We start from the raw sequence: 56,334 nt of genomic DNA, 5'->3' as shown, positions 1-56,334 counted from the left end.
GGGTGCCGTTGGTCAGTTCCGCGATGGACACCGTCACCGAGGCCCGCATGGCCATCGCGATGGCGCGTGCGGGCGGCATGGGCGTCCTGCACAGGAACCTCTCGGCGGACGCGCAGGCCGGCCAGGTCGAGACGGTCAAGCGCTCCGAGGCGGGCATGGTCACCGATCCGGTCACCTGCAGCCCGTCCGACACGCTCGCCGAGGTCGACGCCAAGTGCGCCCGGTTCCGCATCTCCGGGCTGCCCGTGACCGACGAGCAGGGACAGCTGGTCGGCATCATCACCAACCGCGACATGCGCTTCGAGGTCGACCAGAACCGCTCGGTCGCCGAGGTCATGACCAAGGCCCCGCTCATCACCGCGCGTGAGGGCGTCACCGCCGAGGCCGCGCTCGGCCTGCTGCGCAGGCACAAGATCGAGAAGCTGCCGATCGTCGACGGTCAGGGCAAGCTGACCGGCCTGATCACGGTCAAGGACTTCGTCAAGACCGAGCAGCACCCCGACGCCACCAAGGACAGGGACGGCCGCCTGCTCGTCGGCGCCGCTGTCGGTGTCGGCGACGACGCCTGGGTCCGCGCGATGTCGCTGACCGATGCGGGTGCCGACGTCCTCATCGTCGACAGCGCGCACGGTCACTCCAACGGCGTGCTCGGCATGATCGCCAAGCTCAAGAGCGAGATCGGCGACCGGGTTCAGCTCATCGGCGGCAACGTGGCGACCCGCGCGGGCGCCCTCGCGCTGATCGAGGCCGGCGCGGACGCCGTCAAGGTGGGCGTCGGCCCCGGTTCCATCTGCACCACCCGCGTCATCGCCGGTGTCGGTGCCCCGCAGATCACCGCGATCCTCGAGGCCACCGCCGCGGCCAAGGCGCTCGGGGTTCCGGTGATCGCCGACGGCGGCCTGCAGTTCTCCGGCGACATCGCCAAGGCACTGGCCGCGGGCGCATCGACCGCCATGCTCGGTTCGCTCCTCGCCGGCACGGCCGAGTCCCCCGGCGAGCTGATCCTGGTCGGCGGCAAGCAGTTCAAGAGCTACCGCGGCATGGGTTCACTCGGCGCGATGCAGAGCCGCGGTCAGGGCAAGTCCTACTCCAAGGACCGCTACTTCCAGGACGACGTCCTCGCCGAGGACAAGCTCGTCCCCGAGGGCATCGAGGGTCGGGTGCCGTTCCGCGGCCCGCTGAACCAGGTGATCCACCAGCTCACCGGTGGCCTGCGCGCCGCCATGGGCTACACCGGCTCCGGCACGATCGAGGAGCTGCAGAACGCGCAGTTCGTGCAGATCACCGCCGCGGGTCTCAAGGAGAGCCACCCGCACGACATCACCATGACGGTCGAAGCCCCGAACTACGCTGCCCGCTAGCACTCACACAATCGAAGAAAGGGGCGCGCGTGCGCGACCTCGTTGAGATCGGCATGGGCAGAACCGCCCGTCGCACCTACGAGCTGGACGACATCGACATCGTCCCCTCCCGCCGGACCCGGTCCTCCAAGGAGGTGTCGACGGCCTGGCAGCTCGATGCGTACCGCTTCGACATCCCGGTGCTCGCGCACCCGACCGATGCGCTCGTCTCGCCCTCGTTCGCGATCGAGCTCGGCAAGCGCGGCGGGCTCGGCGTCATCAACGGCGAGGGCCTGTGGGGTCGGCACGCCGACGTCGACGCGAAGCTCGCCGAGCTGGTGCACCTCGCCGAGACGGACGACGATCCGGACGCGCCGATCGCTCGGCTCCAGGAGCTGCACGCGGCGCCGATCCAGCCGCACCTGCTGGCGGCGGCCGTCGCGCAGGTGCGCGACTCCGGTGTCACCACCGCGGTCCGGGTCAGCCCGCAGAACGCGCGCGCGCTGACCCCGGAGCTGGTGAAGGCCGGGATCGACCTGCTGGTGATCCACGGCACGATCATCTCCGCCGAGCACGTCGCGCACGGCGAGAGCGAGCCGCTGAACCTCAAGACGTTCATCTCTGAGCTCGACGTCCCGGTGATCGCGGGCGGCGTGAGCGATCACCGCACGGCGCTGCACCTGATGCGCACCGGCGCCGCGGGTGTCATCGTCGGCTACGGCTCCACCGAGGGCGCCACGACCACCGGCGAGGTGCTGGGCATCGGGGTGCACATGGCCACCGCGATCGCGGACGCCGCGGCCGCGCGCCGGGACTACCTCGACGAGACCGGTGGGCGCTACGTGCACGTCATCGCGGACGGCGACATCAGCACCTCGGGTCACCTGGCCAAGGCCATCGCCTGCGGCGCGGACGCCGCGGTCCTCGGCGCGCCCCTCGCGGTCGCGGCGGAGGCCCCCGGCGGCGGCTGGTACTGGCCGTCGGCCGCCGCGCACCCGTCGGTGCCGCGTGGCGCGCTGCTGCCGGTCGCCGCGGGCGAGCGCCCGTCCCTCGACCGCGTCCTCACCGGACCGTCGGACGATCCGTACGGCTCGCTGAACCTGGTCGGTGGACTCCGTCGCTCGATGGCGAAGTCCGGCTACTCGGACCTCAAGGAGTTCCAGAAGGTCGGCCTGACGGTTCGCGCCTGACGTCGCTCGGCGGCATCCTGCCTGTTCCTGCTACCTGTCGTTACACTTAGGCAACCCTTGTGGCATCGGTCACAGGGTTCCGGTGCATACTGACGAGTAACTAATCCAGGTTCATGGTGGAGGTGTCCAGATGGGCAAGCGTGCAACGGACTTCGATGTCCTGATCGTCGGATCCGGCTTCGGGGGCAGCGTGACGGCGCTGCGGTTGGTGGAGAAGGGGTACCGGGTCGGCATTCTCGAGGCCGGCCGCCGGTACGCCGACGCGGACTTCGCGAAGACCAGCTGGGACCTCAAGCGGTTCCTGTGGGCGCCCGCGCTCGGCTGCTACGGCATCCAGCGCGTGCACCTGCTCCGCGACGTGCTGATCCTCGCGGGAGCGGGCGTCGGCGGCGGATCGTTGAACTACGCCAACACCCTCTACAAGCCGCCGGCCTCGTTCTTCGAGGATCCGCAGTGGCGTGACATCACCGACTGGCACGACGAGCTCAGCCCGTACTACGACCAGGCCCGCAAGATGCTCGGTGTTGTGCAGAACCCGCACATGACCCCCGCGGACGAGGTGATCAAGTCGGTGGCCGAGGACATGGGCGTCGGCGAGACCTTCATCCAGACCCCGGTCGGGGTGTTCTTCGGTGAGCCCGGCAAGACCGTCGCCGACCCCTTCTTCGGCGGTGCCGGCCCGGACCGCACCGGATGTATCGAGTGCGGCGAGTGCATGACCGGCTGCCGGCACGGCGCGAAGAACACCCTGGTGAAGAACTACCTCGGCCTCGCCGAGAAGGCCGGGGCCACGATCATCCCGATGACCACCGTCACCGGGCTGCACGAGGCGTCCGACGGCAGCTGGGACGTGGTGACCCGGCGCACCGGCGCCAAGATCCGCAAGAACCACAAGACCTACACCGCGCAGAACGTCGTGCTCGCCGCGGGCACCTGGGGCACCCAGCACCTGATGCACGAGATGAAGGACTCCGGCTCGCTGCCGCGCCTGTCCGACCGGCTCGGCGAGCTCACCCGCACCAACTCGGAGGCCATCCTCGGCGCCGCGAAGCTGAAGGTGGACCCGAGCCTGGACCTGACCAGGGGCGTCGCGATCACCTCCTCCTTCCATCCGGCCGCGGACACCCACATCGAGCCGGTCCGTTACGGCAAGGGCTCGAACTCGATGGGCCTGCTGCAGACGCTGATGACCGACGGCGGCGGCAGCACACCGCGCTGGATCAAGCTGCTCAAGGCGATCGCCGCGAACCCGGGCCAGATGGCCAGGATGCTGTCGGTGAAGAACTGGAGCGAGCGCACCATCATCGCCCTGGTCATGCAGAACCTGGACAACTCGATCACCACCTACACCAAGCGCGGTCTGCTCGGCCGCCGCAAGGTCAGCAGCAAGCAGGGGCACGGCGAACCGAACCCCACCTGGATTCCGGCGGGCAACGAGGCCACCCGACGGATCGCGGAGAAGATCGACGGGGTCGCGGGCGGCACGTGGGGAGAGGTGTTCAACATCCCGCTCACCGCGCACTTCCTCGGCGGTTGCACGATCGGATCGGACCGCGAGCACGGTGTCATCGACCCGTACCACCGCGTGTACGGCTACCCGACCCTGAGCGTGGTCGACGGGTCGTCGGTGTCGGCGAACCTCGGCGTCAATCCGTCGCTGACGATCAGCGCACAGGCGGAGCGTGCGGCGTCGCTGTGGCCGAACAAGGGTGAGCAGGACCTGCGTCCGGCGCAGGGCGAGGGCTACCGCCGGATCAACCCGATCGCGCCCAACAGTCCGGTGGTGCCCGCGAGCGCCCCCGCGGCTCTGGTCCTGCCGATCGTGGAGATCCGCACCGGTGCGGACGCGGCGCAGGAGAAGACCGGAACCGGCGCGGCCTGACCACGGTTCGACTCCGGGAAGCCCCCGACCACAGCGGTCGGGGGCTTCCTGCATCCCGGGGCAGGTGGAGCAGGCGATGGGGTGCGCGGGGCGGGGGAGCTGGGCCGATTAGACTGGCCACGTGGCAGATACCCAGCACTCCGGCCCCGCTCAGCAGCAACCCGTACTCGTCGTCGATTTCGGGGCGCAGTACGCGCAGCTGATCGCTCGCCGGGTGCGGGAGGCGAACGTCTACTCGGAGGTGGTCCCGCACACGGCGACCATCGAGGAGATCGTCGAGCGCAAGCCGCTCGCGGTGATCCTCTCCGGCGGACCGTCGAGCGTGTACGAGGACGGCGCCCCGCAGCTGGACGCCCGGCTCTTCGACCACGACATCCCGGTGTTCGGCATCTGCTACGGATTCCAGGCGATGGCCGGTGCCCTCGGTGGCACCGTCACCCACACCGGAACCCGCGAGTACGGACGCACCCAGCTCAGCGTGGACGGCGGCGTGCTGCACGAGGGCCTGCCCACCACCCAGCCGGTGTGGATGAGCCACGGCGACGCGGTCACCGATGCGCCCAAGGGCTTCGAGGTGACCGCGACCAGCGCGGGCGCCCCGGTCGCCGCGTTCGAGGACCGCGCCCGGCGCCTCGCGGGCGTCCAGTACCACCCCGAGGTGCTGCATTCCCCGCACGGCCAGCAGGTGCTCAGCCGCTTCCTGCACGAGATCGCGGGCATCCCGGGCACCTGGACCGCCGCGAACATCGCCGAGTCGCTGATCGAGCAGGTCCGCGAGCAGGTCGGCGACGGACAGGCGATCTGCGGGCTGTCCGGCGGCGTCGACTCCGCCGTGGCGGCGGCGCTCGTCCAGCGCGCGATCGGGGACAAGCTCACCTGTGTGTTCGTCGACCACGGCCTGTTGCGGGCGGGCGAGCGCGAGCAGGTCCAGCAGGATTTCGTGGCCGCGACCGGCGCGAAGCTGATCACCGTCGACGCGGTCGACACCTTCCTCGGCGAGCTCGAGGGCGTCTCCGATCCGGAGACCAAGCGCAAGATCATCGGCCGCGAGTTCATCCGCAGCTTCGAGGGCGCGGTGTCCGAGGTGCTCGGCGAGAGCGCCGCGCACGGTGAGACCGTCGACTTCCTGGTCCAGGGCACCCTGTATCCCGACGTTGTCGAGTCCGGTGGCGGCACCGGCACCGCGAACATCAAGAGTCACCACAACGTCGGTGGCCTGCCCGAGGACCTGCAGTTCAAGCTGGTCGAGCCGCTGCGGCTGCTGTTCAAGGACGAGGTCCGTGCGGTGGGCCGCGCGCTCGGCCTGCCGGAGGAGATCGTCGCTCGGCAGCCGTTCCCCGGCCCCGGCCTCGCGATCCGCATCGTCGGCGCGGTCGACCAGGACCGCTTGGAGACGCTGCGGCAGGCGGATTCGATTGCGCGCGAAGAGCTGACGGCCGCGGGCCTGGACGGTCAGATCTGGCAGTGCCCGGTGGTGCTGCTCGCCGATGTGCGCAGTGTCGGTGTTCAGGGCGACGGCCGCACCTACGGCCACCCGATCGTGCTGCGCCCGGTCTCCAGCGAGGACGCCATGACCGCGGACTGGACGCGGCTGCCATACGAAGTGCTCGAGCGGATCTCCACCCGCATCACCAACGAGGTGGCCGAGGTGAACCGGGTGGTGCTGGACGTGACCAGCAAGCCGCCGGGCACCATCGAGTGGGAGTAGGCGGCTCCGCCGCCCTGTGCGCGTGTTGCACCCCGATCGGGGTGCAACACGCGCACAGTCATTTCCGGCCGTCGAGGTACAGGTAGCCGCCGACCAGCGCGACCATGCCCAGTAGACCCGCGCCCACCGGGAGGGCGCAGCCGACCGCGGTGATGACGGTCGCGGCGGCCAGCACGATCGCCATGGTCCTGGATTCGCCGGCATCCGTGCTGAGCAGCGACTCACCCATCGACCTGGTCTCGTTCGGCTCTCGCATGAGCAGCCAGGCGGCGAGGTAGACGGGGACGCCTGCGCCCGCGAACAGCAGCGAGAGCAGCAGCGCCAGCCGGACGCTCGACGTGCTCACGTTCAGTCGGCGCGCGATGCCGGCGCTGACGCCCGCGATCATTCCCTCATCGGGTAGGCGCTGCGGAAGGTCCTGGAGGAAGGAGCTTTTCGGCGTTGCGGTCTCGTTCGTGGTCATGTGATCAATCCTTTCGGCCCGCCCCGGTCCGCACCATCGGGAAGGACCCCGATCTTTCGCGCGCGGACTCGGGGTGTCCGGCTCAGGGTGTGGCGAGTGCGGCCGGGTCGACGCCGGGGTCCTCGCGACCGGACAGCGCGGTCGCGACCCACAACGAACGCTGCGCGTCCGCGATCTCGCCGTTGCGCAGGTAGTCGAGGTGGTTCTCCACCTCGCGGGCGATCGACCATCGCCGCGACAGCTCCCTGTCGAGGCCGGCGGAGTCGGCGAGGTCGTCACAGCGTGCCCGCAGGCCCGCGCCCCGCCGGCCGTCCAAGTCCGCCAAGCGATTCCACAGCATCGGCGCGACTGCGAACTCGCCGACCGCGGACAGGGGTTTGGGGTCGATGGCCCGCCAGTCGTCGCGGCAGGCGAGGACGTTCTCGAAATGCAGGTCCGTGTGGACCAGCACCGGACTGCCCGCCTGCTCCCGGCACACGGCGACGGCGTCCTCGATGAGCCACTGCGGGCAGGGCCTGCCGAGCCGCCGCCACAGCTCCGGTAGTTCCGTCTCCCAGCGCGCGGCCAGGTCCGCCAGCGTGTCGAAGTCGTCCCCCGACGAGACGCTCGACAGTCCGCGCATCAGCTCACCCCAGATCGGGATCGATTGCGGCACCGGCACGCTCAGCAGTGACCGGGTCGGATCCAGGCGTTCGAGCAGGATCGCCTGTTCGTCGGGGTCCGCGCGCAGCATGCGGACCGCGCCCCTGCCGTCCCAGCGCGCGAGCGCCGCCGACTCCATCGCGGACTCTGGGCTCGGGTACGACACCTTCAGTGCGGCTGGCGTGTGGTCGGGCAGCAGGACCGGGATCACGACGGCGACGTTGCCGTGCCAGAGCCGGGATCCGTCCCTGGTGAGCCCCCACTCGTCCAGCAGTCTCGTGATCAGTCCGGGTAGTCGCCGCAACCACTCCTCGGCGTCCGGGGCGTACGACCGCACCCGGGCGCCGTAGGAGTCGGGGATCGTCAGCACTATTTCCGGCGGCCGGGGGCGAAGACCAGGATCACTCCGACCACCACCGCGGCGAGCACGACGATCCACCGGAACTGGGCGTCGCCAAGGGATTCGAAGCTCCCCGGTCCGATCAGGGCCCCCACGCTGACCAGCAGCGCGACCAGGCCCGAGAGCAGGAGCAGCGCCGAGGGGCGGCGCCCCGCCTTGCCTGTGCTTTCGGTGTTCTCAGCCACGATCCACCCGCATCTCTCCGAACGTTCCGTCCATGTTGAGTGTCAGCACGGGGCCGCCGACTCCGTTGGCCCCGCCGTCGATTCCTTCGGGAAGGCAGTTCGTCTCCCCGAACGCGATCGAGCAGTTGTTCTTGACGTCCATGTTCTGGGGAACCAGAACCGTCATGCTGCCCGCGTTCATCTCCACGTCCACCGTCTTGTCCCCGGTGAGTTCGACGCCGGTGAGGTCGAGGGTGAAATCCCCGAACTGGCCCGAGTATTCGGGTTGGAGGTCGGCGGCTGTTGGCGTCCACTTGATGTCACCCATGTTCTTGCCGTCCCAGTCGACCGGTCCGATCAGCGAGGCCAGCAGCACGAATCCGATCAGCGGCCCGGTCACCACGAGCAGTCCGTAGCCCCTCCGCAGGAAGGCCCCGATGAGCATGCCGACGCCGATCACCGCGAGGGCGACGGCCCCGATCCGTGCGGGGGAGAGCCACTCCGAGCCGGTGGCCGAGCTCACCGCCCAGGTGGCCGCGGCCGCGATGATGGCGAGGCCGAGCACCGTGGTGGTCAGCCGGGACTTCGGTGGCTTCGGGAGTGTGGGCGGTGCGGGAGGGGTTGGCTCGGGCAGGTCCCACGCGAAGGGGGCGACGCCGAGCGGGTCCCAGGCCGGGGGTTGGGGGACGTCGCTCGTGACGCCGCCCGTAGCCGTGCCGGTAGCAGTAGCAGCGCCGGTACCCGGACCGGTCGTGGTAGCCGTGTCCGAGGGAGCCGGAGCCGGAGACGCGGCGGGCTCGGCCGCCGCCGCCGCTGCCTGCTCCGGTGTGGGGGCGGTGGGCGGCGTCGAGGGCTCGTAGGTCTGCGGCAGCGTCGTGTACGGACCGACCGAGTATGGCGCGGACGCCGGGAAGGTGGTCGCCGGGAACGTGGTCGGCGGGAACATCGCGCCTGCGTAGCCGGTCGGGGGATAGATGTCCGCGGGCAGCGCGGGCGGCACCGGTGTGCGCTGGTAGAGCAGCCACAGGCCGCCGAGCATCAGCGCGAGGCTGATCAGGCCGGAGCCGCCCAGCCCGACGCCGACGGGACCGAGCGTGCTGAGCGCGATGATCAGTGCGACCGCGAGCACCACCGTCTTGGTGCCGGACTCCGAGCTGTGCCCCCGGCCGACGAGCGACTCCGCCGCGGACGTCTGGTCGCCCGCCTGGGGGAGCAGCAGCCAGCCGGCGAGGTAGAGGACGATGCCGACCCCGCCGAAGATGGTCGACACCGCGAAGGCGACCCGGACCAGCACGGGATCCACGCGGTAGCGATGGCCGATACCAGCGGCGACGCCCGCGATCGGCCCCTGCCTGGGCAACCGCACCGGGCGGGTGCGCCACAACTCGTGCAGCTGTTCCTGGAAGCTCGGATTGCTCATGATGACAATCGTCGTCGGCGCATGCCGCCGTGCCTATCGGGAGAAACCCTGATCTTTCACCGCGGACGGCGTCGGGGTGTCCGCGGCCGGTTCAGGGTCGGACCCTGATGCGCGCCCGGTGGTCGGCGTGCCACCATCGATGTTGTGCAGCCGGTCCCGCGTGCCCTCCCCACTGGTGAGGTGCCCTACCCCCGTCTCGAGCGCCGTGTCGGCGGTCGGGTGGTCGGCGGTGTCGCGGGCGGGATCGCCGATCATCTCGGCATCGACGTCCTCAAGGTGCGGGTGGCGTTCGTGTTCCTCGCCGCGCTGGCGGGAGCGGGCGTCGTCGCGTACGGGCTGTTGTGGATCTTCACCCCGCCCGGCTCGGACACCGAGCGGCCGAGTCCCGTCGAGCGCCGACGCGCCTTCGGGCTCGCGGTGATCGGTCTTGCGCTCTCGGCGGGACTGACGTGGCTGCTGAGCGGCAGCGCGGCCTCGATGATCGTCCCGGTGATCGTGGTTGCCGTCGGTGCGGCGCTGGTGTGGCGCGAATTCGATTCGGGCGGGCCGCGTTCGGCGCTCGGGCTGCCTCAGCGGCCGACGGTGCTGACCTGGGCGCGGGTGCTCGGCGGCGCCACCCTCATCGTGATCGGGCTCGGCGTTGTGGTGATCGCGCGGGTCGACCTGGACTCGCTGAGGTCGTCGCTGCTGGCCGTGGTGGTGACGCTGATCGGGGCCGGGCTGCTGACCGTGCCGCTGTGGCTGCGGATGTGGCGGGACCTGGCCGACGAGCGCGCCGCCCGGATCAGGAACGAGGAGCGCGAGGAGATCGCCTCGCACCTGCACGATTCGGTGCTGCAGACACTGGCACTGATCCAGAAGCAGGCCGACCGGCCCCAGGAGGTCATGCGGCTCGCGCGCGGCCAGGAACGCGAGCTGCGCAAGTGGCTGTTCGACGGCGGGGAGGCCGCGCACGCCAGCCTGGCGGAGGCGCTGCGGACCATCGCGGGTGAGGTCGAGGACCAGCACGGCATCACGGTGCGCCCGGTCACCGTCGGGGATGTCCGGCTCGACGTGGACCCGGCCGAGTCGGGACTGTCGAAGGAGAGCATCACGGCGTTGCTCGGCGCCACCCGTGAGGCCCTGGTCAACGCCGCCAAGCATTCCGGCGAGACGAATGTCGACCTGTTCGCCGAGGCGGAGGCCGACGAGGTCAATGTGTTCGTGCGCGACCGCGGTACCGGTTTCGACGTGGAGGCGGTGCCGGAGGACCGGCAGGGTCTGGCCAAGTCGATCAGGGCCAGGATCGAGCGCCGTGGCGGCGAGGTGGAGGTGCGGTCAACGGTGGGGCGCGGCACCGAGGTGCGGATTCAGATGCCCCGCAACGGCAATGGGCACGACGGGCCTGCGAGCGACGAAGGCGCCGGGCCGACTGCGGAGGAGGCCGCTGTTCTAGAGTGGTCGCGACAGCTGACGCCGCATCCCGAGATCAAGCCCGAGTCCGATCCCAAGTCCCATCCCGAGGAGCAGCCCAGGTGAGCACCCCCACCGCCGCGTATCGCGTATTCCTGGTCGACGACCATGCCGTGTTCAGGTCCGGGGTGCGGGCCGAGCTCGGATCGGAACCGGACATCGAGGTCGTCGGTGAGGCGGGCGGGGTGGCCGAGGCGATCGCAGGCATCAACGCCACGACCCCCGATGTGGTGCTCCTGGACGTGCACATGCCGGACGGCGGCGGGGTGGCCGTGCTCGGTGGCATCGCGGCCGGGCCGGTGTGCCTGGCGCTGAGCGTGTCCGATGCGGCGGAGGACGTCATCGCGGTGATCCGGGCGGGCGCGCGTGGCTACGTCACCAAGACCATCTCCGGATCCGAGCTCGCCGACGGGGTGCGCCGGGTGGCCGGTGGCGACGCGGTGTTCGGACCCCGGCTGGCGGGCTTCGTGCTCGACTCCTTCACGGGGAGGTCCGCCGCCCCCGAGCCGCCGCTCGATCCCGAACTGGACTCGCTGACCCCGCGTGAGCTGGAGGTGCTGCGGCTGCTCGCCCGTGGGTACACCTACCGCGAGATCGCCGAGGACCTGGTGATCTCGGTGAAGACGGTCGAGACCCACGCCTCGAACGTGCTGCGAAAGACCCAGCAGTCCAACCGGAATGCGCTCACCCGGTGGGCGCACCGGCGTCAGATCGACTGAATCGGGGCGTTGCCGGCGACCGACCGGTCACATGCTGAACAGGACGACGGTCAGGACGACGACGGCGATGGCGGCGATCGCGATGAGCGTCAGCACGAGCGCCATCGGCGGGGCGGGGACGGATCGGCGCGAGGGTGCAGGGGCCGACGGGTTCACGGCCAGGCTCGGCGGCCCTGGCACCCGGGGGCCGGGACGGGGGACATTGCCGAGCGGGACGTTCTGGTCCACCGCGGGCAGGCCGGCGATGGTGCTGGTGGGCAGCCGGTTCGAGCGGCGCACCTGCCCGCCCGCGGCGCCGCGCCTGGCCCAGAACGGAACCGTGCCGTCGGCCTCCAACAGCGGTGCATCGAGGACGTAGGCGAGGTTGCCACCGGTGCCCGCCGCGAGCGAGGCGAGCAGGTCGCGGGCCTCGCTCATGGTCGGCCTGCGGGTTGGGTCCGGTTCGAGCATGTGCAGCAGCGCGTCGGTGATCTCGGCGCTCTTGACCGGCCGCATGATCTCCGCCCTCGCCACCCGGTGCAACAGCGCGATGGAGTCCTCGTCGATGCCGAACGGCGGCTGCCCCTCGGTGGCCGTGTACAGCGTGGCACCGAGCGAGAACACGTCCGAGGCCTCGCTCGGATCGCCCCCGCGCGCGACCTCAGGGGCGAAATAGGCCGGGGTGCCGGTGATCACGCCGGTCTGGGCGGGGGCGGTGTCGCTCTTTGCCCTGGAGATCCCGAAGTCGCTGACCTTCACCGTGCCCGCCGCGCGACCTCGGTCGGCGATGAGGATGTTGCCGGGCTTGATGTCGCGGTGCACGATGCCAGCCGCGTGCGCGTCGACAAGGGCGTCGGCCACCTGTGCCCCGATCTGCGCGACCTGGAGCGGCGGCAGCGTCTCGGTGACGTTGAGGGCCTGGGCCAGGCTGCGTGATGGCAGGTACTCCATGACCAGCCACGGGTCGCCGTGCTCGAGCGCGACGTCGTACATGGCGATCGCGTGGTCGTGCGAGAGCTTCGCCGCGATCCGGCCCTCGCGCATGGCTCGCGACCGGATCTCCTGCGCGGCCTCCTCGGTCAGTCCGGCCGTCGAGGTGACCTGCTTGATGGCGACCTCGCGGTGCAGCAGCGTGTCCTGTGCCAGCCAGACCGCGCCCATGCCTCCGCTGCCCAGCTTGGAGCGCAGTCGGTAGCGGCCCGCCACCAGGTAATCCGGTCCGACGATCCGCTTCGACTGTTCTTGCTCTGTCACACCCGAGAGGTTAGTGGAGGGCCGGGCTGCAGGTCTCGAGCGGACGCTGAACTGGCGGTTTCCCGCCGTCTTGACGGATGTCGGGAGGAGGGTCTTTACTGAGAAGAGTTCGAATGCGTGTTCGATACCACGTCCTTCCCCGTGGTTGATCGACCGGCCGTGACGGCGGTGGAGCGAAGGTGGGAGACGGTGGTGTCGGTGGTTGGTGCGATGGCCGAGGTGGCCGATTCGGCACGATCGGAGCCTGTGGAGTCCGCAGGGTCGTCGGACCTGACCGGGTTGTCGAGGCAGGAGCGGCTCGAGCAGCTCCGGCGCCGGATGGCGGCCGTGCCCGCGCGGGGCGAATCGGTGGCGGCCCGGCCCGCGCCGCAGCCGTCCGAGGCCGAGGGGCTCCCGCGTCAGGCGGGGTCCGCGGGCATACTCCCCGTTCCGCCCGCGCTGGCGTCGCTGCTGCCGCGCGGGGGGCTGGCGCGGGGTTCGGTGGTGTCCGTGTCGGGGGCGGGATCGCTGTTGCTCGGCCTGCTCGCCTCGGTGACGGAGGCAGGAGGTCACGCGGCGGTGATCGGCCTGCCCCGGCTCGGTCTGCTGGCCGCCGCGGAGATGGGGGCCGAACTCGGCAGGCTCGCGCTGATCCCGGACCCGGGTCCGGACCCGGTGGAGGTCGCTGCCGTTCTGCTCGACGGGCTCGACCTGGTGGTGCTGGGTCTCGGCGGGCTCGCGGTGCCGCCCTCCCGGGCGCGCGCCGTTGTGGCGCGGGCGCGGAGCAAGGGCTCGACCCTGGTGGTGACGGACGGGCGCTGGGACGGCGCCGAGGTCCGGCTCGAGGCCAGGGTGTGCGGCTACGACGGGATGGGTCAGGGCGCCGAACTGGGGCGCGGGCGGCTGCGCGCGCTCCGGCTGGCGGTCAGTGCGAGGGGCAGGGCGTTCCAGCCCCGCACCACCCGGCTCGATCTGCGGCCGGTTCACGGCCGGGTGGAGTGGACGGCGGAAACGATGCGGAAGCCAGGGGTGTTCCCGGAAGCGGTGTCGCTGTGACCGCCGGTGATCCCGCGCGGGTGCTGGCGCTGTGGTGTCCCGACTGGCCCGCCATCGCGGCCGCGGCGGCGTCGGATCTGCCCCCGACGGAACCCGTCGCGGTGACGCTGGGTAATCGTGTCGTGGCCTGCTCGGCGACGGCGCGGTCGGAGGGGGTGCGCAGGGGATTGCGCAAGAGGGAGGCGCAGGGGCGCTGCCCTGGGCTGCACGTGTTCGCGGTCGACGTGGGCCGGGACGCCAGGCTGTTCGAGCCGATCGCCGCGGCGATCGACGCGGTGGCGCCCGGCGTGGAGGTGCTGCGGCCGGGGTTGCTGGTGCTCGCCGCGCGCGGGGTCAGCCGCTATTTCGGCTCCGAGCCCGCCGCCGCCGAGCGGCTGATCGACGAGGCCTCGGCGGCGGGGGTGGAGTGTCAGGTGGGGATCGCGGATGAGCTGTCCACCGCGGTGATCGCCGCCCGAAGGGCGGCCCTGGTCCCACCGGGGGCGGGTGCCGAGTTCCTCGCCCCGATCCCGGTAGCCGAGCTGGCAGCGGAGCCGAGCCTGGCGGCGAAGGGGCGCGCGGACCTGGTCGATCTGTTGCACCGGTTGGGGCTGCGGACCATCGGCGACTTCGCCGCGTTGACCCCGGTGGCGGTGGCGTCCCGGTTCGGTTCCGATGCGGTGCTGGCGCACCGCATCGCGCGCGGGGAGCCCGAGCGTCCGCCGTCGGCACGGCGGCTGCCACCGGACCTGGACGTCGAACAGCGCTGTGATCCACCGATCGAGCGGGTGGATGCGGCGGCGTTCGCGGGGCGGGCGTTGGCCGAGCGGCTGCACGCAAAGCTGTCCGCCGCGGCGGTCGCGTGCACCAGGCTGCTGGTGCACGCGAGCACCGGTAACGGGGAACATCTTTCGCGGACCTGGCGGTGCGCGGAACCGCTCACCCCCGAGGGCACGGCGGACCGGGTGCGCTGGCAGCTGGACGGCTGGCTCACCGGGCGCAGCGAGTCGCGGCCGACGGCAGGCATCGAGGTGCTGCGCCTCGAGCCCGTGGAGGTGGTCGCGGCGGGTGCGCTGCAACTGGGGTTGTGGGGCGGGGTCGGTGCCGAGGACGAGCGGGCAAGGCGGGCGCTGGTGCGCGTGCAGGGTCTGCTCGGGGGTGACGCGGTCCAGGTGGGGGTGCTCAGCGGCGGCAGGGGGCCGTTCGAGCGGGTCACCCTCCTGCCGCTGGGGGATGAGCTGCGACCGGCCGCGGACCCCTCCGCGCCCTGGCCGGGGCGGCTGCCCGAACCGTCACCCTCGGCCGTGCTGTCGGGCCGGCCGCGGGTGGCGTTGGAGGGGGCGGGCGGCGCGGCCGTGCTGGTCACCGAGCGAGGTGCGTTCAGTGTGGCTCCGGTCCGGCTGCGCTGGGGCAGGCGGGAGTGGGAGCTGCTGGGCTGGGCGGGGCCGTGGCCGGTGGACGAGCGTTGGTGGGATCCCGCGGTGGCGCAGCGGGCGGCCAGGGCGCAGGTGCTGCTGGATGAGCCGAGGGCATTGCTGCTGATCTGCGCCGAGGGGGTCTGGACCGTGGAGGGAGTGTACGAGTGAGGTCCGGGTGTCGTGCGACACCCTTGCTGGATACCCCCTATGGGTATATCGTTCGTGTCATGACCTCGGATCGCGGAACTCATGCCGGTCATCGCACGCCCGACGGGCAGCCGGACCGCGGCGGTCATGAAGCCCACGAAGCTCATGCGGGGCACGAAGGCCATGGCGGCCAGGGCGATCACGCGGGCCACACCGGTCACGCTGATCACGTCGGGCAGTTCCGGCGACTGTTCTGGATCATGCTCGCGATCGCCGTTCCTGTGGTGCTCGCCAACGCGATGTTCGCCGACCTGATCGGGTACACGTTGCCGCACGGCGGACCCGTCACCTGGATCTCACCGGTTCTCGGCACGGTGATGTACGTCTGGGGCGGCAGACCCTTCCTCACCGGCGCTGTCGCCGAGATCAAGGCCCGCCAGCCCGGGATGATGCTGCTGATCGCGCTGGCCATCACCGTGGCGTTCATCGCGTCCTGGGGTGCGAGCCTCGGAATCCTCAACCACGAGTTGGACTTCTGGTGGGAGCTCGCGCTTCTCATCGTGATCATGCTGCTCGGGCACTGGATCGAGATGCGCTCGCTCGGACAGGCATCGAGCGCGCTCGAATCCCTCGCCGCCCTGCTGCCGGACGAGGCGGAGCGACTCGACGGCGACGAGCCGGTCACCGTGCCGACCTCCGAGCTGACGACAGGCGATCTCGTCATCGTCCGGCCAGGCGGCCGGATCCCGGCGGACGGCACGGTCGTCTCCGGCGCGGCCGACGTGGACGAGTCGATGATCACCGGCGAGTCGGCTGCGGTCCGCCGCGCGGTGGGCGACCGGGTCGTCGCGGGCACCGTCACCACCGATTCGGCTCTGCGCGTGCAGATCACCGCGGTCGGGGACGACACCGCGCTCGCAGGTATCCAACGGCTGGTGAGCGAGGCGCAGAGTTCGTCGTCGCGGGCCCAGGTGCTGGCGGACCGGGCCGCGGGCTGGCTGTTCTGGTTCGCGCTCGGGGCCGCGGTCATCACCGCTGCCGTGTGGCTGATCCTCGGCGCCCCCGAATCCGCGGTCACCCGCACCATCACCGTTCTCGTCATCGCCTGCCCGCACGCGCTCGGACTCGCGATCCCGCTGGTCGTCTCCATCGCCACCGAGCGGGCGGCCCGCGCCGGTGTGCTCATCACCGACCGCAGGGCCCTCGAGTCGATGCGCACGGTCGACGCCGTGTTGTTCGACAAGACCGGCACCCTCACCAAGGGGGAGCCCGCCGTCGTCTCCGTCGCGGCGGCGCCCGGTTACACCGAGGACCAGGTCGTAGAGCTGGCCGCCGCCGTCGAGCGCGACAGCGAGCACCCCCTCGGCCGGGCCATCGTCGCCGCCGCCGAGCAGCGCGGGCTCGCGGTACGGGTGGCCACCGGTTTCCAGGCGCGCAACGGGGTTGGGGTGACCGCCACCGTCGCAGGCGCGGAGGTCAGTGTCGGCGGACCGGGCATGCTCGCGAGCCACGGTCTCGCCGCCCTGACACCGGCGGACGAGTGGTCGGGCCGGGGTTCGACTGTGCTGCACGTGATCCGAGACGGCGCGGTCGCCGGGGCGGTGGCACTCGCCGACGAGATCCGCCCCGAATCGAAGCAGGCCATCGACGCACTGCACGAGCGCGGTGTGCACGTCGCCATGATCACCGGCGACGCCGAGGCGGTCGCCCAGTCGGTGGCGCAGCGGTTGGGAATCGACGAGGTCTTCGCCGGTGTCCTCCCACAGGACAAGGGCGCCAAGGTCAAGGCCCTGCAGTCCGCAGGCCGCAAGGTGGCCATGGTGGGGGACGGCGTCAACGACGCACCCGCGCTGGCGCAGGCCGACGTGGGGATCGCGATCGGTGCGGGCACCGACGTGGCGATCGCGTCCGCGGGTGTCGTGCTCGCCAGCGACGACCCCCGCTCGGTGCTGTCGGTGATCGAACTCTCCCGTGCGACCTACCGGAAGATGATCCAGAACCTGAGCTGGGCAGCGGGGTACAACCTGATCTCGGTGCCGCTCGCCGCCGGGGTGCTCGCGCCGTGGGGGTTCACCCTCCCGATGGAGGTCGGGGCGCTGTTGATGTCGGCCTCGACGGTCGTCGTCGCGATCAACGCGCAGCTGCTGCGGCGGCTGGACCTGCGGCCCTCGGCCGTTCTCGCGAAGCGGCCTGAGTAACCTCACCACGTGGCCGCGGACGGGATGGCCGAGGCTGCGAAGGGCGGTTGCGGACGGTGATGCTGATGACTGCCACGACAGCCGACGATGTCGAGCTCTCCTTTCGCGATTCCGGTGGCGACGATCCGGTTCCGGTGATCCTGGTGCACGGCATGGGCGGCGACAGCCACACCTGGGATCGGTTCGCCAGGACCCTTGTCGGCAGGGGGCGCCGGGTGATCGCCCTCGACCTGCGTGGCCACGGCCGCAGCGCGCACGCGCCGTCGTATCTGTTCGCCCAGTTCGGTGCCGACCTCCTGCATCTGTGCGACCACCTCCTGCTCGAACGGGTGGACCTGGTCGGGCACTCGCTCGGCGGGCACACGGCCTCGCTGGTCGCGCAGGCACGCCCGGACCTGGTGCGGCGCCTGGTCCTCGAGGAGGCGCCGCTGCCGCTCCGGACCGGCGAGACGCTGGGGCGGTTGAGCAGCAGATTGCCGACGCCGGTCGAACTCTGGCACGCCGTGACCGGGGTGATCCGACACCCGCGCGCGGTCCTCACGTTCGACCGGTCGATGACCCGCAGCGCGCTGGCCCAGTTCCGCGAACCGAACCCGGTGTGGTGGCAGAACCTGTCCGACATCGCCGCCCCGACCCTCGTGATCAGCGGCGGCCCGGGTGGGATGGTCGACCCGGACCGGCTGGCGGCGGCCACGGCCGCCATCCCGCGGTGCCAGGCGATCACGATCAAGGTCGGCCACAGCGTGCACCGCGACCGGCCGAATCAGTTCGAGGCCGCCGTGACGGCGTTCCTCGAGGACTGATCGTCGGCCGCCGCGTCACCACCCCGCGCTGAACGAGTACCAGGGCCCGCGCAGGTGCCAGACCTGCACGCCCTCGCCCACCGGGTCGGGAGTGGTGGGCTCTCCGTCCGGCAGGTAGGCGACCCCGTCGTCATCAAGGAAGCCGCTGTCGGTGACGACGAAATAGACGTTGTCCCCGTGCCTGCGGACGTCCCGGACGTCGTAACCGCCGATTCGGCCGTCGAAGTCGGCCCGGTCGGCGCCCGACCTGACCTCCTCGACGGCCGCCGCGAAGTCCGACTGCGAGAGCTGCCAGCGTGCCTGCAGCGGGACGTCGAACACCAGCAGCGTTGCGCTGGTCAGCGCAACCAGCGGCGCCGCGAGGATCCAGTTGGACCAGGCGTTGCGGCGGACGAGGAAGGTGGTGGTCTTGACGGTCCAGCAGACCGCGATCAGCACCGTCGGCCAGAGACAGAACAGGATCAGGATCCAGCTGTTGGGCGTGGGAAAGCTGAACGCCCACAACGCCGCCCCGCACACCAGCGCGGTGGTGGCCAGCAGCGACCATCCCGGCGGCCGATCCCAGAACGTCGCCCACCACTGCCGCAAACCGCAGCCCCCTGTTGTCGACCCCGACCCGAATCAGGAGCCTACCCGCGGGGCCGCCAGCTCCCGGTCTGTCGCGCGTAGGTGGCGGGCGGTGTCCCGACCGCCGCGGTGAACGCGCGGATCAGGTGTGCCTGGTCGCTGTAGCCGAGCCGGTCGGCCAGCTCCGCCCACACCACGGGGTGTCCGCTGTGCGCCTGCTCGGCGGCGTCGAGCAGGCGGTGTCGCTGGATCACCCACTTGGGCCCGATGCCGACGTACTCGGTGAACATCCGCTGCAGGCTGCGCACGCTCATCCCGGCCAGCGCGGCAACCTCGTCGACCCGGTGGATGCCCGGGTCGTGCTCGATCCGCTCCAGCAGCGCGGCCACCTTCTCGGTGGACGGATCTGGTTCGGGCCGAACCGCTTCGAGGTAGTCCTCGACCAGCGCGGTCATCACGTCGTCGTCGACCGTCTCGAGCGCCGCGGCCGCGACCGGGCCGTCGTCCCGACCGAGGAGGTCCCCGGCGGGCAGCACGGTGCCCTCGAGCGCGCCGACGCTCGACCGCAGGAACGGACGGAACCCGCCCGCCCGGAACGCCACCCCGATCACGTGCCCGGTGCCCAACAACTTCCGGCTGAACGGATCGCGGCTCACCCCGTGCACGAGCAGCCGACCGTCCTCGGCGGCCATGTGGATCCTCGGCTGCGGGAGCACCTGCTGTTCGTGCGCGCCGTCGACGGCCCAGTGCACGATCCAGATGTACTCGACGAAGGGCGCCAGCGACTCTCGGGGGTGCCGCCGCGCGACGGTGAACCGCTCGGCGGCCTCGTCCGGGTGCAACACCGCCTCCGGCATGCCGTGGGGTGGGGTCGATTCGGTCATCGCCCTCGATCCTACGATCGGCATATGACACTGACTGCGCTCGACGGCAAGCTCATCGGCTGGTCCGCCGCGTACCTGATCTCGCAGGCCAACATCGCGCGGTTGCTCGGCCCCGCCGGGCCCAAGCTCCTCAAGACCCAGACCGCGATGTCCGCGCGGGCCTATCGGGGCGTCCTCGACAGCATGGACGAGGCGGAGACGGCCCGGTTCCGCAGTCATTTCGGACCGGACATGATCCATCCGGTCATCTACGGGGTCGCGCTGTGTACGGGGCCAAGCGGCTCGGCCAGCTCTCCGAGCTGTCTCCGACCACCCGCCGCGCGCTGTACGCGGCCCCGGTCGTCGCCGCGGCCGCGGACTACGTGGAGAACGTGGTCGACCTGTACCTGCTCGACCACCGCGACCGCATCACCGATCCGGTGGTGCGCGCGACGTCGACGGTCAGCATCACCAAGTGGGTGCTGAGCCTCGGCACCCTCGCGTACCTGTCGCAGGGCTTCGTGCGGGTGTGGGCCGGCATCGCGACCGGTCGCCGGTAGCGTCGCGTTTGTTCAATCCTCTGTCGTGGTCGCCGCCTACGGTTGGACCATGGCGGTCGAACGCAGCATCGAGCACTTCCCGGACCAGGCGAGCTTCCGCGAGTGGCTGGCCGCGCACCACGACAGCTCACCCGGCATCTGGCTCAAGTTGGCGAAGAAGGCGTCGGACCAGACCAGCCCCAGTTGGGACGAGGCCGTCGAGGTCGCGCTGTGCTTCGGCTGGATCGACGGTCAGGCCCGCAAGTGCGACGAGGACTTCTCGCTGCGCGGTTTCACCCCCAGGCGCAGGCGCAGCCCGTGGTCGAAGCGGAACCGGGAGAAGGCAGAGCGGCTGATCGCCGAGGGGCTGGTGCATCCGTCGGGGCTGGCGGAGATCGAGGCGGCCAGGGTCGACGGTCGCTGGGAGCGGGCCTACGAGGGGCAAGCCTCGGCGACCGTGCCGCAGGACTTCCTGGACGCGCTGGCCCTGGTCCCCGCGGCGGAGGAGTTCTTCGGCACGCTGAACAAGGTCAACCGCTTCGCGGTCAGCTACCGCCTGCAGGAGGCGAAGAAGCCGGAGACCCGCGCCCGCCGGATCGAGAAGTTCGTGCAGATGTTCGCCGAGGGCAAGAAGATCCATGGGTGACGCCGCGGGCACAATGGTCGGGTGACCGCCCCAGCCCCCGCACCGACCTGCTCCGCGCTCTCCGCGACGGACGAGCCGCTCGCCGGGACCGCGGCACACGTCACGGGCTGGCTGTGTCTCGAACACCCCGGCGCCTGGGGCCGCGACGTGCTCGGTGGTGAGGCGCTCGGTCCCGAGCTGTCCGCGGAACTGGAACGACGGACCGAGGCCGCGGGCGTGCGGCTGCTGCTGATCCGCAGGCCGGGCCGGAGCACCGCGCCCCCGGACAGGCGCACCGTGCTGATCGGGCGCTCGGATCCGTCCGGCGCCTGGTGCGAGCGGCTGGAGGTGGCCGATCCCGCTGCCCTGCTGGACCTCGATCTCGAGCTGCCGGCGTCCGCACCGGGGATCGGGCGTCCGGTGACCGACCCGGTGACCCTGGTCTGCGCACACGGCAAGCGCGACCAGTGCTGCGCGGTGCTCGGCAGGCCGATCGCGGCGGAGCTGTCGGCGCGGTTCGGGATTCGGTGTGGGAGTGCTCGCACACCGGCGGGCACCGGTTCGCGCCGTCGATGATCCTGCTCCCGACCGGGTACACCTACGGACGGCTCGGCACGCGGCAGAGCGTCGAGGCGGTGCTCGCGGCCGGTCGCGGCGAGGTCCAGCTCGAGGGTCTTCGGGGCCGTAGCTGCTGGGAGTCGGCAGGCCAGGTCGCAGAAATCGCGGTGCGGGAGCAGGTTTCGGCCGGCGCCTCGGACCTCACGGTGGACGAGTCCGGCACGCTGCCGGTGGTCCGCCATCGCGACGGGCGGGCATGGGCGGTCGAGCTGTCCCGCACGGAACTGGCCGCGCGTCCGCCGAGCTGTGGCGCCGCGTCGAAGGCCGTCGTCGCGCTGGTCGCGGAATCGGTCCGGCCGCTTACCGCGTGATCGGTGCGGTCCCTGGGACACTGGGGTGCATGTCCGAGAACAGTGACCTGCCGCGATACCGCGTCCTCACCGGACCCGACGACGCCGAGTTCTGCCTCCGGGTCAGCGCCGCCCTCGACGCGGGATACGACCTGCACGGATCACCCGCCGTCACCTTCGACGGTGACCGGGTCATCGTGGCGCAGGCGCTGATCCGTCCGCGCTAGCCCGACCGCCATGCGTCACCAGTGGGTGCCGGGCACCACGCGGGCGATTCGTCGTCCCACCTTCGAGACGGTGGAGTGCTTCGGCTTCGCCGCGGGTGCCGCCGCGGGCGGTGCGGCGGTGACGGCGCCGCCGTTCTCGGTCACGCCCTTGGCTGCGGGGGAGTCCGGGAACGCCCGGTACATCCGGTGCAGCACCCGGTCCTTGACGCCGGGCGCGAACAGCTGCCCGTACTCGCCGAGCGTGCCGAGCGGGTCGTCGATCCGCTTGGGGCGCTCGACCAGCCCGCGAACCACCATCGCGGCGGCCTTCTCCGGGCTGATCACCTTGCCGATGTTCGCCTTGCCCGACGGCGTGATCATTGGGGTCTCGACGAGCGGCATGTGGATGGTGGTGAAGGTGATGCCTGCCGAGAGTGTCTCGGAGGCAATGGTGTCGGTGAATCCGTCGAGGGCCGCCTTGCTGGCGACGTAGGCGGAGAACCGGGGCGTGTGGCTCTGCACGGCGGCGCTGGAGATGTTCACGACATGCCCGAAGCCGCGCTCGCGCATCTGGGGGAGCAGCGCGAGGACCAGGCGCACCGCGCCGAAGTAGTTGACGGCCATGGTGCGTTCGTAGTCGTGCAGCCGGTCGGTTGAGGCGAACACGCTGCGGCGGATCGATCGGCCGGCGTTGTTGACCAGCATGTCGACGTGGTCGTGCTCGTCGAGGATGGACTTGACGGTCTGCTCGACCGATTCCCCGTCGGTGATGTCGCAGGGATATCCGAACGCGGCGCCGCCATCGGCCCTGATCTCGGCGACGGTGGCCTCGAGCTCATCCGCGCCGCGGGCCAGCAGCAGCACGGTCGCGCCCTTGGCGGCGACGGCGCGGGCCGAGGCGCGTCCGATCCCCGAGGACCCGCCGGTGATCATCACGTGCCGGCCGGCAAGGGGACCGGACCGGCGGTTGCGGGCCGGGTCGAGGTTGCGTGCCCAGTAGGACCAGAGAACGCCTGCGTAGGAACCGAAGGGCGGCACGGTGATCCCGGTACCGCGCAGCGCCTCCTCGGTCTTGCCTGCGTCGAAGGTGGTCGGCAAGGTGAGGTGGTCGAGGATGACCGGCGGGATGCCGAGCCGGCCCAGCACCACGTTCCTGGCCGCCTCGACGCTGCGCAACGGCGGTCGCATCACCGGGGCGGCGACGACGCCGGGCAGGTCGGCCACCGGGTGCGGGGCGCCCGAGGCCTTGGCAAGGGCCGCGTACACCTCGCGGATCGGCTGTGGTTCGGGATTGACCAGGTGGAACACCTCGCCGTCCCGGCCGGGCATCAGCATCAGCGCGACGATGGCCTTGGCCACGAAGTCGACGGGGACCAGGTTGGTGGCGCCGAGGCTTGGCACGGCCACCGGGAGTCGGGAGGGCAGCTTGGCGAGCCCGGCGATGGCCGGGAACAGGTAGTACGGGCCGTCGATCTTGTCCATCTCGCCGGTGGTCGAATCCCCGACGACCGCGGCGGGGCGGTACACGCGCCAGGTCAGTCCCGCGGTCTCGCGGACGAGCTTCTCGGCCTCGAACTTGGTCCGGTGATAGGCGGTGGGGAAGCCCTGTCCGAGATCGAAGTCGTCCTCGGTGAAGGTGCCCTTGTGGTCGCCCGCGACCGCGATCGAGGAGACGTGGTGCAGGGTGGCACCGGTCCGCTTGGCGAGCTCGATGACCGACCTGGTGCCCTCGACGTTGGTGCTCGCCTGCTCGTCGCCCGCGGTCATGTCGTAGATCGCGCCGAGGTGCAGGAGATGGTCGGCGCCGGGCGGGGCGGCGTCGAGGCCGAGTCCGGGTTCGGTGAGGTCGCCGAGCAGCGGGTGCACCCGGTCGCCGCCCTCCCAGCCGGCGGCCAGCCGTCGGAGCCGGGCCGCCGAGGCCGGTCGCACCAGCACGTGCACCTGGGCGTCGGGGTCGCGGCGCAGCAGCAGTGCGAGCACGTTGCGGCCGAGGAACCCGGTCCCGCCGGTCACGATGTAGGTCGACATCAGCTTTCCTCCTACGTGGGGCTACGACAGTTAACTTACTCTGAAGTAAGAACATCTGGAAGGCCGGGACGGGAGCGAGTCTCGTGCGTGGCGCGCCCGTGTCGGCGAGGATGGGTCCCATCGGTGAAACGGGAAGAAGGAGTCGACGCGATGACGAAGTACCTGATCTCGTTCCCCAGCGGCGCCATGGTCCTTTCCGACGAGGATCTGCAGGCGGCATCGGACGCCTCGCACGCGGTGGTCGAGGAGGCGAAGGACGCAGGCGTCTGGGTGTTCGGCGGCGGAATCGACGAGAGCGTTCCGCCTGTCCTGGTCGATGGGGACGGCACCGTGACCGAGGGCACGTACCCGCAGACGGCGCAGCTAGAAGGCGGCTACGCGGTACTGGAGTTGCCCTCCCGCGAGGCGGCGCTGGAATGGGCTGCCAAGCTCGCGACCGCCTGCCGGTGCGCGCAGGAGGTACGCGCATTTCACTACGATCCCGCCAGCTGACGGGGTTCGGCATTTCCGGGCGACAGTCGGGGGTTCAGCACACAAGCACGCTGCCGCCCGCCCCGTGGACAGTGCGTCGCCGCCCGCTGATGATTTCCGTACCACAACGGCGTACCCGTTCGCCTCACCGGCGCGCAGTGGTGGACGGTAGTTGCTGCCTGCGTCCTCGCGTTCGCACTGCTGCTGCTCCCGATCGAGGGAATGAGCGGGTGCTGTTCCTCCTCAAGACGATCCCGCAGCTGTTCGGCGAGGAACTGGTCACCAGCCTGCCGCTGCTGGCCATGATGCGGATCGTCAGCTCGACTGCGCGAGCTGACGATCCGCGCCGTTCTACACGGAGACCGCGGGGAGGTCGGAGACCTCAGTGCCCGATGCCGACCTTCTCGTGCACCTTGCGCATCCACGCGGGCGCCCACCAGTTCGCCTCGCCCATCAGCTTGACCAGCGACGGGACGAGCAGCATCCGGACCACGGTGGCGTCGATGATCAGCGCCAGGATCATGCCGACGCCGAGAAACCGCATGATCGACAGCCCGGAGATGGTGAAGGCACCGGTCACGATGATCAGCAGCGCCGCGGCCGTGGTCACGATCCGGCCGGTCCGCTCGGCGCCGAACCGCACTGCCTCCTCGGTGCTCGCCCCGTTCGCCCTCGCCTCGACCATCCTCGACATGAGGAACACCTCGTAGTCGGTGGACAGGCCGAACACGACCGCGAGGATCAGGACCACGAAGGTCGCCTCCAGCGGGGCCGGGGTCACATCGAGCAGGTCGGCGCCGTTGCCGTCCTGGAAGATCCAGGTCAGCACGCCGAACGTGGCGGCCATGCTCAGCCCGGCCATCGCCACCGCCTTGATCGGCAGGACCACCGACCCGAACGCGAGGAACAGCAGCACGAGGGTCGAGCCGACCATGATCGCGAGCATCAGGGGCAGCTTCGCGGTGACCGCGTCGTTGCCGTCGTCTACGAGGGCGGCGCCGCCGCCGACCAGCACGTCGACGCCAGCCGGGGCCGGGATGGCCCGCACATCGCGGACCACCTGGCCGGGGGTTGCCCCCTCGGCGTAGGTCGCGGACAGGATCGCGAAATCGTCCGACGCCGCGACCATCCGCGCCGCGGCGACACCGTCGACGGCCCGCACCTGCGCACCGACCTCGCTGAGCTGGGCGGTGGTGGGGGGCGCCCCGTTCTCGCCCCGCACCATCACCGTCGCGGCCTCACCGGTGGCGGGGAACTCGGTGGACAGCGTGTCCGCCGCGGTGCGGGCCGGGTCGTTCGGCGGCAGTGCGGTGTAGGTGACCTCGCCGAGACTCGCGCCGAACAACGGCGCGGCCAGCAGCAGCAGGCCCGCGGTGATGGTCACCGCCACCGTGGCAGGCCTGCGCATCACCTTGGTGACCACACCGCCCCAGAACTTGCGGGCCCGCTCCTCGCCGCGTTCGACGGTTCCGCGCCGCCAGGCGAGCGAGTTGATCCGGTGGCCGAGGACCGCGAGCAGCGCGGGCACCGCGGTGAGGGAGAGCACCGCAGCCCCGGTCACGGCGGCGATCGCCCCGAAACCGAGCGAACGGATGACCGCCTGCGGGAACACCAGCATGCCTGCGAAGGCGCAGACCAAGAGCAGCCCGGAGAACATCACGGTGCGTCCGGCCGTGTCGACCGTGCGGCGCACGGCGGCGCCGGGTTCGGTGCCAGAGGCCAGCTCTTCCCGGAAGCGGCTGACGATGAACAGGCCGTAGTCGATGGCAAGGCCGAGCCCGAGCAGGGAGGCGACGTTGATCGAGAACGAACTGACCTCGGTGACGGTGGTGAGCAGTCGCAGGATCGCCAGCGCGCTGAGCACCGCCAGCATTCCGACGAACACCGGGACGGCCGCGGCCGTGACGGTGCCGAAGACGACCACCAGGAGCAGCAGGGTGATGGGCAGCGCGATGGCCTCCGCGCGCACCAGGTCCTGCTGCAAGTGGACGTTGAAGGAGTACCCGACGACGGTGCCGCCCGCGAACTCGGTGTCGATGCCGGGTGGGGTGAGCGCCGCGGTCATCTTGTCCAGCTCGGTGAAATGCGCGCCCGCGTCCCAGTCGATCGAGATCGTCGCGAGGGCCTTGGTGCCGTCGTTCGAGGTCATCAGCTTCGCGGTGTTCGGGTCGACGGACCAGTACGAGGCGGTGGCGAGGGTGGGCACCTGCCCCCGGAACGCCGCCAGGTTCTGTTCGACCTCGGGGCCGATGTCCGCGAGGGTCTTGCCCTCCGGTGCGGTGTAGATCGCGACGATGTCCGGTGACTGTGGGCCGAACTTCTCGTTGACCAGCGAGCTGACCTGTGCCGCTTCGCTGTTCGGGTCGATATAGCCGCCCTGGCTGAGCTTGCTGAAGACCCCGAGTCCCCAGAGTCCGCTGATCACGACGGCGAGCACCGTCAGAATCAGGACCCACCATTTCCGGGAGACGACGAATTTGGCCCAGCGCGTCATGTATGACTCTCTCGGATCGGGGGGTCGGATGCGCCACGACTCTACCGATGGCCTGCGCGGGGCTGCCCCTGGTGCCCGGCCGTCGAAACGCGGAGAGTGGACCCATGGGCATTCCGGATGTCATGTCGGGATGGCGGGTCCGCGAACCAGGGCCGATGCGCGGCGAGCCGGTCGAGCTCGCGGAGCTGCCGGTGCCGGAACCGGGCCCCTCGGAGCTGCTGGTGCGGGTCCGCGTGTGCGGGGTCTGCCGCACCGATCTGCACGTGGCCGAGGGCGATCTGCCCGTGCACCGCGGCCACGTGGTGCCCGGCCACGAGGTGGTGGGCGAGGTGGTCGGGTGGGGCGACGAGGCCGGCTCGGACTTCGGTCTCGGCGACCGGGTCGGGATCGGATGGCTCCGGCAGACCTGCGGCGAGTGCCGACACTGCCGCCGCGGTCGGGAGAATCTCTGTCCGCACTCGCGATACACGGGATGGGACGTCGACGGTGGGTACGCGGAGTTCGCCACCGTGCCCTCGGCATTCGCACACCGGCTGCCCGACGGTTATCTGGACGAGGAGCTGGCGCCGCTGCTGTGCGCCGGGATCATCGGCTACCGGGCGTTGATGTGCGCGGAGGTTCCGGAGGGCGGGCGCCTCGGCATCTACGGCTTCGGTGGCAGCGCCCACCTGGCGGCGCAGGTCGCGTTGGCGCGGGGCGCCGAGGTCCACGTCATGACGAGGGGGGAGCGGGCCAGGGAGCTGGCGCTGGAGCTCGGCGCCTCCTCGGCATCCGGCGCCGCGGACCCGCCGCCGGTGCCGCTGGACTCGGCGATCCTGTTCGCCCCGGTCGGCGAGCTGGTCCCGACCGCGCTGGCCGCCCTCGATCGGGGCGGCACGCTGGCTGTCGCGGGCATCCACCTCTCCGACATCCCGCCTTTGAACTATCAGCGGCACCTGTTCCAGGAGCGCACGCTGCGATCGGTCACGGCCAACACCCGCGCGGACGCCCGCGAGTTCCTGGAGTTCGCGGGGACGCACCGGCTGTTGGTCAACGCGATGGGGTACTCGCTCGACGAGGCCGACCGGGCGCTGTCGGACCTGAAGGAGGGGCGGGTAACCGGCGCCGCGGTGCTCATCGTGTGAGGCGTCGGAACTGCTTCCGACTGCCCAGCTGATCACCTGGTCCAAGGCATGGCCGGACCGGATCTGGGCGGTAGAGATCTGGCAAGTCGCCAAGCGATTGTGGCGAACCATGCGCGACGATTTCGAACGAGGGCTGGTGCCCGTGTCGCTGTCTGCGTAGCTCGCTTCGCGTCCAAGTGTCCTGCTCCGGATCATCTGTTCGGTGCCCGAGCAAATAGCCAATCGGATGATGTGGCCCCCTGGGCCTGATTCGTAGCGTGGGGGACATGAACATCATCTCGCTGATCTCCCGCCGTACCGCTTTCGCCGCCTCGGCCGCCGTGCTCGCCGCACTCGCGATCGCCCCGACCGCCGCCGCTGCCGCCGCGCCGGCGTACTTCGGCTCGTCCCACGTCGCGCAGACCCCCTCGGACGTGCTCGCCTCGACCCCGTGGAAGACCACCAGCGCGATCGACCAGGACGGCAACCGCGTCGCCCTCGACAACCCGGCCGTCTCGAACTTCGTGGGCTGGGCCTACTTCAAGGCAGACGGCACGTACACGATGTACAACCTCGACGACAGCCCCAAGCTGCACGGCGACTGGACCGTCACCCCCGACGGCTCCGAGCGCTGGATCAACGCGAAGAACGACGCCGGCCAGGTTCTCTTCCAGCGTGTCGTCCCGATCACCCAGCTCGACAAGAACGTCTTCACTTACCGCATCTTCCCGAACGCAGCCGACACGAGCGTCTACTACGACATCGTGCACACCAAGACCAACCACGTCGAGCCCGGTACCGACGGCCGTGGCCCCGGCGCGAACGGCAACCAGGGCGGCAACGGCAGCGCCGACTACCACTTCAACAACGGCAACAGCCACTGACCCGAACACACAGAAGGCCCGGTCCCCGATGGGGGCCGGGCCTTCTGCAAGTTCTGGGAGCGCCAGCTGTTGACGTGCGGTGATGTCACATCCCACCTCGAGGCCGGCCCTGGGTCAGCTAGGCGAGGGACGCTATCGTGCTGTCGCCTGCGCGGTCGGCCGGTTCGATGCTCCGCCGCTTGACGAGAAGAATGATCGCGAGGATCGGGTAGGCCAGCAGCGGCGCGAAAGTACCCACGTACGCCTGCTGATCCAGAAGGATGACGGCCCCGGTGAGCAGCGAGAAGTCGAAGAGTCCGTGCATGACGGAGTTGAGTGCGTTGCTGCCCGAGACACGGCGGGTGAGGTAGAAGAAGTATCCCGCGACGCTGACAATGGCAGCCTGGGCGATTGCGCCTGAACCGCCGCCGGTGAACGCGTTCGACAGATGCACCACGCCGAAGATGACGCTGGACCACAATGCGACCTGGCCCTCGCGGAGACCGTGTTGGCGCAGCACCGTGACACCGATGCCGCGGAACATGCCCTCTTCACCCCAGCCGACGAACTGCGTGGCGATGAGAAGGCACACGATGAACAGCCAGCCCTTTTCCGACAGCGCGCTGTAATTGATTCCCAGCAGGATCGCGCCGAGGAGGATCGCCGGCACGACCCAGACCCATCTGTTGACCGGGCGGTCGTCCTTCATCACCGGCCGCCACCACCCGAGCGCGGCGATGACACCGTAGGTGAAGATCACGGAGAGCCCGAGCGGGATCAGCATGGTGAAGACCACCCCCCGGGTGGTCAGGGTGTCGTCCTCGTCGGCCCAGCCGCCGATCAGCATCCCGCTGACCTTGATGATCACGAGGTATGCGATGACGATCACGGCGAAGGTCAGGTAGGAGAGGCGACGGCCAGTGATTGCCGGCGGTGGAGCCTCGTGCTTCGGTGCCACGTACTCTGCCATGACCATTCTCCTTGTTCACTGCCGATATTCCGGGCCCACACGGGCGGATGCATCGACCATCCTGTGTGCCTCGCCCCACGGTCGGCCTCGTCCGATCTGGGTGAAATGAGTGGTACCAGGCTCACGATCCCGAGTCGGAACATTCCCCTCGGAGTCCGCGAGGTCGCGGGCGGTCTGCGTCGCATCGCCGGGGGTCACCAGTCCATCGACGGCGAGGGGGAGGGCGAGGCCTGCGAGCGCGGCCATGGCCAGCAGCGCGACCCCCGCGACGAGGCAGGCGCGGCGCCAGGACCGGTCCTACGCCGCCGCCGCGCCCTCGAGCGGGACGGTGATATGGACGCCGCTCACGCGTCCACCGAGGTGGCGGGCATGCGCTCGCGGCCCGGTCCAGCCACCCGCACCGAGAAGGGGCGGAATCCCTTGGCGATGAGCAGGATCGGCAGGATCAGCTCGAACAGGCCGCCGGGGACGTACATCAGCATCCCGGGGCCGGAGTCGAGCGTGGCGATGTCGAGCAGGCCCGCCGGGATGGCGAGGAGCAGTACGCCGTAGCCGACGAGGCCGAGCCAGGCGAGCCAGGACGGGACGAGTCCGGTCCGGAGCAGTACGAACGACAGGATCAGTCCGGCGATGCCGGAGAAGAGGTAGATGAGCAACTCGTACTGCTCGAACTGCGACTTCGTGGCGAGCAGGTAGACGCCGATCGCTCCGATCGCCGCGCACTCGAGGCACCGGGTGACCAGGTAGGCATCGGCGAGGGTCCTGCTGTATCGGCCAAGGGTTCGGCGCAGTGCGAGGCCGATGCCGACCACGGCGAGGCCGCAGACGGTTTGGAGCAATACGCCGGCGACCAGGCTGCCGGTCTCGGTGGAGAAGTACTCCTGGATCAGGGCGTCCCCGACCAGGAACGCTGCGGTGGAGAAGAGGAACAGCGCGCCGACCGTGTGGGCGGTGGTTCTGCTCGCTGTGTCGGTGCCCTGGCGGTCGTGGCCTGTTGGGGTTGTCGGCATGACGTCTTCCTCGGTGGTGGACGTGAGACTTACGGTGTAAGTAGTTCTACGCTTACAGGGTAAGTGCGTCAAGGTGAGAGGGGGAGGCATGACACCGCCCAGGTCTGCGCGGGGTCCGCGCGGCCGGCTGAGTCGGGACGAGGTGCTCCTGGCCGCCGTCGCCTATGCCGACGAACACGGGATCGCGTCGCTGAGCATGCGCAAGCTCGGCGAGGTGCTCGCGGTCGAGGCGATGTCCCTCTACAACCACGTGGCCAACAAGGACGACCTTCTCGACGGGATGGTCGACCACGTCTTCGGCGAGATCGTGCTCGACCCGGACGCATCCGGCTGGCGGCAGGCGATGCGACTGCGGGCGACCTCGGCCCGCGAGGTGTTGTTGCGTCATCGATGGGCGATCGGGCTCTTGGACTCGAGGACCAGTCCCGGCCCGGCGACGCTGCGGCATCATGATGCCGTCCTCGGGAGTCTTCGGGCGGGGGGCTTCTCGGTTCCGATGGCCGCGCACGCGTTCGCCGTCCTCGACAGCTACATCTACGGCTTCGCGCTGCAGGAGGCCGCACTTCCCTTTGAGGGTCCGCAGGAGACCGAGGACCTGGCTCAGGCGATCTTGGCGGGAATGCCGGCCGACGAGTATCCGCACCTCACCGAGCTGGCCGTGGAGCACGTGCTGCAACCCGGCTACGAATTCGGCAACGAGTTCGAGTTCGGCCTCGACCTGATCCTCGACGGCCTGGAGAGGGCTTCCGCGGCAACCTGATTCGCGGCGCCTGCCGCTCGGGTGCCGCCCGGCCGGGGTGGGCACCCGGCTGAGGCCTGTTGACTCCCGTGCGCAGCCCGTTCATAATAGAACACACGTTCGATGTGACTTCCCCGCTCGAGCTCCGCCGCCGGATCCCCGACGGCCGGATGCGCAGGGAAGGTGAACGCGATGGGCTGGGGAAACGGGCCACCGACGTGGTCGGAGATGGAGCGGGTGCTCTCCGGCAGGCCGGGACGCAACCCGCCGGAGGCGATGTACCCCGGCGACGGCAGCGACAGCCCGGCCTGGTCCCGCAAGCGCGGCGAGTACCGCGCGGGCCCGATCTCCAGGGACGAGACGCCGACCGTGCCCTACGCGGAGCTGCACGCGCACTCTGCCTTCAGCTTTCTCGACGGCGCGAGCCCGCCCGAGGAACTGGTGGAGGAAGCGGTCCGGCTCGGGCTCGAGGCGATCGCGCTGACCGACCACGACGGGCTCTACGGGGTTGTGCGCTTCGCGGAGGCGGCCAAGGAGCTGAACATGCGCACCGTCTTCGGTGCTGAACTGTCCCTGCCGTCACACGATGCGGACTCGGCCGGTTCGCGGACGGGGACGCCGGACCCGGGCGGCACCCACCTGCTGGTGCTGGCGCGCGGGCGGGAGGGCTACCGGCGGCTGTCGCGGCAGCTCGCGGCGGCACACCTGGCGGGAGGGGAGAAGGGCAAGCCGCGCTACGACCTGGACGAGCTGACCGAGGCGGCTGGTGGGCACTGGCAGATCCTCACCGGTTGCCGCAAGGGACACGTGCGCATGGCGCTCGATTCCGGGGGCGTCTCGGCGGCGGAGGCGGAGCTACGCGGACTGGTGGAGAGGTTCGGCAGGGACCGGGTCACCGTCGAGCTCACCCACCACGGCGTGGCCGAGGACGACGAACGCAACGGCGCGCTGGCCGAGCTCGCCACGGCCGCGGGACTGCCCGTCATCGCCTCCACCGCAGCACATTTCGCCGCCCCGGCACGCCGACGCCTGGCCATGGCGATGGCGGCGGTCCGCGCCAGGCAGAGCCTGGACGAGGCGGCCGGCTGGCTGGGGCCGACCGGCGGCGCGCACCTGCGGTCCGGCGCGGAGATGGCCCGGCTGTTCGCCGCGCATCCCACCGCGGTGCCGGGCGCGGCCGAGCTGGGCCGCGAGTGCGCCTTCGACCTGCGGCTGATCGCGCCCGAGCTGCCGCCGTTCGAGGTGCCCGAGGGCCACGACGAGGACAGCTGGCTGCGGGAACTGACGATGGTGGGTGCCAGGCGGCGCTACGGCACGCCCGAGCAGCGGCCCGACGCCTACCGGCAGATCGAGCACGAGCTGACGATCGTCGCCCAGCTGGGGTTCCCGGGGTACTTCCTGGTCGTGCACGACATCGTGTCCTTCTGTCACCGCAACGACATCCTCTGTCAGGGCAGGGGATCGGCGGCGAACTCGGCCGTCTGCTACGCGATCGGCATCACCAACGTCGACCCGGTGGGGAACAAGCTGCTGTTCGAGCGGTTCCTCTCGCCCGAGCGGGACGGCCCGCCCGACATCGACGTCGACATCGAATCGGATCGCCGCGAGGAGGCGATCCAGTACGTCTACAACCGTTACGGCCGCGCCTATGCGGCGCAGGTCGCGAACGTCATCACCTACCGCGGCAAGATGGCGGTGCGGGACATGGCTCGGGCGCTCGGCTTCTCGCAGGGCCAGCAGGATGCGTGGAGCAAGCAGGTCAGTCGATGGACCGGGGTGAAAGACGAGACCGGCACCGATATCCCGCCCGCGGTGCTGGAGCTCGCTGGCCAGATCGAGGGTCTGCCACGGCATCTCGGCATCCACTCCGGCGGCATGGTGATCTGCGACCGTCCGATCGCCGACGTGTGTCCGGTGGAATGGGCGCGGATGGAGAACCGGAGCGTTCTCCAGTGGGACAAGGACGACTGCGCGGCGGTGGGGCTGGTCAAGTTCGACATGCTCGGGCTCGGCATGCTCTCCGCGCTGCATTACATGATCGACCTGGTCGCCGAGCACAAGGGCCTCGAGGTGGACCTGGCCAGGCTGGACCTGTCCGAGGACCCGGTCTACGAGATGCTGCAGCGAGCCGATTCGGTCGGGGTGTTCCAGGTGGAATCCCGCGCCCAGATGGCCACCCTGCCGCGACTGAAGCCGCGCAACTTCTACGACCTGGTGGTGGAGGTGGCGCTGATCCGGCCCGGGCCCATCCAGGGCGGTTCGGTGCACCCGTACATCCGGCGCCGCAACGGGATCGAGCCCGTCACCTACGATCACCCGTCGCTGGAGAAGGCCCTGGAGCGGACCCTTGGGGTGCCGCTGTTCCAGGAACAGCTGATGCAGATGGCGGTCGACGTGGCCGGGTTCACGGCGGCCGAGGCCGACCAGCTGCGCAGGGCGATGGGGTCCAAGCGGTCGCCTGAGCGGATGGAACGGCTGCGCGGCCGGTTCTACGACGGGATGCGCGATCTGCACGGCGTCACGGGGGAGGTGGCGGACCGGATCTTCGAGAAGCTGTACGCCTTCGCGAATTTCGGTTTCCCGGAAAGTCATTCGCAGAGTTTCGCCGCGCTGGTGTTCTACTCGGCGTGGTTCAAGCTGCACCACCCGGCGGCCTTCTGCGCCGGCCTGCTGCGGGCCCAGCCGATGGGGTTCTACTCCCCGCAGTCGCTGGTCGCCGACGCCCGCAGGCACGGGGTCCTGGTGCACGGGCCGGACGTGAGCGCCAGCCTGGCGCACGCCACGCTCGAGGGCGACGGACTGGAGGTCCGGCTGGGTCTCGGGGAGGTGCGGCACATCGGTTCGGCACTGGCCGAGAAGATCGTGGCGGCCAGGTGCGAGGGCGGGCCCTACACCTCCCTGCTCGACCTGACCGGCCGGGTGGAGCTGACCACCCCGCAGGCGGAGTCGCTGGCCACCGCGGGTGCGCTCGGCTGTTTCGCCGGGTCGCGCAGGCAGGCGCTGTGGGCGGCGGGGGCGGCCGCGGGGGAGCGGCCGGGCCGGCTGCCGGGGATGGGTGCCTCCACCGTCGCGCCCACCCTTCCCGGGATGAGCGACGTCGAGCTCGCGGCCGCGGATGTGTGGGCGACCGGGGTCTCGCCGGACTCCTATCCCACCGAGTTCCTGCGTCCCCAACTCGACGCGCTTGGAGTGACCCCGGCGTCGGGGTTGCTGGCGGTGCCCGACGGCGACCGGGTGCTGGTCGGGGGAGCGGTCACCCACCGTCAGCGTCCGGCCACCGCGGGCGGGGTCACCTTCATCAACCTCGAGGACGAGACGGGGATGGTGAACGTGGTCTGCTCGGTGGGGCTGTGGGCCCGCTACCGCACGCTCGCACACACCGCACCCGCGCTCCTGGTCCGCGGGAAGGTGCAGAATGCGGAGGGTGCGGTGACGGTGGTGGCGGACCGGCTGCAGCGGATGGACCTGCGGATGGCGGGCAAGTCCCGGGACTACCGGTGAACCGCGCCGAGTGAACGCCGGGGCGTGTCGGAGCTCCGTCCGCCGTCGCCCATCGGCCTAGCATCCCCGGTATGAAGGCACCCGCGCTCGCCACGATCCTGATCCTGATCGCATTGTTGGCGGGCTGTGGTGGCGGCGAACCCGAACAGTCGCAGTCCGACTCGCAATCCTCGCCCGCGGCCGGTGCCGAGGCGGGCATCGCGCCCGATGCGAAGCTCGCCCCTGCGCCCGCGGAGGGCCTCGCCGAAAGGCAGGAGGTCACCACCGGTTCCGTCTCGCTCACCGCGGCCGACCCCGTCGACACCGGCCGCACCGTCGTGCGCATCGTCGAGAACGCGGGCGGACGGGTCGACGACCGGACCGAGCGCCCACGGACCGACGACACCGAGCCGAGCAGTTCTCTGACGGTTCGGATCCCGGCGGACCGCCTCACCGCCACCCTCGACGAGATCTCGGGCCTGGGCGAGGTGACCGGGGTCAGCGTCAGCAGGAGCGATGTCACCATGCAGACCCAGGACCTCGACGCGCGGATCGGTGCCCTGCAGGCCTCGGTCACGCGACTGCAGGGGCTGATCGCGACCGCCGCGAACACCGCGGATCTCATCGAGGCCGAGAACGCGCTCTCGCAGCGGCAGGCGGAACTCGACAGCCTCGTCGCGCAGCGACGCGCGCTGGCCGACCAGGTCGAGCTCGCGACCATCTCGATCGACATCACGACCGACGGGCCGGGCAGCGCGGACCCGGACAGTTTCTGGGACGGCGTCGTCGCCGGGTGGCACGCGTTGCTGTCCGCGTTGCACGGACTGATCGTCTTCCTCGGCCGGGCCGTCCCCTGGGTGGGCTTCCTCGCGCTGGTCGTCCTCGTCGGGTACGCCCTCGTGCGGCTGGTCCGCAGGCGCTGACCCCCGGCGTCCCGGGGTGTGACCGGTCACGCCCACGGCCATGGAGATACCCGAGGGGGTATAGTTCGATTCGACTGAGAGGAGTCGCCGTGAAGGTCGTCATCGTGGGTGGGGTCGCCGGAGGCATGTCCGCCGCGACCAGGTTGCGTCGCCTGGACGAGGAGGCGGAGATCGTCGTCTTCGAGCGCGGCGCGCACGTGTCGTTCGCGAACTGCGGGCTGCCCTACTACGCGGGCGGGGTCATCGAGGACCGGGAGGCGCTGCTGCTGCAGACCCCGGAGAGCCTCGCCGCCCGGTTCCGCCTCGACGTGCGGGTGCGCACCGAGGTGGTCGCCGTCGACCCCGTCGCCAGGACGGTCACCGTCCGCGATCTGCGGACGGGCGAGGAGAGTGCGGAGTCGTACGACTCGCTGGTGCTCAGCCCCGGCGCGAGCCCCATCGTCCCCGACATCGAGGGCGTCGGGCGGGCGCTGGTCCTGCGCGACGTCGAGGACGTGGACCGGCTGGTCGGCGAGCTGAATGCCGACGCCCGTACCGCGGTGATCGTCGGGGCCGGGTTCATCGGCGTCGAGCTCGCCGAGAACCTGCGACGCCGTGGACTCGAGGTCACCGTCGTCGAGCTGGCCGACCAGGTGCTGGCCCCGCTCGATCCCGAGATGGCGTCGCCGGTAGCGGATGAGCTGCGCGGCAACGGCGTCCGGCTCGAGCTCGGCACCCAGGTGACCGGAATAGGCGCGGACACCGCGACCCTCGCCGACGGCCGCCTGATCCCGGCCGATGTCGTCGTGATGGCCATCGGGGTGCGGCCCGAGACCGCGCTGGCGGTCGGCGCGGGCATCGAGGTCGGGCCTCGCGGCGGCATCGTGGTCGACGCGAGCATGCGGACCTCGGTTGAGGGGGTCTACGCGGTCGGCGACGCGGTGGAGAAGACCGACGCGCTCACCGGCGGCGCCGGACTGGTTCCGCTGGCGAACCCCGCGAACCGGCAGGGCCGGCTGGTCGCGGACGTGATCGCGGGCAGGCCGGTGCGGGCGCGCCCCGTCGTCGGCACGGCGATCGTCGGGGTGTTCTCGCTGATGGTGGCCGCGGTCGGGTGGAACGAGAAGCGGTTGCGCGCCGCGGGCCGCGGGTACCGGGCCATCCACACGCACCCGCAGTCGCACGCCGGCTACTACCCGGGCGCGCAGGGCATGTCGCTCAAGCTGCTCGTCGACCCGGAGACCGACGCGATCCTCGGTGCCCAGGGCGTCGGCGGCGACGGCGTCGACAAGCGCATCGATGTGATCGCGACGGCCATGGTCGGCGGCCTCACCGCCGCCGAGCTGGCAGACCTCGAACTGGCCTATGCGCCGCAGTTCGGTTCGGCGAAGGACCCGGTGAACATGCTCGGCTACGTCGCGGACAACCTGCGCACCGGGACCACCGCCACGGTGCAGTGGCACGAGCTGCCTGCGCTGGTCGAGGCCGGTGCGGTGCTGGTGGACGTGCGCACCCCTGCCGAGTTCGCACAGGGCTCGATCCCCGGTTCGCTGAACATCGAGCTCGACCAGTTGCGCTCGCGCGCAGCCGAATTGCCGGACGGCGAGCTGGTCGCGATCTGCCAGGTCGGCCAGCGCGGCCACACCGCGACCCAGCTGCTGCGCCAGCTCGGGCGCAGCGTGCGCAACCTGGACGGCGGCTACCGCACCTGGCAGGCAGGGCGGATGCCGGTCGGCGAGTTCGTCTAGGCGCGATACCTACTCGCGCACAAGCCGCCGGGACGCTAGCTCTCGTCGTCGGCGGGGGCCTCGCCGGGCTGCTCGTCGGTCTCGGCCTTCGGGGCGGGCGGCTCGTCGTCGTTGGTCTCGTCGAGCACGCTCACCGTCACCCCGTACGGCAGGAACCGCACCAGTCGCCGCGGGTCGGTGTTGTTCTTGTGCATCCGCAGCGCCTCGAGCTCGGTCGCGAACACCTGGTCCACCCGGGCAGACCCGTCCTCGTCGACGGTGTAGATGGCCCACACGCCGTCGCCGGTGTCGCCCGTCGTCTCCGGCCTCGGCCGGGGCCACGACGTGCTGGTTCCCACGTTGAACGAGTGCGAGTAGGGGATGCCCGCGTCGTCGAGGAACCTGCCGAATTTCTCGGCGGCGTCGCGCAGTCCCGCACTGGCCTCGCGGGCGATGCGCTCGATGTCTTCCGGATCGATGCCGAACGGTCCCCTGCTGCCCATGGAAATTCTCCTTGGTCGCCCCGGCTCGTCGTCGACCCGGGATTCACCTCCAGTGTGGCCGCAGCGCGTCGGTGGCGCCAGGACCTCGGGTCACCAGGGTGCGGACTCCTGCTCGGCGAGCGCGCGGCGCGACTCCTCGTGCAGCACTTCCAACAGCTCCTGCTCCAGCGCGACGAACTCGGGCGAGGTGACGACGGACAGTTCCCGGGGCCGCGGCAGGTCGACACGCACCTCCCGGCGCACGGTGGCGGGCCGGGCCGACAGCACGATCACCCGGTCGGAGAGGTAGACCGCCTCACGGATGTCGTGAGTGATCATCAGGACCATCCACCGGTACCGCTGCCACACCTGCTGTAGCCAGTCCTGCATCTCGGTGCGGGTCAGTGAATCGAGGGCGCCGAACGGCTCGTCGAGCAGCAGCAGTTCGCGGTCCTGGACGACCGTGCGCAGCATCGCGGCGCGTTGGCGCATCCCGCCCGAGAGCTGGAACGGGCGGGCGTCCTCGAACCCGGACAGGCCGAAGATCGGGAACAGCTCGCGGGCGCGGCGCCTGGCCTCCCGCTTGTCGATTCCCTGCACCTCGAGCCCGAGCGCGGTGTTGTCGAGCACCGTTCGCCACGGGAACAGCAGGTCCTTCTGCGGCATGTACGCGCTGTGCGGGGTTCCCGAGGCCGCCCCGTCGCCGACGAGCACCCGGCCCGAGTCCGGCGAGTCCAGCCCGGCGAGGATGTTGAACACCGTGCTCTTGCCGCAGCCGCTCGGGCCGATGACGGAGACGAACTCGCCGGGCGCGGCGTCGAAGGACACCCGGTCCAGCACGAGACGGGCACCGCCGCGACGCCCGGGCAGCGGGTACGACTTGGTGACCCCGTCGAGCGCGATCCTCGATCCCCGTGCCTCAGCCATGGCCGTGCTCCATCCGGGACCACGGGGCGACGACCCGCTCCACCGCGAAGGTGAGCAGGTACAGGGCGATGCTGATGACGGCGGTCACCAGCACCGCCGCCAGTACCAGGTCGGTGCGGAACGAGTTCTTCTGCAGGCTCATGTAGATGCCGAGTCCCTTACTGGCCCCGACGTACTCGGCGAACACAGCCCCGACGACGGCGTAGGTGATGCCGATGCGCAGCGCGGTGAAGAACCTCGGCAGGGCGGACGGCAGCCGCACATACCGGAACACCTGCCAGCGCGAGGCGCGCATGCTGCGCAGCAGCGCACCGGCCTCCTGTTCGGTCGAGGCGAAGCCCTCGATCAGCCCGATCGCCATCGGGAAGAAGGTGGCCAGCGCGATCACCAGGACCTTCGGGAGCAGCCCGAACCCGAACCAGATGATCATCAGGGGGGCGATCGCGATGATCGGCAGGGTCTGCGAGGCCACGAACAACGGCACGAAGGCGCGGCGCAGCCACGGCGAGAAGTCCACCAGGATCGCCAGCGCCCACGCCAGCACCAGCGACACCGAGAACCCGATCAGGGTCACCGTCAGCGTGGCGCCCGCGTGCACGGCGATCTCTTCGCGGTGCCCCCAGCCCTGCTGCGCGACGCGAGCGGGCGACGGCAGCAGCTGCGGACGGATCCCACTGACGTCGACATAGATCTGCCAGGCGGCGACCAGCGCCGCCACCACCACCAGGGCGGGGGTCAGTCTACGAAGGGCCGAGGTAGTCATTGGTGAAGTACGTCGACCAGTCGGGTTCGGTGGTCAACGGGTTGCCGTCCGGGCCGGCGAGGAGTCCGTGCTGATAGAGGAATCCCGAGTTGCCCGCCCATTGCGGCAGGGTCTGGGTGCCGACCTTCCCTGTCGCGTCCTTCATGTACTCCCCGGCGAGCATCCGCTGGCTCTCGATCACCAGCGACTCGTCGTTGAAGGCACCCGGGTTGGCCTCGATGAGCAGCCGCGCGGCCTCGTCCGGGTTGTCCGCGGCGAACTGGTAGCCCCGCTGCAGCGCCTGAACGAACTTGCGGGCCTGCTCGGGATGCGACTCGAGCCAGTCCTCGTTGCCGTCGACCACGATGGCGTAGGCATCGGGGAACCCGTAGTCGGTGTAGCGGAAGTACCGCATCGGGGTGCCCGCGTGCTCGGCCTCGATGCCCTCCCATGCGAAGTAGGAGACGGTGAAGTCGGCCTTGCCGGAGTAGACGGCGTCGTATGCCGACGTGCCGAGGGTGACCGAGTTGAAATCGCCGGTGCCGCCGTCGTTTCGGATCACCTGGCGGAGCGTCTCGTTCTCGCCCGGATCGCCGAAACCGGCGTAGGTCTTGCCGTCGAGGTCCTTGGGACTGACGATGTCGGCCCGGTCGGCGCGGACGCCGATCGCGGTCGCCCAGTGCTGCAGCGGAGCCAGGACCGACACCGTGTGCGCGCCCGAGGCCCGCGAGAACGTGGACGCGTCGTGGGTGCTGATCCCGAACTCGGCGTTCCCGGCGTCGACGAGGGTGTCGACCGCGGTGTTGTTGTACGGCAACACCTCCACGTCCAGTCCGGCGTCGGCGAAGTACCCCTTTTGCTGCGCCACGAAGAGCCCGGTGTGGTTGGTGTTCGGGGTCCAGTCGAGGGCGAACCGGATGGTCTCCCCGGAGCCGCTGTCGGAGCCGCACGCGGTGAGCAGCGACAGCGAGGACAGCGCGACGACGGCGCCCGCGAGCGCGCGGCGGATCCGGGCGGTCACGGCGCGGGCCAGGGCTGCGGGTGGAGCGCGGTGTCCCAGAACAGGAGTTCGTACCGCGTCGCGATCGTGAACGCCTCGACCATCGCCTCGCGCTCGCGTTCGGTTGCGGCACTCGCGGCCGCGTCGACCAGGGTGCGGGCGGTCGCCGCGGACGTCTGGAATTCCTCGGCGTCGTAGGTGGACACCCACTGCGCGTAGGGATGTCCGGGATCGGCGGCCAGCACCTTCGCCGCGCCGGCGGCCAGGTCGCGCCCCACCTCGGCGTAGATCCAGAAGCACGGCAGGATCGCCGCGGCCGCGACCGGGTACGGCTCGGTTGCCGCGGCCGCGATCAGGTAGGAGACGTAGCCGAGGCAGGTCGGGGAGTGCCGGGGTTCCTGCTCGGCGGGCGGCAGCACCCCGCCCGACAGCAGATCCTCGTGCAGGGAGGTCTCGACGACGGCCGCGCTGGCGGCGGAGGTCGCCCAGAAGGCGGCGGATGCCGGGTCGGGTGCCCGTGAGGCGAGTACGGCGAGTGCCTTCGCGTACCCGCTCAGGTACAGCGAGTCCTGCTCGACGTAGAAGCGGAAGACGTCGAGCGGCAGGCTTCCGTCGCCGAGGCGGCGGAGGAACTCCAACTCGTCGATCGCGACGCGCAGCGTCTTGGTGTGATCCCACAGGTGTTCGGTGAAGCGGTCAGTGGTGCCCCCCGTGGTGGGCGTATGCGAAGCCATGACATCCCTTCGTCAGCATTACCTGGCCAGGTTCTCGGGTCTGCTCTCAGCCCCGCGACTTGCGGAGCACCCCGTGTCTCAACACGGCAGACATTAGCATCTGCGCAGGCCAGGGCCGCACCCGCCCGCGGTCGCATACCCCGGCGGGTACCATTGGAGTCGACGGATCCGGACGTGAGAACTGAGGAGTGGCGAAATGACGGGTGACGAGGAGAGCATCGCGTTGGTGCTCAACAGGTTGCGGCGCGCGCAGGGCCAACTGGCGGGCGTCATCTCGATGATCGAGAGCGGTCGCGACTGCAAGGACGTGGTGACCCAGCTCGCCGCGGTCTCGCGTGCGTTGGATCGCGCCGGCTTCAAGATCGTCGCGACCGGCCTGCGCGATTGCCTGTCCGGGACCAATCGCGACAACCAGGAGCCGATGACCGAGGCGGAGCTCGAGAAGCTCTTCCTGGCGTTGGCCTGAGGCCGCGCCGCGCGTCGGCGGCGCCAAGGGACGCAACCCCGCTCGGGCATCGCGGAATATGGGATCCGGACGCTTCTGGCCGTGTGTCGCGCGCCCACCTGAACGTCGGCATAGCAAGATGTAACCCGGCCGCGCGCTGAATGATTCGGCGTGCGGACGGCGATCTGTTCATACCGAATGAGGTGTTGGCGTGTCCGTGGGAATTGGGCTCAGGGTGGGCAGCATCGTGTCGCACACGGTGATCGCGTCGAACGACGCGGGAACCCCGGACCCCATAGTCATCGTCCGCGACACGGTGCTGCATGTTGGCTCCGACGGGAGCACAGTGCTCGGCGGTGCCGGGCAGGACGGCGCTACGGAGCACACGCTGTCCGGGTTCCTGTCGAGAGTCGGCGAACCCGAGGGGGTCGCGGCGAGCGACGGCACCCGGTATCGGGCGGAGGATGTGGTCGCGACCGCGATCAGCAGCCTGCTGCACGAGTGCGAGCCGCTGCCGGACCACGGCGGGCGGGACGGTGGCACCCCGCACGTCTGGGCGACCTACCCGTCCAACTGGGATCCCGAGACCGTGGCGGACCTCCGCGAATCGCTCGACTACGGCGGCATGCCGCAGATCACGCTGGTGTCCGACGCGGAGGCCACTTGCGCCTGGTTCGAATCCGAGGTCGCGGAGCAGCCGGGTCAGCTGATCGGGACGTACCACGCGGACGACGCGGGAACGTCGGTGAGCCTGGTGCGCTCGGGTGTGCTGGTCGGCCGCTCTTTCCGGTTCCCCGCAGGCAGCGGGACGTCACCCACCGCGCAGCTCTCCACCGCGCTCGGCGCGTTCGGCTGGCTGCCCTCGAACCTCGATGCCGTGATCGTGACCGGGGACGGACTGGTGGCGCGGGACACGGTCGCGTTGAAGGGCGTCGCGACCGCGCTGACCGACCGGCTCGGGGTGCACAGCGTGGTGGGGCCGGGCCCGGAGCAGGCCGCCGCACTGGGTGCGGCGATCCTGGCCGCCGGATTCCAGACCCCGGCGATGGCGATCAGGCGGATCGGCCTGCCGCCGTCGTACGACGTCACCGAGGTGATCAGCGCGATCCCGGGTTCGGTGCGTGAGGTGCGCGAGGTCACCGACGCCCACGAACGTTCGAGCCTGCTCACCGCGTCGGCCGTTGGGGCGATCCAGGCCGTCTCGGACGTCGATCCCGACGATGACCAGGAAGGCGACGACGGCGACGCCCCCTCGGGAGGCGGCAGGCCGCTGGTGCTGGCCGGTGCGCTCGCGCTCATCGCGGCGGTCGCCCTGATCGGCGCGGTGCTGGTGTTCCTGCTCTGACCTCACCGCGCGACGGGGCTCATGGGGCGGGGACGAGCAGTGTCCTCGTCCACACCCCGCGCGCGGTGTTGGCGGCGACCACGGCCCAGATGCCGAGCAACAATGCGAACAGGGCGACGGAAAACCACTGGACGGCAACGGAATCTGTAGCCATCCCCAGTGCCCCCGCCCCGACCGCGCAGGCGCCGAGCGGGAACGTGAAGCTCCACCAGCTCATCGAGAAGCGGAGCCCGCGGCCTGCGGCACGGTACGTGAGCAGGCAGGCGAAGCCGAGCACCAGCGCGCCGATGCCCGCGACACCGGTGCCGTAGGCGACGCCGAACGCGCGGAGCCCGGCGGCCGCATCGGACGAGACCGCGGTGCCGGAGACCCGGCCGAGCAGGTTCGCGGCGGCGATCGACTGCCCGATCACGCCCAGCGGGATCCACATCGTCGGGATGGCCTGCACGCCGGGCAGTCCCGCGCGGGCGAGGTGTCCGATCACCACCGCCATCGTCACGACGGCCGCGGTCAGTGCCATGGCGAACAGCGCGTAGCAGCCGAGTAGCATGGTGAGCCGGGCCTGACCCTCCGGCAGGTGGGGGATGAGCGCCGCCCCGGTGGCGGCGGACACCATCGGCGGCACGACCGGCATCAGCCACACGGGGCTGGGAATGCCGCCGGACAACATGCGCGGCGGCACGATGATGGCCGCGGTCACCCCGGCCACGGTGCCGAGCGCCCACAGGAGCGCGGCGGCCACGACGGCGGAGGGGCCGAAGATCTCGGTGCCGACGCCGGCGGCGCCTGCTCCGACGGTCAGCACGGCCATCGGCAGCGCGCCGTAGAACGGCGCCATCGCCGGATTGCGGGCGTAGCCGAGCGCCTGCTCGCGATGCCGCACCCAGTGGGCCGCGAATGCGACGGAGAGCAGCAGCAACGCTGCGGTCGCCAGCACCCAGAACCCCCGCGCGATCGAGTCGCGGCCCGGCAGGTCCACCGGCAGGGAGGCCGCGCCAACCGCGATGATCCCAGTGCCCATCACCACTGCGAACCAGTTCGGCGTCAGGTGTGCCAACGCGGGGCTGCGGCGAGCGATTGGGGCTGGGGCGGGGTCGCGGACGATCGTGAGCATGATTAAAGACTGCCGCCCGGACGTCGGCGCCGGTAGACGGCTTGTCGTTGGCTTGTCACAACCTCAGGTTGTGACGGCCTATCCTGTTGGTATGCCGTTGTCCCCGCGCGTCCCCGAACTCGCCGCCCTCGACGTCCTGGTCTCCGTCGCCCGGCTCGGCAGTATGGGGGCCGCGGGGCGCGAACACGGACTCAGCCAACAGGCCGTCAGCGCGCGGATCCGCTCGGCCGAACGCCTGCTCGGGATCAGGGTGTTCGACCGCGCCACCACCGGCGTCACCCCGACCTACGAGGGCGGGTTGGTGCTGGAGTGGGCGGCGGGCACCCTCGCCGCCGCCGAGGAGCTGGCGTCGGGGATCTCGGCGCTGCGCGGCGAGCGCGAGGCCAACCTGACCGTGGCGGCGAGCATGACGATCGCCGAGTACCTGGTGCCGGGCTGGACGGTGACCATGCGGCGCAAGAACCCGACCGTGGTGACCTCGGTTCGGCTGCTGAACTCCACCGACGTCGCGGCCCAGGTGCTGGCGGGGGAGGCGGACCTCGGCTTCGTGGAGGGGCCGGACGTGCCGGCCGGGCTGCACGCGCGGGAGGTGGCGCGCGACGAATTGGTGGTGGTGGTCCCGCCCGGGCACCCGTGGGCGAGCGCGGCGCCGATCACCCCTGTCGAGCTCGCCAGGACGCCGCTGATCCAGCGCGAGTTCGGTTCGGGCACCAGGAACACGCTCGAGAACGCCGTGCCGGGGTGCGTGAACCCGCTGCTCGAGCTCACCTCGTGCACGGCGGTCAAGGCCGCCGTCGTCGCGGGCAACGCGCCCGCCGTGGTGTCCTCGTTGGCGGTGGCGGCGGATCTGACGGACGGACGATTGGTGTCGGTCGAGGTGCAGGGCCTGCGATTGCCGCGCAGGCTGCTCGTGGTGTGGTCCGCCGACCGCGGTCTGCGCGGGCCCGCGCGCGACTTCCTCGACATCGCCGCGGGGTGAGGGCTCGGTGTCCGGGATCAGGGTCGTCGCCGCGCAGATCAAGCCGAACAGCAAGAAGGGGCCGCTGGTCGAGACCCTCGAGGACGGCACGCTGCTGCTCTACGTGCGCGCGCCCGCGGTGGAGGGCAAGGCCAACAAGGCGGCCGAGGAGTTGCTCGCCGCTCATCTGGGCGTGTCGAAGAGATCGGTGCGACTGATATCCGGGCAAACCTCCCGCCACAAGCGCTTCGAGGTGCAGGATTGATCCGTGTCCGAATGGGACGGTGAGGGCTACGCACAGGTCAGTGGTCTGCAGCGAACACTGGCCGAGAGGTCGCTGTCCGGTCTCGAGTTGACCGGTGCCGAACGCCTGCTCGACGTCGGGTGTGGCGACGGGTTCATCACGCTCGCCCTGGCCGGGCGGCTGCCGAGGGGGTCGGTGGTCGGCGTCGACGCCTCGGCGAAGATGGTCGACAAGGCCCGGTCCCGGCCGGTGCCCGATGGGGCGACCGCGACCTTCCTCGTCGCGGACGCGCGCGAGCTGCCGTTCGAGGACGAATTCGACGTGGTGGTCTCGTTCAACGCGCTGCACTGGGTGCGCGAGCAGCGGCGGGCGCTGGCGGGCATTGCAAGGGCCGCGCACCCGAGCGCGCGGGTGATCATCCAGATGGTGTGCGCGAGCGAGCGGCCGAGCCTCGAGTCGGTGGCCATGCGCGTGTGCGGGGAGCAGGCGTGGGCCGCGTCGTTCGCCGGGTTCGAGGCGCCGTACATCCACGTGGACCCCGCCGCCTATCCGGAGCTGGCCGCGTCGGCTGGCCTCGTCGTGACCGACCTGCGGACCTCGGATCTCGACTGGGACTTCGGATCGAGGGACGAGTTCTCCCGTTGGTGCGCGGTGGGTTTCGCGGCCTGGACCGCCCGGCTGGACGCGGACCGGGTGCCGCGGTTCGTCGACGATGTGGTGCGCGCCTACGAGGAGGTCTCGGGTGGCGCAGGCCTGTTCCGGTTCACCCAGATGCGGGTGGCGTTCGCGGTGGCGACCGCGACCCGCTAGCTGCCGCCCGCGAAGCCTTGCTGGCGCCACGCCTCGTAGACGACGACGGCCGCGGCATTGGACAGGTTGAGCGAGCGCCTGCCGGGGACCATCGGGATCCGCAGCTGGGCGGTGACGTGCGGGTCGGCGAGGACCTCCTGCGACAGCCCGGTCGGCTCGGGGCCGAACAGCAGCACGTCGCCGGGTTGGTACTCGACGTCCGCGAACGAGGTCTGCCCGTGCGCGGTGAACGCGTACACCCGCTCGGGTGCCAGCGCGGCCCACGCGGCCTCGAGGTTCTCGTGCACGGTGACCGAGGCCAGGTCGTGGTAGTCCAGCCCTGCCCGGCGCAGCTTCGGCTCGGACAGGTCGAAGCCGAGCGGGCCGACCAGGTGCAGCTCACACCCGGTGCCCGCGACAAGACGGATCGCGTTGCCGGTATTCGGTGGGATGCGCGGCTCGTGGAACATCAGTCGGAACACCGCATCAGCTTGCCACCGGATGCGGCGGGCCGTTCAGCGCCCCGGGCCGTCGAGAGGTCGTATCGTCGATACAGACTCGATTGGAGGCCGACATGGAGATGCCACCCGAGGCCCGCCGCCACATCGCCGAGGATCACGTCGCCTGGTTGACCACCGTCACCGACAGCGGAGCGCCGGCACCGAACCCGGTCTGGTTCGTGCCGGACGGTGACGATCTGGTGGTGTTCAGCGCTCCCGGATCGCGCAAGGTGCACAACATCGCCGAGCGCCCGGCGGTCACCCTCAACTTCAACTCCGACCCGCACGGCACCGACATCGTCGTCATCAGCGGCACCGCATCGGCGACCCCGAACAAGAAGTCGAGCGGCATGCGCGCCTATCTCGACAAGTACGAGGCCAGCATCACCGGTGAGCTCGGCACCACGGTCGAGGAGATAGACCGGGTCTACAGCACCGAACTGCGGATCACGCCGACCCGGGTGCGCCTGACGCCTCCCGCCTGATCGGCGCCGAGTAGCAGACCGGGAACGGCAGGTGCCCGGCCACCGGTGCCCCGCCGCGTCGGTGGGTGGGGGCAGGATGGCCACATGGCACCGGATCACCCCGAGGAATTCGTCGGCGAGGACTTCGCGGACGCCCGACTGCCGCGTCAGAATTGGCACGATCGGCACTACACCGGCTGCAACTTCCGGGACGCGGACCTCAGCGAGCTGCGCACGGAGCGTGTCGTCTTCACCGACTGCGACTTCACCGGCGCGGACCTGTCCGGTTCACATCACACCGTGACGGCATTCCGGTCCTGCACGTTCACCCGGACGCGGCTGTGGCACAGCGTGTTCCGGAGTTCGAGCCTGCTCGGTTCCGCCTTCGAGGACTGCCGCATCCGGCCGATCGAGTTCGACGAGGTTGACTTCACGCTCGTTTCGCTCGGCAAGGCCGACCTGCGTGGGGTCAACCTCACCGACTGCCGGCTGCGCGAGGCCAATCTCGTCGACGCCGACCTGCGGCAGACGGTGCTGCAGTCCGTCGACCTGTTCGGTGCCCGCACCAGCGGCCTTCGGCTCGAGGGCGCCGACCTGCGCGGCGCGCACGTCGACGCCGCGCTGTGGACCAGCGCCAAGCTGGACGGGGCGAAGATCGAGATGACGCAGGCGATCGCGATGGCCACCGCGCACGGGTTGATCGTCGAGCCCTAGCGACTCCCGTCCGCTGCGATGTCGGCGTGCTCGGCTGCGGTGGCAACCAGGTCCGCCGGTTCGGCGAGATGCCCGCAGTCGCACACGAGACGAGCAGTCACGGTCCCGCCGCACCCGGCATGGTGGAACCGAAGTGCGCCTCCCGTGCTCGCGTAACGGTCGCCCCACTGCATCAAGGCGATCAGGGCGGGTAACAGTGCGCGGCCCTTGGGGGTGAGCACGTACTCGTCCCGAGTCCGCGAACCCTCCTCTTGATAGGGGCGCCGCTCGAGCAGTTTCTCGTCGACGAGCCCCTTCAGCCGCGAACTCAACGCGGCCTTCGGTATGTCGAGGTCTGCTCGCATCTCATCGAATCGGGTCACGCCGTAATGCGCCTCGCGAAGCACGAGCAGCGTCCAGCGGTCCCCGATCACCGTCACGGCGCGAGCGAGCCCGCAGTCGTCGAGCGGAACTCTCAATGCGCGTCGGTCCGGCATGCGGCCAGGCTACCAAGGTTTGACTTTCAGACCCAGGTTCCGTCATGCTGGGTTTCAATATCAAACCCAGAGTGGTGGAGGAAGCGCATGCCGATGGTCACGATCAAGACGATGCAGGGCAAGTCCCCGGAGGCGATCCGGAAGACAATGAGCGACGTGGGTCGGGTCGTGGCGGAGAACCTCGGCTACGACGCCGCCCATGTGATGGTGTTCGTGGAGGAGGTCGCCGACACCCATTTCCTGACGGCGGGACGGACTTGGGCGGAGCTGAAGCCCGTCCTGTACCCCGAGGGCTGACGGTGGGGGCCCGCTTCAGCGCACGAGCTCGCGCGCCAGCAGGTCCATCAGCAGCCCGTCGTCCCAGGTGCCGTTCTTGTTCTTCTCGTACTCGCGCATCACGCCGACGTCCTTGAAGCCCACCTTGCGGTAGCAGGCGATCGCGGGGGCGTTGGCGAGCTTCGGGTCGATGACCAACCGGTGGAACCGTTGGTCGTCGACGAGATGTGCGCACAGCACCCGCACGACCTCGGTGCCGAGGCCCCGACCCTGCGTCCCGGATGAGAGGAACAGGTCCAGCCCGGCGTGCCGGTAGTCGGGGTCCGGTTCGCAGTACCACTGAGCGAACCCGATGACCTGACCGCCCTCCAGCACCGTGTACTTGGTGGTGTCCGGTTCCTCGACCTCGGGCCAGTCGTCGTCGGGAATCTGCCACCATCTGCGGACCTCGGGCTCGCGGTGGATCTCGCGCAGTCGGTCGCGGTGTTCGGGGCGGATCGCGGTCAGCACCACCCGCGGGCCGACGAGATCGGGTGCCTGTTCGGGAGTCGTTGCCATGCCATCCAGTCTTACCTGAAACAATGGTGGCCGTGACTGCGACGATCCTGGATGGCAAGGCAACCCGCGACGAGATCTTCATCGATCTCAAAGCCCGAGTGGATGCGCTCAAGGCCGAGGGCATCACGCCCGGGCTTGGCACCGTCCTGGTCGGCGACGACCCCGGTTCCGCGGCCTACGTGCGCGGCAAGCACAACGACTGCGCCAAGGTGGGGATCACCTCGATCCGGCGCGACCTGCCCGCAGACATCACCCAGGCGCAGCTCGAGGCCACCATCGACGAGCTCAACGCCAACCCCGAGTGCACCGGGTACATCGTGCAGCTGCCGCTGCCCAAGCATCTGGACGAGAACGCCGCGCTCGAGCGGATCGACCCGGGCAAGGACGCCGACGGACTGCACCCGGTGAACCTGGGTCGGCTGGTGCTGGGCAAGGAGGCGCCGCTGCCCTGCACCCCCCGCGGCATCGTGCACCTGCTCCGCCGCTACGAGGTGCCGATCAACGGCGCGCACGTGGTGGTCGTCGGCCGCGGCGTCACCGTCGGCCGGCCGATCGGTCTGCTGCTGACCCGTCGCAGCGAGAACGCCACCGTCACCCTCTGCCACACCGGGACCAAGGACCTCGCGGCCGAGGTCGAGCGCGCAGACATCGTCGTGGCCGCGGCCGGGGTGCCGGGGCTGATCACAGCGGACATGGTCAAGCCGGGTGCCGCGGTGCTCGACGTCGGCGTCAGCCGGACCGCCGACGGCCTGCGCGGCGACGTCGACGACAGCGTCCGCGAGGTCGCGGGATTCATCTCGCCGAACCCCGGCGGCGTCGGGCCGCTCACGCGAGCCTTCCTCCTGACCAACGTCGTGGAGCGCGCGGAGCAGCTCGCAGCGGGCTCCGAGTAGCACCGCCGATGACCGCGCAGACCTCCGCACCGACGGCGAACCGTTGGGTGCGCTTCGCACGCAAGAACCTGCCGCTGCTGGCGGTGTTCGCGGTGGTGCTCGTCGCGGTGGTCTTCGTGCTCGCCGACCGGTGGCGGCGAGGTGCCTTCGTGTTCGGGCTGGCGACGCTGCTGGCCGCCGGATTCCGGCTGTGCCTGCCCGCCGAGCGGGTGGGGCTGCTGGCCGTGCGGGGCCAGCGCTTCGATGTCGGGGCGCTGACCGCGGTCGGCGGCGCCATCGTGTGGTTGGCGGTCTCGATCGATCCGTTGGGCACCGACTGAGGGGTGCCGTGATCGCGGCGCCCGTGGTGCGCGCGCGGGTCGCGGTGCTGCCGCCGTTACGACGGCAGCACCGCGATCACGCTGCTGTGCTCACGCGGGTCGCCCTGGCCAGCGTCAAGGTCTCGTCGACCAGCGAGGTGACCCAGTCGACCTCGGTGAGGAAGCCGTCGTGGCCGGCGTCGGACCGAGCTACCCGCAGGCCGTCGCAGCCCGGCAGCAGCTCCGCCATGGCCTGGAGTTGGCGCAGCGGCATGATCCGGTCCGAGTCGATGGCGCCGACGACCACGGGGACCTGGCACGAGCCGAGCGCGGCCGCGATCCCGCCGCGGCCACGGCCGACGTCGTACCGGCTGACGGCCTCGCTGAGCACCACGTAGGAGCCGGCGTCGAAGGTCGTCACCAGCTTGTCCGCGCAGTACTCGAGGTAGCTCTGCACCGCGAACCGGCCGCCGCGCCAGATGTCCTCGCCGTGCTGGGTCGCGTTCTCGAACTGCAGGTCGAGGGCGGCCTCGCCGCGGTACGACAGGTGCGCGAACCGGCGGGCGATGCTCAGTCCGGAGTCCGGGGTCCTGCCGGTGCCGTGGTAGTCGCCGCCCTGCCAGTTCGGATCCGTGGTGATGGCGTCGATCTGGGTGGTCTGGCCGCCGATCTGGTCCGCGGTCGCGCGCGGGCCGATCGCCAGGGCAAGGGCCGAGCCGACGCGGTCGGGGTGGCCAACCGTCCATTCCAGGACGCGCATGCCGCCCATCGAGCCGCCGACGACGGAGGCGAACCGTCGGATGCCGAGGGCGTCGGCCACGGCGACCTCGGCCTCGACCTGGTCGCGGATGGAGATCAGCGGGAAGCGTGAGCCCCATGGCTTTCCGTCGGGGGCGGGCGAGCTCGGTCCGGTGGTGCCGCGGCAGCCGCCGAGCACGTTGGTGGCGAGGACGCACCATTCGTCGGTGTCGATGGGGGCGCCGGGGCCGACCATGCCGTTCCACCAACCGGGGGTGGCGTGCTGGTCGTCGGCGGGGCCGGTGACGTGTGAGTCGCCGGTCAGTGCGTGCTCGACGAGCACGATGTTGTCGAGATCCGGGCTGGGGGTGCCCCAGCACTGGAGGGCGACGGTGACGTCCGGAAGCACGCCCCCGCCCTCCAGCTGGAGCGATCCGATCTTGATCTCGGTCAGACGCCCGTCCGTCGGCGGAAACGCGACGACGCTGCGGGTGCCCGGCTCAGCGATGACCGCCGTCACGGTGGCGTCGGTCGCGAGCTGCTCGACGGGGGTGCTGAGGTTGATCGTTGGCGTTGACACGGCGCAAATGTTATCGATCAAGCGTCCAGGAGGAGGCCAATCCGGAAATCTCGCGCTGCCCTGATTCGGCTTGCCCGAGAGCGGCCCCGATGCGGCCGATTCGGGCCAAATCCAGAGTCTCGCGGAGTAGTTTGGTGACCCATTCTGCCTCGGTGAGGAAGCCGTCGTGCCCATCCGCGGACCGCACCAACCGCAGGCCATCGCAGCCCGGCAGGTGCTGCGCCACCTCCTCGAGTTGGCGCAGCGGGAACAACCGATCAGAGTCGACGCCGCCGACGACAACCGGGACCGGGGTCGACGCCAGGGCGGTCGCGACCCCGCCCCGGCCGCGACCGATGTCGTGCCGGTTGATGGCCTCGGTGAGGACCACGTAGGAGCCGGCTTCGAAGCGGGCGACCAGCTTGCGGGCCTGGTATTCGAGGTAGCTCTGCACGGCGTATCGGCCACCGCGCCACGGATCTTCCCCGGCCTGCGGTGCATTCCCGAAAGCGTCGTCGAGACCCGACTCGGCGCGATAGGACAGGTGCGCGATTCTCCTGGCGACGCTCAGTCCGGCCTCAGGGGTCCTGCCGGTGCCGTGGTAGTCGCCGCCCTGCCAGTCGGGGTCGGCGGTGATCGCGGCGATCTGGGTGGTCTGGGTGCCGATCTGGTCCGCGGTCGCGCGGGCTCCGACCGCCAGGACAAGGGCCGAGCCGACGCGGTCGGGGTGGCCGACCGTCCATTCGAGGGTCCGCATGCCGCCCATCGAGCCGCCGACGACGGAGGCGAACCGTCGGATGCCGAGGGCGTCGGCCACGGCGACCTCGGCCTCGACCTGGTCGCGGACGGAGATCGCGGGAAAACGTGAGCCCCATGGCTTTCCGTCGGGGGCGGGCGAGCTCGGTCCGGTGGTGCCGCGGCAGCCGCCGAGCACGTTGGTGGCGAGGACGCACCATTCGTCGGTGTCGATGGGGGCGCCGGGGCCGACCATGCCGTTCCACCAACCGGGGGTGGCGTGCTGGTCGTCGGCGGGGCCGGTGACGTGTGAGTCGCCGGTCAGTGCGTGCTCGACGAGCACGATGTTGTCGAGATCCGGGCTGGGGGTGCCCCAGCACTGGAGGGCGACGGTGACGTCCGGCAGCACATCGCCGCTCTCCAATCGGAGCGAGCCGATGGCGACCGTGACCAGTGAACCGTCTGTCGCGGGGAAGGTGGCGAGCGGTTGCGGGAGGGTGGTCGAAATGGGGTGGATCACAGTCGAGCGCACGGCGCAGATGGTAGCGACCCCGCGCTCACAAAAATGGTGATAATGAAAATACGTTCGGCAGTGTGAGAATCGCCCTACTCGGCGGAGCCACGGCCGGCCCTGGCCAGCCCCATGGTCTCGCCGAGCAGCGTCGTGACCCATTCGGCCTCGGTGAGGAAGCCGTCGTGTCCGTAGCGGGAGTTCACCACGCGCAACCCGTCGCACCCCGGCAGGTGCTCTGCCAGTTCCTCTTGCTGCCGGAGCGGGTAGAGCCGGTCGGAGTCCACGCCGCCGACGATCACCGGGACGGGGGTGGAGGCGAGCGCCGCCTCCACGCCGCCGCGGCCGCGGCCGACGTCGTGCCGGTTCATCGCCTCGGTGAGCAGCACGTAGGTGCCGGGGTCGAAGCGGGCGACCAGCTTGTCGGCCTGGTGTTCGAGGTAGCTCTCCACCGCGTACCGGCCGCCGTGCCAGGTGTCCTCGCCCGGCTGCGTCGCGTTGCCGAACCGGGTGTCGAGTTCGTCCTCGGTGCGGTACGTCAGGTGCGCGATCCGACGGGCGATCCCCAGTCCGGTGCGGGGCACCCGTCCGGTGCCGTGATAGTCGCCGCCCTGCCAGTCGGGGTCGGCGGTGATCGCGGCGATCTGCGTGGTCTGGGTGCCGATCTGGTCCGCGGTCGCCCGCGCCCCGACCGCGAGGATCAGGGCGGATCGGACGCGGTCGGGGTGGCCGACCGTCCATTCGAGGGTCCGCATGCCGCCCATCGAGCCGCCGACCACCGCCGCGAACCGCTCGATGCCGAGCAGGTCGGCCAGCGCGAGCTCCGCCGACACCTGGTCACGGATGGAGATCTCGGGAAAGCGCGATCCCCACGCCCGGCCGTCCGGGTCGAGCGAGGCGGGCCCGGTGGTACCGCGGCAGCCACCGAGGACGTTGGTGGCGAGGACGCACCATTCGTCGGTGTCGATGGGGGCGCCGGGGCCGATCATGCCGTTCCACCAGCCCGGCGACGGGTGCTCGTCGTCCACGGGACCGGAGACGTGTGAGTCGCCGGTCAGCGCGTGCTCGACGAGCACGACGTTGTCGAGGTCGGCGCTCGGCTCTCCCCACGCCTGCACGGCGAGGGTGACGTCGGGCAGGACGACCCCGCTCTCGAGTTCCAACGGGCCGATGCCGATGCCCGTCAACCGCCCGTTCGGCGGCGGGAACCCCGCGAGGGACGGTAGGGGTCCCCGCGGAGGCCGCGCCGAACGGGCGTCTGACTCGGAGCGCACTGTCAAGATGCCGCCGCCGCGAGACCGGCCTCGAGATCGGCCAGGATGTCGTCGATGCCCTCGATGCCGACGGCGAGCCGCACCAGGCCCGGGGTCACGCCCGACGCCAGCTGCTCATCGGGGGTCAGCTGCGAGTGCGTCGTGGAGGCGGGGTGGATGACGAGCGAACGCACGTCACCGATGTTGGCGACGTGGCTGTGCAAGGTGAGGGCGTTGACGAAGCTCTTGCCCGCGTCGACCCCGCCTGCCAGCTCGAACGCGACGATCGCGCCCGCACCCTTCGGCGCGAGCTTCTGGCCGCGCTCGTACCACGGCGACGAGGACAGGCCGGCGTACGCGACCGAGGTGACCTCGGGCCGGGCCTGCAGGAACTCGGCGACCCGCTGGGCGTTCTCGACGTGCCGCTCGATGCGCAGGCTCAGCGTCTCCAGCCCCTGGCTGATGAGGAAGGCGTTGAACGGCGAGACCGCCGCACCCACGTCGCGCAGGAGCTGCACGCGGGCCTTGAGCGCGTAGGCGGGCGCACCGAGGTCGGCGAACACCGCGCCGTGGTAGCTGGGGTCGGGCGTGGTGAAGTTCGTGTGTCGGCCCTGGGTCCAGTCGAAGTTGCCGCCGTCGACGATGACGCCCGCGATCGCCGTGCCGTGCCCACCGAGGTACTTGGTCGCCGAGTGCACCACGATGTCCGCGCCGTGCTCGAGCGGCCGGATCAGGTACGGGGTGGCGACCGTGTTGTCCACGATCAGCGGGATGCCGTTCTCGTGGGCAACCGCCGAGACGCCGGGGATGTCGAAGACGTCGTTCTTCGGGTTGGAGATGGTCTCGCCGAAGAAGGCCTTGGTGTTCGGCTGGATGGCCGCGCGCCACTGCTCGAGGTTGTCCGGGTCCTCCACGAAGCTGACCGTGATCCCGAGCTTGGGCAGCGTGTAGTGGAAGAGGTTGTAGGTGCCGCCGTACAGGCGCGGGCTGGAGACGATGTGGTCGCCCGCCTCGGCCAGGTTGAGGATCGCGAACGTCTCGGCGGCCTGACCCGAGGCCAGCAGGAGCGCCGCAACGCCCCCCTCGAGCGAGGCGATCCGCTGCTCGACCGCGTCCTGGGTCGGGTTCATGATCCGGGTGTAGATGTTGCCCGGCTCGGCCAGTCCGAACAGCGCCGCCGCGTGGTCGGTGTTGTTGAACGTGTACGACGTGGTCTGGTAGATCGGCAGCGCGCGGGCGTTGGTCGTCGCATCGGACGTCTGGCCCGCGTGGATCTGCTTGGTCTCGAAGCTCCAGGCAGCGGGGTCGGTGACGGGGGTGTTCTCGCTCATGTGTTGTCTACTCCAAGAAATTGGGGGAGATCGGCGCAGCTCGGGCGCCAGGGGGCAAGACTGGGTCCTATCTGCGACAACAACACATGGTGAACCTCCGGTGGGTCGTGGCCCGCTTTTGTGGGTCCGTCCCGACGGACCCGCGCTTGTCATCCGAACTGTTTCTCGGACAACCCGGTCATCACCCGGGGCACCCCACCGCGGATGGAGGGTTGCCGACCAGCTAGCCGGGGCTTGATGCTGGCACTCATGACCGCCCCCGATATTAGCGGCTCGGGTCGAGCGGTCGAAAGCGAGGTCGGCGTTTCGGCGTGGCGGAGGCGCCGCATGGGACCCGGCAACAGCGGGTGACCTGCATTACAGGGCTAGGCTGCGGGTCGCAATCATCAAGTCCGGGCATCGCCCGAGTTTCGAGTAGTTCGCAGGGAGACCGATAGTGAAAGCCGCCGCAACGGCGCTGACCCGAGGTCTCACAGCCCGGCACATCAGGTTCATCGCGCTGGGTTCGGCCATCGGGACCGGCCTGTTCTATGGATCGGCGGAAGCGATCAACCGGGCC

At 70.5% G+C, this 56,334-nt stretch carries 53 protein-coding genes, 2 pseudogenes and 1 riboswitch (1 of these 56 only partly in view); of the genes and pseudogenes, 31 read left to right on the top strand and 24 right to left on the bottom strand.

Annotation, left to right across the window (positions count from 1 at the left end; translation table 11 throughout):
• The 4 genes from guaB to guaA all read left to right on the top strand — a co-directional run.
• A protein-coding gene (gene guaB, locus RM1_RS03060; protein WP_072749961.1) for an IMP dehydrogenase crosses the window boundary here: on the top strand, positions 1–1,361 show its 3' portion. The gene continues 163 nt to the left of window position 1, outside the view; only the last 1,361 of its 1,524 coding nucleotides appear in the window; its start codon lies off the left edge, out of view; the stop codon is at positions 1,359–1,361.
• Positions 1,362–1,390: 29 nt separating this feature from the next.
• Positions 1,391–2,530, top strand: a complete 1,140-nt coding sequence (locus RM1_RS03055) for a GuaB3 family IMP dehydrogenase-related protein (protein WP_027501778.1) — start codon at positions 1,391–1,393, stop codon at positions 2,528–2,530.
• 130 nt (positions 2,531–2,660) lie between these two features.
• Positions 2,661–4,412, top strand: coding sequence for an FAD-dependent oxidoreductase (locus RM1_RS03050; protein WP_072749960.1), 1,752 nt, complete (start codon positions 2,661–2,663; stop codon positions 4,410–4,412).
• Positions 4,413–4,533: 121 nt separating this feature from the next.
• Positions 4,534–6,120 (top strand): glutamine-hydrolyzing GMP synthase, encoded by a 1,587-nt coding sequence (gene guaA, locus RM1_RS03045; RefSeq protein WP_072749959.1) that lies wholly within the window; start codon positions 4,534–4,536, stop codon positions 6,118–6,120.
• Between the two features lie 58 nt (positions 6,121–6,178).
• Here guaA and RM1_RS03040 read toward each other — a convergent pair whose 3' ends face one another.
• The 4 genes from RM1_RS03040 to RM1_RS03025 all read right to left on the bottom strand — a co-directional run bounded on the left by RM1_RS03040 (position 6,179) and on the right by RM1_RS03025 (position 9,209).
• A complete protein-coding gene (locus RM1_RS03040; protein WP_072749958.1) occupies positions 6,179–6,583 on the bottom strand; it encodes a PspC domain-containing protein in 405 nt (134 codons plus the stop codon).
• Positions 6,584–6,665: 82 nt separating this feature from the next.
• On the bottom strand, positions 6,666–7,595 hold the full coding sequence (locus tag RM1_RS03035; RefSeq protein ID WP_072749957.1) for an aminoglycoside phosphotransferase family protein: 930 nt from the start codon (positions 7,593–7,595) through the stop codon (positions 6,666–6,668).
• Positions 7,595–7,810 (bottom strand): hypothetical protein, encoded by a 216-nt coding sequence (locus RM1_RS03030; protein ID WP_092667755.1) that lies wholly within the window; start codon positions 7,808–7,810, stop codon positions 7,595–7,597. Before RM1_RS03030 ends, RM1_RS03035 begins: the two co-directional genes overlap by 1 nt.
• Positions 7,803–9,209 (bottom strand): PspC domain-containing protein, encoded by a 1,407-nt coding sequence (locus RM1_RS03025; protein ID WP_072749955.1) that lies wholly within the window; start codon positions 9,207–9,209, stop codon positions 7,803–7,805. Before RM1_RS03025 ends, RM1_RS03030 begins: the two co-directional genes overlap by 8 nt.
• 144 nt (positions 9,210–9,353) lie before the next feature.
• On the opposite strand from RM1_RS03025, the gene RM1_RS03020 reads away from it, so the two are divergent.
• Entirely contained in the window at positions 9,354–10,727 is a 1,374-nt protein-coding gene (locus RM1_RS03020; RefSeq protein ID WP_083576495.1) for a PspC domain-containing protein, read from the top strand.
• Entirely contained in the window at positions 10,724–11,380 is a 657-nt protein-coding gene (locus tag RM1_RS03015) for a response regulator (protein ID WP_072749954.1), read from the top strand. Before RM1_RS03020 ends, RM1_RS03015 begins: the two co-directional genes overlap by 4 nt.
• Before the next feature lie 27 nt (positions 11,381–11,407).
• Here the strand turns inward: RM1_RS03015 and RM1_RS03010 are convergent, their stop codons facing one another.
• Entirely contained in the window at positions 11,408–12,613 is a 1,206-nt protein-coding gene (locus RM1_RS03010; protein WP_072749953.1) for a serine/threonine-protein kinase, read from the bottom strand.
• A gap of 210 nt (positions 12,614–12,823) precedes the next feature.
• Between RM1_RS03010 and imuA' the strand changes: the two genes are divergently transcribed.
• From imuA' to RM1_RS02990, 4 genes are read left to right on the top strand one after another with little or no spacing between them, the layout of a single operon-like run.
• Entirely contained in the window at positions 12,824–13,648 is an 825-nt protein-coding gene (imuA', locus tag RM1_RS03005) for a DnaE2-dependent mutagenesis accessory factor ImuA' (protein ID WP_072750046.1), read from the top strand.
• Positions 13,645–15,213 (top strand): DNA polymerase Y family protein, encoded by a 1,569-nt coding sequence (locus RM1_RS03000; protein ID WP_072749952.1) that lies wholly within the window; start codon positions 13,645–13,647, stop codon positions 15,211–15,213. Before imuA' ends, RM1_RS03000 begins: the two co-directional genes overlap by 4 nt.
• 59 nt (positions 15,214–15,272) lie before the next feature.
• Positions 15,273–17,390: a copper-translocating P-type ATPase gene (locus RM1_RS02995; protein WP_083576494.1), complete on the top strand. Its 2,118-nt coding sequence runs from the start codon at positions 15,273–15,275 to the stop codon at positions 17,388–17,390.
• A 59-nt stretch (positions 17,391–17,449) separates the two neighbouring features.
• Complete coding sequence (locus RM1_RS02990) at positions 17,450–18,193, top strand: alpha/beta fold hydrolase (RefSeq protein WP_092667763.1); 744 nt, start codon at positions 17,450–17,452, stop codon at positions 18,191–18,193.
• A gap of 15 nt (positions 18,194–18,208) precedes the next feature.
• Here the strand turns inward: RM1_RS02990 and RM1_RS02985 are convergent, their stop codons facing one another.
• The gene (locus RM1_RS02985) at positions 18,209–18,781 is read right to left on the bottom strand and encodes a hypothetical protein (protein ID WP_072749950.1); all 573 of its coding nucleotides are present in this window, start codon (positions 18,779–18,781) and stop codon (positions 18,209–18,211) included.
• Positions 18,782–18,822: 41 nt separating this feature from the next.
• Positions 18,823–19,644, bottom strand: a complete 822-nt coding sequence (locus tag RM1_RS02980; RefSeq protein WP_072750044.1) for an AraC family transcriptional regulator — start codon at positions 19,642–19,644, stop codon at positions 18,823–18,825.
• Between the two features lie 24 nt (positions 19,645–19,668).
• On the opposite strand from RM1_RS02980, the pseudogene RM1_RS02975 reads away from it, so the two are divergent.
• The 4 genes and pseudogenes from RM1_RS02975 to RM1_RS02960 all read left to right on the top strand — a co-directional run bounded on the left by RM1_RS02975 (position 19,669) and on the right by RM1_RS02960 (position 21,922).
• Positions 19,669–20,183 (top strand): annotated as a pseudogene (locus tag RM1_RS02975) (hypothetical protein).
• 49 nt (positions 20,184–20,232) lie between these two features.
• Positions 20,233–20,808, top strand: a complete 576-nt coding sequence (locus RM1_RS02970; protein ID WP_072750043.1) for a YdeI/OmpD-associated family protein — start codon at positions 20,233–20,235, stop codon at positions 20,806–20,808.
• A 21-nt stretch (positions 20,809–20,829) separates the two neighbouring features.
• Positions 20,830–21,716: pseudogene (locus tag RM1_RS02965) on the top strand (ferredoxin family protein).
• A 29-nt stretch (positions 21,717–21,745) separates the two neighbouring features.
• A complete protein-coding gene (locus tag RM1_RS02960; RefSeq protein WP_072749949.1) occupies positions 21,746–21,922 on the top strand; it encodes a DUF1737 domain-containing protein in 177 nt (58 codons plus the stop codon).
• A 15-nt stretch (positions 21,923–21,937) separates the two neighbouring features.
• On the opposite strand, the gene RM1_RS02955 is transcribed toward RM1_RS02960, so the two are convergent.
• A complete protein-coding gene (locus tag RM1_RS02955; protein ID WP_072749948.1) occupies positions 21,938–23,929 on the bottom strand; it encodes an SDR family oxidoreductase in 1,992 nt (663 codons plus the stop codon).
• A 150-nt stretch (positions 23,930–24,079) separates the two neighbouring features.
• On the opposite strand from RM1_RS02955, the gene RM1_RS02950 reads away from it, so the two are divergent.
• A complete protein-coding gene (locus tag RM1_RS02950) occupies positions 24,080–24,421 on the top strand; it encodes a YciI family protein (protein WP_072749947.1) in 342 nt (113 codons plus the stop codon).
• A gap of 361 nt (positions 24,422–24,782) precedes the next feature.
• Here RM1_RS02950 and RM1_RS02945 read toward each other — a convergent pair whose 3' ends face one another.
• Positions 24,783–26,894, bottom strand: a complete 2,112-nt coding sequence (locus tag RM1_RS02945) for an MMPL family transporter (RefSeq protein WP_072749946.1) — start codon at positions 26,892–26,894, stop codon at positions 24,783–24,785.
• 122 nt (positions 26,895–27,016) lie between these two features.
• On the opposite strand from RM1_RS02945, the gene RM1_RS02940 reads away from it, so the two are divergent.
• A complete protein-coding gene (locus tag RM1_RS02940; RefSeq protein WP_072750042.1) occupies positions 27,017–28,018 on the top strand; it encodes a zinc-binding alcohol dehydrogenase family protein in 1,002 nt (333 codons plus the stop codon).
• A gap of 266 nt (positions 28,019–28,284) precedes the next feature.
• Entirely contained in the window at positions 28,285–28,881 is a 597-nt protein-coding gene (locus RM1_RS02935; RefSeq protein WP_072749945.1) for a DUF4822 domain-containing protein, read from the top strand.
• A 118-nt stretch (positions 28,882–28,999) separates the two neighbouring features.
• On the opposite strand, the gene RM1_RS02930 is transcribed toward RM1_RS02935, so the two are convergent.
• Both RM1_RS02930 and RM1_RS02925 read right to left on the bottom strand, forming a co-directional pair.
• Complete coding sequence (locus tag RM1_RS02930; protein WP_072750041.1) at positions 29,000–29,830, bottom strand: CPBP family intramembrane glutamic endopeptidase; 831 nt, start codon at positions 29,828–29,830, stop codon at positions 29,000–29,002.
• Positions 29,831–30,174: 344 nt separating this feature from the next.
• Positions 30,175–30,840 (bottom strand): DUF4386 domain-containing protein, encoded by a 666-nt coding sequence (locus tag RM1_RS02925; RefSeq protein WP_072749944.1) that lies wholly within the window; start codon positions 30,838–30,840, stop codon positions 30,175–30,177.
• An 88-nt stretch (positions 30,841–30,928) separates the two neighbouring features.
• Here RM1_RS02925 and RM1_RS02920 point away from each other — a divergent pair, with 88 nt between their 5' ends.
• The 4 genes from RM1_RS02920 to RM1_RS02905 all read left to right on the top strand — a co-directional run bounded on the left by RM1_RS02920 (position 30,929) and on the right by RM1_RS02905 (position 37,709).
• Positions 30,929–31,600: a TetR/AcrR family transcriptional regulator C-terminal domain-containing protein gene (locus RM1_RS02920; protein WP_072749943.1), complete on the top strand. Its 672-nt coding sequence runs from the start codon at positions 30,929–30,931 to the stop codon at positions 31,598–31,600.
• A gap of 171 nt (positions 31,601–31,771) precedes the next feature.
• Complete coding sequence (locus RM1_RS02915; RefSeq protein WP_072750040.1) at positions 31,772–35,080, top strand: error-prone DNA polymerase; 3,309 nt, start codon at positions 31,772–31,774, stop codon at positions 35,078–35,080.
• A 71-nt stretch (positions 35,081–35,151) separates the two neighbouring features.
• Positions 35,152–35,982, top strand: a complete 831-nt coding sequence (locus RM1_RS02910; RefSeq protein WP_072749942.1) for a DUF4349 domain-containing protein — start codon at positions 35,152–35,154, stop codon at positions 35,980–35,982.
• Positions 35,983–36,071: 89 nt separating this feature from the next.
• Positions 36,072–37,709: an FAD-dependent oxidoreductase gene (locus RM1_RS02905; protein ID WP_072749941.1), complete on the top strand. Its 1,638-nt coding sequence runs from the start codon at positions 36,072–36,074 to the stop codon at positions 37,707–37,709.
• 35 nt (positions 37,710–37,744) lie between these two features.
• Here RM1_RS02905 and RM1_RS02900 read toward each other — a convergent pair whose 3' ends face one another.
• The 5 genes from RM1_RS02900 to RM1_RS02880 form a co-directional block, all read right to left on the bottom strand.
• Positions 37,745–38,191, bottom strand: coding sequence for an Rv0313 family protein (locus tag RM1_RS02900; protein ID WP_072749940.1), 447 nt, complete (start codon positions 38,189–38,191; stop codon positions 37,745–37,747).
• A 90-nt stretch (positions 38,192–38,281) separates the two neighbouring features.
• On the bottom strand, positions 38,282–39,097 hold the full coding sequence (locus tag RM1_RS02895) for an ABC transporter ATP-binding protein (protein ID WP_072749939.1): 816 nt from the start codon (positions 39,095–39,097) through the stop codon (positions 38,282–38,284).
• Positions 39,090–39,860, bottom strand: coding sequence for an ABC transporter permease (locus RM1_RS02890; RefSeq protein ID WP_072749938.1), 771 nt, complete (start codon positions 39,858–39,860; stop codon positions 39,090–39,092). The genes RM1_RS02895 and RM1_RS02890 overlap by 8 nt, the downstream gene beginning before the upstream one ends.
• Positions 39,838–40,860, bottom strand: coding sequence for an ABC transporter substrate-binding protein (locus RM1_RS02885; RefSeq protein ID WP_425528679.1), 1,023 nt, complete (start codon positions 40,858–40,860; stop codon positions 39,838–39,840). The genes RM1_RS02890 and RM1_RS02885 overlap by 23 nt, the downstream gene beginning before the upstream one ends.
• Positions 40,857–41,573, bottom strand: coding sequence for a TenA family protein (locus RM1_RS02880; protein ID WP_072749937.1), 717 nt, complete (start codon positions 41,571–41,573; stop codon positions 40,857–40,859). The genes RM1_RS02885 and RM1_RS02880 overlap by 4 nt, the downstream gene beginning before the upstream one ends.
• 196 nt (positions 41,574–41,769) lie before the next feature.
• On the opposite strand from RM1_RS02880, the gene RM1_RS02875 reads away from it, so the two are divergent.
• Complete coding sequence (locus RM1_RS02875) at positions 41,770–42,039, top strand: metal-sensitive transcriptional regulator (protein WP_027501746.1); 270 nt, start codon at positions 41,770–41,772, stop codon at positions 42,037–42,039.
• Positions 42,040–42,229: 190 nt separating this feature from the next.
• On the top strand, positions 42,230–43,363 hold the full coding sequence (locus RM1_RS02870; RefSeq protein WP_072749936.1) for a hypothetical protein: 1,134 nt from the start codon (positions 42,230–42,232) through the stop codon (positions 43,361–43,363).
• A 19-nt stretch (positions 43,364–43,382) separates the two neighbouring features.
• On the opposite strand, the gene RM1_RS02865 is transcribed toward RM1_RS02870, so the two are convergent.
• Complete coding sequence (locus tag RM1_RS02865; protein ID WP_072749935.1) at positions 43,383–44,477, bottom strand: TDT family transporter; 1,095 nt, start codon at positions 44,475–44,477, stop codon at positions 43,383–43,385.
• Between the two features lie 91 nt (positions 44,478–44,568).
• Here RM1_RS02865 and RM1_RS02860 point away from each other — a divergent pair, with 91 nt between their 5' ends.
• The 3 genes from RM1_RS02860 to RM1_RS02850 are packed head-to-tail and all read left to right on the top strand — an operon-like array spanning position 44,569 to position 46,489.
• Positions 44,569–45,456, top strand: coding sequence for a LysR family transcriptional regulator (locus tag RM1_RS02860; protein WP_072749934.1), 888 nt, complete (start codon positions 44,569–44,571; stop codon positions 45,454–45,456).
• A gap of 7 nt (positions 45,457–45,463) precedes the next feature.
• Positions 45,464–45,700 carry a DUF167 domain-containing protein gene (locus RM1_RS02855; RefSeq protein ID WP_083576492.1) on the top strand — a complete coding sequence of 79 codons (237 nt, stop codon included), beginning with the start codon at positions 45,464–45,466 and terminating at the stop codon, positions 45,698–45,700.
• Positions 45,701–45,703: 3 nt separating this feature from the next.
• Positions 45,704–46,489 (top strand): class I SAM-dependent methyltransferase, encoded by a 786-nt coding sequence (locus tag RM1_RS02850; protein ID WP_072749933.1) that lies wholly within the window; start codon positions 45,704–45,706, stop codon positions 46,487–46,489.
• On the opposite strand, the gene RM1_RS02845 is transcribed toward RM1_RS02850, so the two are convergent.
• A complete protein-coding gene (locus RM1_RS02845) occupies positions 46,486–46,950 on the bottom strand; it encodes a tRNA (cytidine(34)-2'-O)-methyltransferase (RefSeq protein WP_072749932.1) in 465 nt (154 codons plus the stop codon). The two genes, RM1_RS02850 and RM1_RS02845, sit on opposite strands and share 4 nt — an antisense overlap.
• 92 nt (positions 46,951–47,042) lie before the next feature.
• Between RM1_RS02845 and RM1_RS02840 the strand changes: the two genes are divergently transcribed.
• Together RM1_RS02840 and RM1_RS02835 are read left to right on the top strand one after the other, a co-directional pair.
• Positions 47,043–47,453 carry a pyridoxamine 5'-phosphate oxidase family protein gene (locus tag RM1_RS02840; protein ID WP_027501739.1) on the top strand — a complete coding sequence of 137 codons (411 nt, stop codon included), beginning with the start codon at positions 47,043–47,045 and terminating at the stop codon, positions 47,451–47,453.
• An 84-nt stretch (positions 47,454–47,537) separates the two neighbouring features.
• Positions 47,538–48,146 carry a pentapeptide repeat-containing protein gene (locus RM1_RS02835; protein WP_072749931.1) on the top strand — a complete coding sequence of 203 codons (609 nt, stop codon included), beginning with the start codon at positions 47,538–47,540 and terminating at the stop codon, positions 48,144–48,146.
• On the opposite strand, the gene RM1_RS02830 is transcribed toward RM1_RS02835, so the two are convergent.
• Complete coding sequence (locus tag RM1_RS02830; RefSeq protein WP_072749930.1) at positions 48,143–48,622, bottom strand: winged helix-turn-helix transcriptional regulator; 480 nt, start codon at positions 48,620–48,622, stop codon at positions 48,143–48,145. The genes RM1_RS02835 and RM1_RS02830 overlap by 4 nt on opposite strands.
• A gap of 87 nt (positions 48,623–48,709) precedes the next feature.
• On the opposite strand from RM1_RS02830, the gene RM1_RS26330 reads away from it, so the two are divergent.
• On the top strand, positions 48,710–48,919 hold the full coding sequence (locus RM1_RS26330; RefSeq protein ID WP_072749929.1) for a tautomerase family protein: 210 nt from the start codon (positions 48,710–48,712) through the stop codon (positions 48,917–48,919).
• A gap of 15 nt (positions 48,920–48,934) precedes the next feature.
• Here the strand turns inward: RM1_RS26330 and RM1_RS02820 are convergent, their stop codons facing one another.
• Positions 48,935–49,456, bottom strand: coding sequence for a GNAT family N-acetyltransferase (locus RM1_RS02820; RefSeq protein WP_174562902.1), 522 nt, complete (start codon positions 49,454–49,456; stop codon positions 48,935–48,937).
• A 32-nt stretch (positions 49,457–49,488) separates the two neighbouring features.
• On the opposite strand from RM1_RS02820, the gene RM1_RS02815 reads away from it, so the two are divergent.
• Together RM1_RS02815 and RM1_RS02810 are read left to right on the top strand one after the other, a co-directional pair.
• The gene (locus RM1_RS02815; protein ID WP_218019672.1) at positions 49,489–50,349 is read left to right on the top strand and encodes a bifunctional methylenetetrahydrofolate dehydrogenase/methenyltetrahydrofolate cyclohydrolase; all 861 of its coding nucleotides are present in this window, start codon (positions 49,489–49,491) and stop codon (positions 50,347–50,349) included.
• Positions 50,350–50,357: 8 nt separating this feature from the next.
• Entirely contained in the window at positions 50,358–50,669 is a 312-nt protein-coding gene (locus tag RM1_RS02810; RefSeq protein WP_051637464.1) for a DUF3017 domain-containing protein, read from the top strand.
• A 76-nt stretch (positions 50,670–50,745) separates the two neighbouring features.
• On the opposite strand, the gene metX (RM1_RS02805) is transcribed toward RM1_RS02810, so the two are convergent.
• The 4 genes from metX (RM1_RS02805) to RM1_RS02790 all read right to left on the bottom strand — a co-directional run bounded on the left by metX (RM1_RS02805) (position 50,746) and on the right by RM1_RS02790 (position 55,775).
• Positions 50,746–51,894: a homoserine O-acetyltransferase MetX gene (metX, locus tag RM1_RS02805; RefSeq protein WP_072750036.1), complete on the bottom strand. Its 1,149-nt coding sequence runs from the start codon at positions 51,892–51,894 to the stop codon at positions 50,746–50,748.
• Between the two features lie 82 nt (positions 51,895–51,976).
• On the bottom strand, positions 51,977–53,212 hold the full coding sequence (gene metX, locus RM1_RS02800) for a homoserine O-acetyltransferase MetX (protein WP_425528678.1): 1,236 nt from the start codon (positions 53,210–53,212) through the stop codon (positions 51,977–51,979).
• 74 nt (positions 53,213–53,286) lie between these two features.
• Complete coding sequence (gene metX / locus RM1_RS02795) at positions 53,287–54,465, bottom strand: homoserine O-acetyltransferase MetX (RefSeq protein WP_083576490.1); 1,179 nt, start codon at positions 54,463–54,465, stop codon at positions 53,287–53,289.
• 2 nt (positions 54,466–54,467) lie between these two features.
• Positions 54,468–55,775 carry a bifunctional o-acetylhomoserine/o-acetylserine sulfhydrylase gene (locus tag RM1_RS02790; RefSeq protein WP_072749926.1) on the bottom strand — a complete coding sequence of 436 codons (1,308 nt, stop codon included), beginning with the start codon at positions 55,773–55,775 and terminating at the stop codon, positions 54,468–54,470.
• Positions 55,776–55,912: 137 nt separating this feature from the next.
• Positions 55,913–56,030, bottom strand: a riboswitch (SAM riboswitch).
• Between the last annotated feature and the right edge of the window lie 304 nt (positions 56,031–56,334).

It is taken from the genome of Rhodococcus maanshanensis NBRC 100610, assembly GCF_001894865.1.
Lineage (GTDB): Bacteria > Actinomycetota > Actinomycetes > Mycobacteriales > Mycobacteriaceae > Rhodococcus_G > Rhodococcus_G maanshanensis.
This window is presented reverse-complemented; position numbering and strand designations above follow the sequence as displayed.

Excerpts from the sequence above, each read along its gene's own strand:
- RM1_RS03050 (WP_072749960.1), top strand. The coding sequence starts at position 2,661 with ATGGGCAAGCGTGCAACGGACTTCGATGTCCTGATCGTCGGATCCGGC.
- RM1_RS03040 (WP_072749958.1), bottom strand. The coding sequence starts at position 6,583 with ATGACCACGAACGAGACCGCAACGCCGAAAAGCTCCTTCCTCCAGGAC.
- RM1_RS03025 (WP_072749955.1), bottom strand. The coding sequence starts at position 9,209 with ATGAGCAATCCGAGCTTCCAGGAACAGCTGCACGAGTTGTGGCGCACC.
- imuA' (WP_072750046.1), top strand. The coding sequence starts at position 12,824 with ATGGCCGAGGTGGCCGATTCGGCACGATCGGAGCCTGTGGAGTCCGCA.
- RM1_RS02995 (WP_083576494.1), top strand. The coding sequence starts at position 15,273 with ATGACCTCGGATCGCGGAACTCATGCCGGTCATCGCACGCCCGACGGG.
- RM1_RS02990 (WP_092667763.1), top strand. The coding sequence starts at position 17,450 with ATGCTGATGACTGCCACGACAGCCGACGATGTCGAGCTCTCCTTTCGC.
- RM1_RS02980 (WP_072750044.1), bottom strand. The coding sequence starts at position 19,644 with ATGACCGAATCGACCCCACCCCACGGCATGCCGGAGGCGGTGTTGCAC.
- RM1_RS02970 (WP_072750043.1), top strand. The coding sequence starts at position 20,233 with ATGGCGGTCGAACGCAGCATCGAGCACTTCCCGGACCAGGCGAGCTTC.
- RM1_RS02960 (WP_072749949.1), top strand. The coding sequence starts at position 21,746 with ATGTCCGAGAACAGTGACCTGCCGCGATACCGCGTCCTCACCGGACCC.
- RM1_RS02955 (WP_072749948.1), bottom strand. The coding sequence starts at position 23,929 with ATGTCGACCTACATCGTGACCGGCGGGACCGGGTTCCTCGGCCGCAAC.
- RM1_RS02950 (WP_072749947.1), top strand. The coding sequence starts at position 24,080 with ATGACGAAGTACCTGATCTCGTTCCCCAGCGGCGCCATGGTCCTTTCC.
- RM1_RS02945 (WP_072749946.1), bottom strand. The coding sequence starts at position 26,894 with ATGACGCGCTGGGCCAAATTCGTCGTCTCCCGGAAATGGTGGGTCCTG.
- RM1_RS02940 (WP_072750042.1), top strand. The coding sequence starts at position 27,017 with ATGTCGGGATGGCGGGTCCGCGAACCAGGGCCGATGCGCGGCGAGCCG.
- RM1_RS02935 (WP_072749945.1), top strand. The coding sequence starts at position 28,285 with ATGAACATCATCTCGCTGATCTCCCGCCGTACCGCTTTCGCCGCCTCG.
- RM1_RS02930 (WP_072750041.1), bottom strand. The coding sequence starts at position 29,830 with ATGGCAGAGTACGTGGCACCGAAGCACGAGGCTCCACCGCCGGCAATC.
- RM1_RS02925 (WP_072749944.1), bottom strand. The coding sequence starts at position 30,840 with ATGCCGACAACCCCAACAGGCCACGACCGCCAGGGCACCGACACAGCG.
- RM1_RS02920 (WP_072749943.1), top strand. The coding sequence starts at position 30,929 with ATGACACCGCCCAGGTCTGCGCGGGGTCCGCGCGGCCGGCTGAGTCGG.
- RM1_RS02915 (WP_072750040.1), top strand. The coding sequence starts at position 31,772 with ATGGGCTGGGGAAACGGGCCACCGACGTGGTCGGAGATGGAGCGGGTG.
- RM1_RS02910 (WP_072749942.1), top strand. The coding sequence starts at position 35,152 with ATGAAGGCACCCGCGCTCGCCACGATCCTGATCCTGATCGCATTGTTG.
- RM1_RS02900 (WP_072749940.1), bottom strand. The coding sequence starts at position 38,191 with ATGGGCAGCAGGGGACCGTTCGGCATCGATCCGGAAGACATCGAGCGC.
- RM1_RS02895 (WP_072749939.1), bottom strand. The coding sequence starts at position 39,097 with ATGGCTGAGGCACGGGGATCGAGGATCGCGCTCGACGGGGTCACCAAG.
- RM1_RS02890 (WP_072749938.1), bottom strand. The coding sequence starts at position 39,860 with ATGACTACCTCGGCCCTTCGTAGACTGACCCCCGCCCTGGTGGTGGTG.
- RM1_RS02880 (WP_072749937.1), bottom strand. The coding sequence starts at position 41,573 with ATGGCTTCGCATACGCCCACCACGGGGGGCACCACTGACCGCTTCACC.
- RM1_RS02875 (WP_027501746.1), top strand. The coding sequence starts at position 41,770 with ATGACGGGTGACGAGGAGAGCATCGCGTTGGTGCTCAACAGGTTGCGG.
- RM1_RS02865 (WP_072749935.1), bottom strand. The coding sequence starts at position 44,477 with ATGCTCACGATCGTCCGCGACCCCGCCCCAGCCCCAATCGCTCGCCGC.
- RM1_RS02860 (WP_072749934.1), top strand. The coding sequence starts at position 44,569 with ATGCCGTTGTCCCCGCGCGTCCCCGAACTCGCCGCCCTCGACGTCCTG.
- RM1_RS02840 (WP_027501739.1), top strand. The coding sequence starts at position 47,043 with ATGGAGATGCCACCCGAGGCCCGCCGCCACATCGCCGAGGATCACGTC.
- RM1_RS02835 (WP_072749931.1), top strand. The coding sequence starts at position 47,538 with ATGGCACCGGATCACCCCGAGGAATTCGTCGGCGAGGACTTCGCGGAC.
- RM1_RS02830 (WP_072749930.1), bottom strand. The coding sequence starts at position 48,622 with ATGCCGGACCGACGCGCATTGAGAGTTCCGCTCGACGACTGCGGGCTC.
- RM1_RS26330 (WP_072749929.1), top strand. The coding sequence starts at position 48,710 with ATGCCGATGGTCACGATCAAGACGATGCAGGGCAAGTCCCCGGAGGCG.
- RM1_RS02820 (WP_174562902.1), bottom strand. The coding sequence starts at position 49,456 with ATGGCAACGACTCCCGAACAGGCACCCGATCTCGTCGGCCCGCGGGTG.
- RM1_RS02810 (WP_051637464.1), top strand. The coding sequence starts at position 50,358 with ATGACCGCGCAGACCTCCGCACCGACGGCGAACCGTTGGGTGCGCTTC.
- RM1_RS02790 (WP_072749926.1), bottom strand. The coding sequence starts at position 55,775 with ATGAGCGAGAACACCCCCGTCACCGACCCCGCTGCCTGGAGCTTCGAG.